Origin of the sequence: Luteibacter sp., assembly GCF_009912395.1 — a bacterium.
In the GTDB taxonomy this organism is placed as follows: Bacteria; Pseudomonadota; Gammaproteobacteria; order Xanthomonadales; family Rhodanobacteraceae; genus Luteibacter.
In genome coordinates, this window is the sequence record NZ_WNDO01000006.1 from 1 (window position 1) to 56,889 (window position 56,889).

Annotated in this window: 53 protein-coding genes and 2 tRNA genes (1 of these 55 only partly in view); 27 read left to right on the forward strand and 28 right to left on the reverse strand. The window is 63.4% G+C overall.

Features of this window, described 5'->3' with window-relative positions; translation table 11 throughout:
• Positions 1-242 precede the first annotated feature (242 nt).
• Positions 243-1,178, forward strand: a complete 936-nt coding sequence (locus GAK28_RS07660; RefSeq protein ID WP_291776777.1) for a hypothetical protein — start codon at positions 243-245, stop codon at positions 1,176-1,178.
• A gap of 451 nt (positions 1,179-1,629) precedes the next feature.
• On the opposite strand, the gene GAK28_RS07665 is transcribed toward GAK28_RS07660, so the two are convergent.
• From GAK28_RS07665 to GAK28_RS07690, 6 genes are all read right to left on the reverse strand, one after another.
• A complete protein-coding gene (locus GAK28_RS07665) occupies positions 1,630-3,615 on the reverse strand; it encodes a hypothetical protein (protein WP_291776779.1) in 1,986 nt (661 codons plus the stop codon).
• Between the two features lie 336 nt (positions 3,616-3,951).
• Entirely contained in the window at positions 3,952-6,162 is a 2,211-nt protein-coding gene (locus GAK28_RS07670; RefSeq protein WP_291776783.1) for a hypothetical protein, read from the reverse strand.
• Positions 6,163-6,937: 775 nt separating this feature from the next.
• Complete coding sequence (locus GAK28_RS07675) at positions 6,938-8,002, reverse strand: hypothetical protein (RefSeq protein WP_291776785.1); 1,065 nt, start codon at positions 8,000-8,002, stop codon at positions 6,938-6,940.
• A gap of 110 nt (positions 8,003-8,112) precedes the next feature.
• Positions 8,113-9,264, reverse strand: a complete 1,152-nt coding sequence (locus GAK28_RS07680; protein WP_291776786.1) for a hypothetical protein — start codon at positions 9,262-9,264, stop codon at positions 8,113-8,115.
• Positions 9,265-9,415: 151 nt separating this feature from the next.
• The gene (locus tag GAK28_RS07685; protein WP_291776787.1) at positions 9,416-9,844 is read right to left on the reverse strand and encodes a hypothetical protein; all 429 of its coding nucleotides are present in this window, start codon (positions 9,842-9,844) and stop codon (positions 9,416-9,418) included.
• Positions 9,845-10,121: 277 nt separating this feature from the next.
• Positions 10,122-10,197, reverse strand: a tRNA-Ile gene (locus GAK28_RS07690).
• A gap of 205 nt (positions 10,198-10,402) precedes the next feature.
• Between GAK28_RS07690 and GAK28_RS07695 the strand changes: the two genes are divergently transcribed.
• Together GAK28_RS07695 and GAK28_RS07700 are read left to right on the forward strand one after the other, a co-directional pair.
• Positions 10,403-11,692: a HipA domain-containing protein gene (locus GAK28_RS07695; protein WP_291776788.1), complete on the forward strand. Its 1,290-nt coding sequence runs from the start codon at positions 10,403-10,405 to the stop codon at positions 11,690-11,692.
• 2 nt (positions 11,693-11,694) lie between these two features.
• The gene (locus GAK28_RS07700) at positions 11,695-12,003 is read left to right on the forward strand and encodes a helix-turn-helix transcriptional regulator (RefSeq protein ID WP_291776790.1); all 309 of its coding nucleotides are present in this window, start codon (positions 11,695-11,697) and stop codon (positions 12,001-12,003) included.
• 64 nt (positions 12,004-12,067) lie between these two features.
• Here the strand turns inward: GAK28_RS07700 and rpoD are convergent, their stop codons facing one another.
• Both rpoD and dtd read right to left on the reverse strand, forming a co-directional pair.
• Complete coding sequence (gene rpoD / locus GAK28_RS07705; RefSeq protein ID WP_291776792.1) at positions 12,068-13,930, reverse strand: RNA polymerase sigma factor RpoD; 1,863 nt, start codon at positions 13,928-13,930, stop codon at positions 12,068-12,070.
• A 177-nt stretch (positions 13,931-14,107) separates the two neighbouring features.
• Positions 14,108-14,548: a D-aminoacyl-tRNA deacylase gene (gene dtd, locus GAK28_RS07710; protein ID WP_291776794.1), complete on the reverse strand. Its 441-nt coding sequence runs from the start codon at positions 14,546-14,548 to the stop codon at positions 14,108-14,110.
• A 163-nt stretch (positions 14,549-14,711) separates the two neighbouring features.
• On the opposite strand from dtd, the gene GAK28_RS07715 reads away from it, so the two are divergent.
• The gene (locus GAK28_RS07715; protein WP_291776796.1) at positions 14,712-15,611 is read left to right on the forward strand and encodes a lipid A biosynthesis acyltransferase; all 900 of its coding nucleotides are present in this window, start codon (positions 14,712-14,714) and stop codon (positions 15,609-15,611) included.
• Here GAK28_RS07715 and GAK28_RS07720 read toward each other — a convergent pair.
• The 4 genes from GAK28_RS07720 to GAK28_RS07735 form a co-directional block, all read right to left on the reverse strand.
• Entirely contained in the window at positions 15,595-15,918 is a 324-nt protein-coding gene (locus GAK28_RS07720; RefSeq protein ID WP_291776797.1) for a hypothetical protein, read from the reverse strand. The two genes, GAK28_RS07715 and GAK28_RS07720, sit on opposite strands and share 17 nt — an antisense overlap.
• A complete protein-coding gene (locus tag GAK28_RS07725; RefSeq protein ID WP_291777202.1) occupies positions 15,915-17,858 on the reverse strand; it encodes a glycosyltransferase family 39 protein in 1,944 nt (647 codons plus the stop codon). Before GAK28_RS07725 ends, GAK28_RS07720 begins: the two co-directional genes overlap by 4 nt.
• Before the next feature lie 110 nt (positions 17,859-17,968).
• Complete coding sequence (locus tag GAK28_RS07730; protein ID WP_291776798.1) at positions 17,969-19,000, reverse strand: CDP-glycerol glycerophosphotransferase family protein; 1,032 nt, start codon at positions 18,998-19,000, stop codon at positions 17,969-17,971.
• Positions 18,997-19,830, reverse strand: coding sequence for a glycosyltransferase family 2 protein (locus GAK28_RS07735; RefSeq protein ID WP_291776801.1), 834 nt, complete (start codon positions 19,828-19,830; stop codon positions 18,997-18,999). Before GAK28_RS07735 ends, GAK28_RS07730 begins: the two co-directional genes overlap by 4 nt.
• A gap of 60 nt (positions 19,831-19,890) precedes the next feature.
• On the opposite strand from GAK28_RS07735, the gene GAK28_RS07740 reads away from it, so the two are divergent.
• Positions 19,891-20,730 carry a glycosyltransferase family 2 protein gene (locus GAK28_RS07740; protein WP_291776803.1) on the forward strand — a complete coding sequence of 280 codons (840 nt, stop codon included), beginning with the start codon at positions 19,891-19,893 and terminating at the stop codon, positions 20,728-20,730.
• On the opposite strand, the gene GAK28_RS07745 is transcribed toward GAK28_RS07740, so the two are convergent.
• The 5 genes from GAK28_RS07745 to def form a co-directional block, all read right to left on the reverse strand.
• The gene (locus GAK28_RS07745) at positions 20,713-21,708 is read right to left on the reverse strand and encodes a glycosyltransferase (protein WP_291776805.1); all 996 of its coding nucleotides are present in this window, start codon (positions 21,706-21,708) and stop codon (positions 20,713-20,715) included. The two genes, GAK28_RS07740 and GAK28_RS07745, sit on opposite strands and share 18 nt — an antisense overlap.
• On the reverse strand, positions 21,708-22,982 hold the full coding sequence (locus GAK28_RS07750; protein WP_291776807.1) for an O-antigen ligase family protein: 1,275 nt from the start codon (positions 22,980-22,982) through the stop codon (positions 21,708-21,710). Before GAK28_RS07750 ends, GAK28_RS07745 begins: the two co-directional genes overlap by 1 nt.
• Before the next feature lie 142 nt (positions 22,983-23,124).
• Entirely contained in the window at positions 23,125-24,432 is a 1,308-nt protein-coding gene (gene rsmB / locus GAK28_RS07755; RefSeq protein WP_291776808.1) for a 16S rRNA (cytosine(967)-C(5))-methyltransferase RsmB, read from the reverse strand.
• Positions 24,429-25,373, reverse strand: coding sequence for a methionyl-tRNA formyltransferase (gene fmt / locus GAK28_RS07760; protein ID WP_291776809.1), 945 nt, complete (start codon positions 25,371-25,373; stop codon positions 24,429-24,431). The genes rsmB and fmt overlap by 4 nt, the downstream gene beginning before the upstream one ends.
• A gap of 2 nt (positions 25,374-25,375) precedes the next feature.
• On the reverse strand, positions 25,376-25,879 hold the full coding sequence (gene def / locus GAK28_RS07765) for a peptide deformylase (protein WP_291776810.1): 504 nt from the start codon (positions 25,877-25,879) through the stop codon (positions 25,376-25,378).
• 206 nt (positions 25,880-26,085) lie between these two features.
• Between def and GAK28_RS07770 the strand changes: the two genes are divergently transcribed.
• The 6 genes from GAK28_RS07770 (at position 26,086) to purD (ending at position 34,424) form a co-directional block, all read left to right on the forward strand.
• Positions 26,086-27,243: a LysM peptidoglycan-binding domain-containing protein gene (locus tag GAK28_RS07770; RefSeq protein WP_291776812.1), complete on the forward strand. Its 1,158-nt coding sequence runs from the start codon at positions 26,086-26,088 to the stop codon at positions 27,241-27,243.
• Between the two features lie 121 nt (positions 27,244-27,364).
• Positions 27,365-28,498 carry a DNA-processing protein DprA gene (gene dprA, locus GAK28_RS07775; RefSeq protein ID WP_291776814.1) on the forward strand — a complete coding sequence of 378 codons (1,134 nt, stop codon included), beginning with the start codon at positions 27,365-27,367 and terminating at the stop codon, positions 28,496-28,498.
• 103 nt (positions 28,499-28,601) lie between these two features.
• Entirely contained in the window at positions 28,602-31,100 is a 2,499-nt protein-coding gene (locus GAK28_RS07780) for a DNA topoisomerase I (protein ID WP_291776815.1), read from the forward strand.
• Position 31,101: 1 nt separating this feature from the next.
• The gene (locus GAK28_RS07785; protein ID WP_291776817.1) at positions 31,102-31,671 is read left to right on the forward strand and encodes a Sua5/YciO/YrdC/YwlC family protein; all 570 of its coding nucleotides are present in this window, start codon (positions 31,102-31,104) and stop codon (positions 31,669-31,671) included.
• 16 nt (positions 31,672-31,687) lie between these two features.
• On the forward strand, positions 31,688-33,244 hold the full coding sequence (locus GAK28_RS07790; protein ID WP_291776819.1) for an AMP-binding protein: 1,557 nt from the start codon (positions 31,688-31,690) through the stop codon (positions 33,242-33,244).
• Positions 33,144-34,424, forward strand: a complete 1,281-nt coding sequence (purD, locus tag GAK28_RS07795; RefSeq protein WP_291776821.1) for a phosphoribosylamine--glycine ligase — start codon at positions 33,144-33,146, stop codon at positions 34,422-34,424. The genes GAK28_RS07790 and purD overlap by 101 nt, the downstream gene beginning before the upstream one ends.
• 45 nt (positions 34,425-34,469) lie before the next feature.
• Here purD and GAK28_RS07800 read toward each other — a convergent pair whose 3' ends face one another.
• Positions 34,470-36,458: a ricin-type beta-trefoil lectin domain protein gene (locus tag GAK28_RS07800; RefSeq protein ID WP_291776823.1), complete on the reverse strand. Its 1,989-nt coding sequence runs from the start codon at positions 36,456-36,458 to the stop codon at positions 34,470-34,472.
• 194 nt (positions 36,459-36,652) lie between these two features.
• Here GAK28_RS07800 and GAK28_RS07805 point away from each other — a divergent pair, with 194 nt between their 5' ends.
• Positions 36,653-38,527 (forward strand): MFS transporter, encoded by a 1,875-nt coding sequence (locus GAK28_RS07805; protein WP_291776824.1) that lies wholly within the window; start codon positions 36,653-36,655, stop codon positions 38,525-38,527.
• Between the two features lie 9 nt (positions 38,528-38,536).
• On the opposite strand, the gene GAK28_RS07810 is transcribed toward GAK28_RS07805, so the two are convergent.
• The 8 genes from GAK28_RS07810 to GAK28_RS07845 all read right to left on the reverse strand — a co-directional run bounded on the left by GAK28_RS07810 (position 38,537) and on the right by GAK28_RS07845 (position 43,554).
• Positions 38,537-39,403, reverse strand: a complete 867-nt coding sequence (locus GAK28_RS07810) for a cobalamin biosynthesis protein (protein WP_291776826.1) — start codon at positions 39,401-39,403, stop codon at positions 38,537-38,539.
• A 58-nt stretch (positions 39,404-39,461) separates the two neighbouring features.
• Entirely contained in the window at positions 39,462-40,448 is a 987-nt protein-coding gene (nudC, locus tag GAK28_RS07815; protein ID WP_291776828.1) for an NAD(+) diphosphatase, read from the reverse strand.
• A gap of 10 nt (positions 40,449-40,458) precedes the next feature.
• Positions 40,459-40,845 (reverse strand): iron-sulfur cluster insertion protein ErpA, encoded by a 387-nt coding sequence (gene erpA / locus GAK28_RS07820; protein WP_291776829.1) that lies wholly within the window; start codon positions 40,843-40,845, stop codon positions 40,459-40,461.
• A 30-nt stretch (positions 40,846-40,875) separates the two neighbouring features.
• On the reverse strand, positions 40,876-41,307 hold the full coding sequence (locus tag GAK28_RS07825; protein ID WP_291776830.1) for a polymer-forming cytoskeletal protein: 432 nt from the start codon (positions 41,305-41,307) through the stop codon (positions 40,876-40,878).
• An 82-nt stretch (positions 41,308-41,389) separates the two neighbouring features.
• Positions 41,390-42,040 carry a DUF6776 family protein gene (locus tag GAK28_RS07830; protein ID WP_291776831.1) on the reverse strand — a complete coding sequence of 217 codons (651 nt, stop codon included), beginning with the start codon at positions 42,038-42,040 and terminating at the stop codon, positions 41,390-41,392.
• Between the two features lie 120 nt (positions 42,041-42,160).
• Complete coding sequence (gene bfr, locus GAK28_RS07835; protein ID WP_166946123.1) at positions 42,161-42,643, reverse strand: bacterioferritin; 483 nt, start codon at positions 42,641-42,643, stop codon at positions 42,161-42,163.
• Positions 42,644-42,748: 105 nt separating this feature from the next.
• Positions 42,749-42,952 (reverse strand): (2Fe-2S)-binding protein, encoded by a 204-nt coding sequence (locus tag GAK28_RS07840; protein ID WP_291776832.1) that lies wholly within the window; start codon positions 42,950-42,952, stop codon positions 42,749-42,751.
• Between the two features lie 59 nt (positions 42,953-43,011).
• Positions 43,012-43,554: an RNA pyrophosphohydrolase gene (locus GAK28_RS07845; RefSeq protein WP_291776834.1), complete on the reverse strand. Its 543-nt coding sequence runs from the start codon at positions 43,552-43,554 to the stop codon at positions 43,012-43,014.
• 164 nt (positions 43,555-43,718) lie between these two features.
• Here GAK28_RS07845 and GAK28_RS07850 point away from each other — a divergent pair.
• Positions 43,719-43,795 (forward strand) — tRNA-Met (locus GAK28_RS07850).
• 40 nt (positions 43,796-43,835) lie between these two features.
• On the opposite strand, the gene GAK28_RS07855 is transcribed toward GAK28_RS07850, so the two are convergent.
• Complete coding sequence (locus GAK28_RS07855) at positions 43,836-44,459, reverse strand: LuxR C-terminal-related transcriptional regulator (RefSeq protein ID WP_291776836.1); 624 nt, start codon at positions 44,457-44,459, stop codon at positions 43,836-43,838.
• A 202-nt stretch (positions 44,460-44,661) separates the two neighbouring features.
• Between GAK28_RS07855 and queD the strand changes: the two genes are divergently transcribed.
• The 13 genes from queD (at position 44,662) to glmU (ending at position 55,676) form a co-directional block, all read left to right on the forward strand.
• A complete protein-coding gene (queD, locus tag GAK28_RS07860; protein WP_291776838.1) occupies positions 44,662-45,015 on the forward strand; it encodes a 6-carboxytetrahydropterin synthase QueD in 354 nt (117 codons plus the stop codon).
• A 120-nt stretch (positions 45,016-45,135) separates the two neighbouring features.
• The gene (locus GAK28_RS07865) at positions 45,136-45,462 is read left to right on the forward strand and encodes a hypothetical protein (RefSeq protein ID WP_291776840.1); all 327 of its coding nucleotides are present in this window, start codon (positions 45,136-45,138) and stop codon (positions 45,460-45,462) included.
• Positions 45,463-45,633: 171 nt separating this feature from the next.
• On the forward strand, positions 45,634-45,999 hold the full coding sequence (locus GAK28_RS07870) for an ATP synthase subunit I (protein WP_291776842.1): 366 nt from the start codon (positions 45,634-45,636) through the stop codon (positions 45,997-45,999).
• Positions 46,000-46,002: 3 nt separating this feature from the next.
• Positions 46,003-46,842: a F0F1 ATP synthase subunit A gene (atpB, locus tag GAK28_RS07875; RefSeq protein WP_291776844.1), complete on the forward strand. Its 840-nt coding sequence runs from the start codon at positions 46,003-46,005 to the stop codon at positions 46,840-46,842.
• Positions 46,843-46,928: 86 nt separating this feature from the next.
• A complete protein-coding gene (atpE, locus tag GAK28_RS07880; RefSeq protein WP_291776846.1) occupies positions 46,929-47,216 on the forward strand; it encodes a F0F1 ATP synthase subunit C in 288 nt (95 codons plus the stop codon).
• Between the two features lie 82 nt (positions 47,217-47,298).
• Positions 47,299-47,769 carry a F0F1 ATP synthase subunit B gene (locus GAK28_RS07885; RefSeq protein ID WP_291776848.1) on the forward strand — a complete coding sequence of 157 codons (471 nt, stop codon included), beginning with the start codon at positions 47,299-47,301 and terminating at the stop codon, positions 47,767-47,769.
• A gap of 2 nt (positions 47,770-47,771) precedes the next feature.
• A complete protein-coding gene (locus GAK28_RS07890) occupies positions 47,772-48,305 on the forward strand; it encodes a F0F1 ATP synthase subunit delta (protein WP_291776851.1) in 534 nt (177 codons plus the stop codon).
• Positions 48,306-48,362: 57 nt separating this feature from the next.
• Entirely contained in the window at positions 48,363-49,913 is a 1,551-nt protein-coding gene (gene atpA, locus GAK28_RS07895) for a F0F1 ATP synthase subunit alpha (protein ID WP_291776853.1), read from the forward strand.
• A 65-nt stretch (positions 49,914-49,978) separates the two neighbouring features.
• Complete coding sequence (gene atpG, locus GAK28_RS07900; RefSeq protein ID WP_291776855.1) at positions 49,979-50,887, forward strand: F0F1 ATP synthase subunit gamma; 909 nt, start codon at positions 49,979-49,981, stop codon at positions 50,885-50,887.
• A 76-nt stretch (positions 50,888-50,963) separates the two neighbouring features.
• The gene (atpD, locus tag GAK28_RS07905) at positions 50,964-52,376 is read left to right on the forward strand and encodes a F0F1 ATP synthase subunit beta (RefSeq protein ID WP_291776857.1); all 1,413 of its coding nucleotides are present in this window, start codon (positions 50,964-50,966) and stop codon (positions 52,374-52,376) included.
• Positions 52,377-52,418: 42 nt separating this feature from the next.
• A complete protein-coding gene (locus GAK28_RS07910; protein WP_291776859.1) occupies positions 52,419-52,844 on the forward strand; it encodes a F0F1 ATP synthase subunit epsilon in 426 nt (141 codons plus the stop codon).
• Positions 52,845-53,141: 297 nt separating this feature from the next.
• Entirely contained in the window at positions 53,142-54,218 is a 1,077-nt protein-coding gene (locus GAK28_RS07915) for a DUF748 domain-containing protein (RefSeq protein WP_291776861.1), read from the forward strand.
• A 78-nt stretch (positions 54,219-54,296) separates the two neighbouring features.
• Complete coding sequence (glmU, locus tag GAK28_RS07920; protein WP_291776863.1) at positions 54,297-55,676, forward strand: bifunctional UDP-N-acetylglucosamine diphosphorylase/glucosamine-1-phosphate N-acetyltransferase GlmU; 1,380 nt, start codon at positions 54,297-54,299, stop codon at positions 55,674-55,676.
• 19 nt (positions 55,677-55,695) lie between these two features.
• Here glmU and GAK28_RS07925 read toward each other — a convergent pair whose 3' ends face one another.
• Positions 55,696-56,676 (reverse strand): pteridine-dependent deoxygenase, encoded by a 981-nt coding sequence (locus tag GAK28_RS07925; protein WP_291776864.1) that lies wholly within the window; start codon positions 56,674-56,676, stop codon positions 55,696-55,698.
• Between the two features lie 183 nt (positions 56,677-56,859).
• Between GAK28_RS07925 and GAK28_RS07930 the strand changes: the two genes are divergently transcribed.
• Positions 56,860-56,889: the start of a phosphopantetheine-binding protein gene (locus GAK28_RS07930; RefSeq protein WP_291776865.1), read on the forward strand. Its footprint extends 243 nt past the window's final position; only the first 30 of its 273 coding nucleotides appear in the window; it begins with the start codon at positions 56,860-56,862; its stop codon lies beyond the right edge, outside the window.

Consider the following 56,889-nt stretch of genomic DNA (forward strand, 5'->3'; position numbering starts at 1 on the left):
TGCCTGCTGCCTGAACTCCAGGCTGAACTCCTGCCCCTTTCTGCCTGCCTTGCTCTTGGTCATCGTCCACCTCCTATTGCGATAGTTAATCGCTTATAGGGGTGTCCGTGAAACGGGGGCAAGATCAGTTTGACTACGCCCAAGCGTAAGGGGATGCCGTGAACCGTTACACCGTTAATGGGCACGTATTCCACTCCCGAAGAGCTATATGATTAATGACAAAAGCGGAGGCCAATGGCTCTGTGAAGAAACAGCTGGTTGATCTGATCCGCGATTACCAGGCGATGGTCCATGAGGCTTTGGTGCTCATGCATAGGTCCGGTATCAGAATGCCGACTTCAAGCTTGGAGTGGGCTGGAACCCGCATTCCGCGAAATGGACGACTTGATGGCGATATTGCGTACGTGAAGCATGGCGTTGGATGTGCGGTTTATCTTCCCGATGGAGAGGTTGATTTTGATTTCGGGAGACGTGGAGAGATTAACGGGTTCGACGCGTGGCGCCTGCTTCGTTTTGCTAGAGAGCGGTTGTCGACATATGGATTTGAGAGTGAGGATACTCTCGACGGGTATTTCAAAACAGCAGTTTCGGAAGGGCATCTGGTTTGCCCAGATTACACTCTCTACTACTTCGCGAACCTTCCACGTCAACTAGCTATTGATATTGATTGTAGACTGCCTGAGGACAATCTCCCGGCTCGCAATTTGGACATTGTTCTGGTCCTTCACAGCCATTACTTTTATGCTGCTGACTTAATGCTCGAAAACTACGACAATTTGCATCGAAAATGGGAAAAGAACAATTCCTTGAGTCATCGTAAGATCATTGACATGCAGCTCTATATGTCCTCTTGGCTGGGCTTTCTTGCTGTGACATGCGAAGGTTTCGAGAATCTTCGAATGCACCTTCTCTTGCTGAATAGTCGCCCAGCAGACTTTAACAAGTTGATACCGAAGAGCGATGCCTTGGGGAAGTTGATTAAAAGGCACCGAAATCCACTTCGAGAGTTTCGAAACAAAACGTTTCATCTTCGTGAAGACCCGGAGGCGATCCGACGTTTCTTTGACCCTCATGCAAACAGGCTTCTGTGGGCGCGTGAATTGCACGATGCGTTTGCAGATTTTTTCAATTCTTATCGCGTCAAGTGTGAATGCCATTACGCGAACAACGGGCGGTGAGGCGAGCTGCGCATCAAGCGAGAGCCTCCTCAACGATACTCAATATGGTGAGTTAGTCGTTTGACGTGCCCCTCACTCCGTATTTGAGTGGCAGTCTTGGTATAACGCGGTCTGGTCGTCTGACGGTATGTACCGCCAGATGGCGAGCGTCTTGAAGAGGTTGAGTGGCGTGATGTTCAACATAGCATAGCCCGCAACATCAGCGTGTCTAACTTTGCCGCGACCCAGGTATCCATACAGCTACCGCTGAAGCGCAAGTGTAGTCGGCTCTTGCACCAGCTGCAATTCACAGAATCCTCCACTGCACTGAGCGTTTTGAGCTTGGCTTGCCGGATTTCTGGGCGCAGCTGCGCGATCTGACGTAGTTTGGCCGCACTGTCTTACATAGTTTGTCCACCATCTCCATTTGCAAGTCAAGCTATTGATTTTGCCGCATATTGTGCTGGGTCGACTAGGCCAATTCCCCACGCCGCCGGAGAAACTCGTCGCGGGGAGCGGGGGATCCGAAGAGATTGCTCATGCGACGTTCCTTCTGCTGTGAGATGCGATTCTTGATTGTGTTCTCGAGGCCTCCGGTCAGGCGGTGATGCTTGGATGCTCCGCCAGCGAACCCATGGCCCCAATGTTCGATACGCGCGTCGACACATTCAAGAAAGAGGACCTGATGGCACCAAGCTTCCTCGTCCGTGTCGGCCGACACCATTTTCGTGAACCAGTGGTGGGCCCACTTGTTGCGCTGCCAGGCGCGCAGCGCAGCTCGGTGGGCTTGGCCCGGAAGTCCATGGCTTTCGCTCCAGGCATCAATGCGTGATTTTGAACTGCCGGCCGTATCCATGAACCCAAGAAGCATCAGCCCGCGCGCCTGATGCGATGGATGCATATCGCTGAGAAGCTCATCGACAAGTTCAAGCAGCACCGCAGACGCGCCCTCTGCCTCTGCGGCTACTGCCTCCAAGAAAAGCTCATGATCGTTTTTGGCGAGCCTTAACCTCTGGCGGCGTAATTCCCTCCAGGCACCGCCGGCGCCGGCACCCCAAACTAACTTTGCAATCGGTGAATACTCCGGCCATCCGATGACGACTGATGCAATAGGCTCAGTTGTCCGGTAACTATCAAGGAGTGCCATGGCCTTTTCGTCGTCGTCTCCCGCGATCTGGATCGCCACGAAGATCGCAAGTGTATAGGTCAAAGGTTTTCTCTCACGCGAAATATCGAGAAGGGAGGTAGCCCATGCGTCCATCGTCTTTGGGCTGGCATTAGCGATGGCATCCATGTCTTGCGGGAGAAGTGGTCGTATTGCCAACTCCACATCTTTCTGCACCAAACCGTCCATGATGCAGAGGAACTCGTTTCTGTCTTCATCAGATCGCCGACGGTGATTTATTAATTCATCTGCTAAATCACCGGAAGATATGATGTCTTCATTGTCTTTCGACTTTCGTCTGGAGACATCGTGCAGACGGCGAGGCCAATATCCAGGCCGGGCCTGTAGCTCAATATCGATCACCGGTCTGGCCACGTCGGATTCCGAGGCTCGCTGGATGAATTCGCCGACAAGTCGGATAACCGTCCGAGCACCATCCGCGCCGCTTTGCGCAAGGTAGCCCCAGGATTCAACGGTGATACGTGTCGCGATATCGTCTGCAGCTATGAGTTGCTTTCGGACAGCCTCTATAAGAGCCAAGGATCCGAAGAAGGCGATCGCATCGTGAATCTCATTCTTCGCAGACCAAGCACTTCGTGAAAAAGTCGAAATGCGATCCAAGTCGCCGTGTTTTATAAGAAGCAATATACCAAAGAGACGATCATCTCCGGCAAGAAGATGTTCGATGAATTTTGCCATACTACGAGGCGGCTGGATGTTTATCTGAGCGAGAAACCCTGCTACGAGGCACTGCTCGCGAGATTTCTTAGATAGGGCTTCATCCAATACCCTCTCCAGGTGGCCGGGAGTGGGTGGCTTAAACGAGGGCATCATTTGGATCGGGAAGGACGTGTCCACGGCGGGGTCCATCAGAGCCAGGAGCTGATCGTCGCCACAAAGGTGTGGGAATGCGAGCATAAGAAACAACCATGACTGGAATTTTCGCTCGCTATCCTCCATGTCGATGGACAAATCTGGGAATCTGTCTCGGCGAAACCTGACTAGGGAGGCGGCGACTTCAGGCGTGATGAGAAGCGAAGCGTCTCGCAAGGCAATCAGGCCTTGCCGGAGCGCCAGCCCTGAGCGGGTAAGGACGTTCTCAATCAGCTCGCGACCTTTGGCAATGGCCAAGTCAGGACGCATTCGGACCAACTTGGGCAAATCCCGTTCGCGAAAATGGTCGTCGTCGCCAGTATGGAACGTCTTGTAGAGGCTTTTGACATCTATCAACGTTTGCTGGTCTTCGAATGCCTTGATCCGGGGTATCTGACAGTCGGGGTCTAACGCTTCCATATATGGTTGCGGGCTAGTTCGAAGGAAAGATTGCAGCTCAGAGTTCGTCTCGTTGAGATGGCGGCGGATGTTGCTGGCCTGCGCTCCATCTGCGGAATCTCCGGTAAAGCAAAGTATGTGCAATTGGACCCACAATCCGGTGCGACTGGAGTCCGATCCCATCGCGTCTACGCTTGAGATTGCAACATCCCGCATCTGAACCCAGTCGACATAGTTGTGATTACCTAACCAGTCAAATTCAATGCGTGGTGCGTATGGCATCGGATTGAGCTGATAGCTAAACGCCCAGTCGGAAAGAGCATGTACGAACGGTGTGAGAGGGTGTCCGGCAATCAGTCAGAACGCGAGATCTGACAGTGCCCACACGTTCTTTGTGGAGTGCGTAAGACGAGCAAGAGATGCCCGTTCGCTTGTCGTCAGGGCCTCGATCCGCTCAGCGAGTTCTTTGCGTCCTCGCGCGGCACGCTCCTCCCAGCCTCCGTCCGACTCGTGTCGAAAACCGGGGTCATGTTCCGGGAAGTAGTATCGAAGCCAACGATTGATCTCGCAAATGGCGATCGGCCACGCGTCATCGTCGGAATAGTATTGTGCAAGAGCTCCTTCGAGCCAATCAGCCCGGAATGGGCGAGGGTGTTCAAGCCAGATTTTCTCCGCTGCGCGTAGGAAAGGTCTTGGTCTTTTGCGAGCTAGGGCCATAAATCCGGCAAGACGTTCGCCTGAAACATTTTGGAGGTCAACGAAGGCAACAAGAAGCGCGGCCATCGCTGTTTCTCCGGTATCATTTCGGCGCAGGTCAGCAGCAAGTGCGGCGGCGAGAACCACATCTGCGCTTATGTCTGGGGCAGCGATAGGATCAATCAGGCGCGTCATGAGATCATTGACGTCGATATTCGCCTCAATGGCCGCCTGAATTCGATCGAAGAGCGCCAGTCCAAGTGTCAGTATTAGCCCGTCTTCGGATAGCTCATATAGGCCAGTGTCTTCGTCAACAAGCCGAAGAAAGCGCCCCTCGGCAGCAGCCCCGAGGTCGCCGAGTTTACGAAGCGCTGCTCTCTCGCCGTCTGTTGTCGCGTCAAAAATTCGTTTGGCTTGTTCTTTGAGCTGTTCACGGAATTTTCGTACGTCCACATGCTCTGATGAGTCCCTGGCAGTCACGCGAAGGTGCTCGAAAATGAGGTGAGGGATACTGACTTCCCTGAGATCTCTCAGTGCACGCTCGCCGAGAAGGTTTAACGCAATTGATAGCAATCGCGGATTTCGCAGCGCCTTTGCTACAGGCGAAACGAGTTTGGCAGCGGATTCGCCCGCCACAAACTCGAGAATGTTGTCGCGCTCCGTCTCCGTCCACTCGGGAATAGGAATGTGCGAGGGTTGTACGGGGAGCCGGCTTTGGACCACGCCTTGGTAATAGTCCGGCCTCGTTGATACGATAGTTCGACCGTTATGTTTGCCCAGCTCATAGGCAAGCCGACCGATGACAAAACCCCAGTCATGGTCTGGACGCTGGTTGATGCCATCTATGACAAGTGCGAGTGGTAACGGGCGTGTGCCATTAAACCAACGTTGCACAGTTCTTTGCCATCGACGAGAGTCCCGCGGTAGCCCCTTGTTGTCAATCTGCTCGGCTAGAAACGTACCGACGATGTCTACAATGGTTGGTCTTCCGTGCATCGCAGCTAACCTTCCTGCGGACACGAAAAGGAGAAGAGGGGCATCATCCATTCGAAGCCACGCGTCGAATGGGATCCATGATTTACCGACGCCTTCATCGCCGGTCAGCATAAGGAGTGAGGGACTTTCACTCGCCGTAAGGTGGGTTTGAACTTGCGATACTAATGTTTCTCGAAAGACGCGAGGGTGGCGTGCGCTTGTGTCGAGCGGAGCAATAGGTTGATCGAGGTTGTAGCGGGCTTCGTTCGGGTCAGAGAGTACGGCGGTCAACCACGCGCTGTTGGACCGCCTCGCTGTTTCAAAGCTAAGATAGGGAACGTCCAGCTGCTGTGAAAGATTGTTCGCTTCTCCGGAAAATTCTGGTGATGAGCGAAAGTCGTCGAGCTCTTTACGAGCGCCTGTCCTTTCTGCTAACGAAACGTTAGCTTCAAGAAAGAATGACTCTAGCCGTGAAGCGTCAATTAATGCGAGAAGGATAGCAAGGCGGGGGATGCCGGCGACGGCGTTCCAATCAAAGATCTGGACTTCAAGACCGAAGTCAGCACCTTTCTCTCGAAGCTCTTGCGCGAGTTGCGCGCTAACTGTGACTGTCGTGCAAAGCAACCACAAATCAACATCGTTCCTCGACTGAAGCGAAAGAAGTTTCGTCTTTACGGAGTCGGCAGGCAGGGTTGAGCGGTAGAGCTTGCATTCGTAGCCGATGCAGTTGATCGAACCGTCAGAGTCACCGTCCGTACCCGCCTGGGTGCCGCTGGCGGCCAGGCGGAAACGGATTGTTGTGGCTTGCGAGAGTGCTTCTTTGATGAGCCCTTCGAATCCCTTCTCACCTGTCGCGCTCAATGCAGCCAGAGCTCCCCTCAGCGAATCGAACGTCATTCCGTTGTGCCTCCCAAAGGGTTACATGGAATAGCCTACCGGATATGCTCGATCTCGTCTCACGTGCTACGTACCTGCAGCACCGGCGGGCACGGCTCTCTCTGCGAAAGGAATTGGATGGAGCCCTTTGACTCGTATCAGGCTTCGCTGGCGTCCACCTTGTTGAGCGCTGTGAACACCGTCGCACTGGTGACTGCATTTTCGTTGGGATGTCCCTCAACGAAGGACAGCATTCAGACATCCTCGCCTGGATGCTTGACCTGAAGGAGGGGCATTGGCACGCGAGATCGAAGGAATCAGCCGCATAGAGCCATTTTCCGCGTTGTGTTGGGGAGATCGGCCACGTTAGTGGAGATGGTAGGAGTCGAAATCGGGGCAAAACCACATGCGTCGCACCGTTACAACTGGCGCATGGTCTTGAGTGGTCGCCACCCGCTTTCATGACAGCAACTACTGAAATTGCGCCGTAAGCTGACCGACTTGGACAACCTATCCTTGTGTGGCAAGTACTCTCAGCAGCTAGGACGGTATTGCGCGGCCAACTTTGTCGGACGTCCGCGATAGTTCGGCCGTTTTGCCCAAACTATGTCAGATCGCGCAGTAGCCACGAACCCATAAGTTGTCCGTGGTTGGGAGGCAAATCTTGTCCGATTTTTCCCATTGCGGACAGATTATAGGTCAAATATTCCCGATATTTTTATCCGTGCTTGATCGCTTCGAGTCGAATTCTAATGTCCGCTAGCCTTCGGTAGCACGCGCATTCCACCATCGAATCTTATGTCTTACGGCTGTATGGCCCAAATACTGAGTGATACTTCCCCATATTTTCATCCACATTAGCGTTCCATCTGATCGAATCACCGCAGCCAGGAAAGGACTCGATCATCAGTCCGACAGCAATCGCGTAGATCAAGTGAAACTGAAAGTAATAGCTGGCATATGTAGTTAAAGACGCTTTGCTGGACCTGAAGGGGGAAAGTGACGAGCCGTGAACGCGTTCATTGCGGGCGTTGTACGCTAGAAGCGACAACATCACTGAAAGTGCTTTTGCTTGATCAAAAACATTGTCAGGATTTGAAAGATCTAGTCTTTCATATGCTGCGTACTTTGTCTCCTGCCCCGGGGGGATATTGAGGGGCGCTCTTGATGACATTAAGAGCGACAGAAATTCTCCCGCACGATTGTTCGCTGTCGCGAGTATCTTCTCAGCTTCCTCAGGAGATCTGGATGACGGGAGGTCTGTACGGTATTTTTTAAAAAAGTCATTGCAAAATGGTCCACCAAGAACAGTCACTGCGCGATTTTTCAGTGGATCATTTTGAGTGTCCAATACATCTAGTAATCGCTGGGCAAGGTATCGTCCAGAAACTTTTGGCATGTTTACACTAAGTTTGTCGATGGAGTTCTTCCATGACTGCGCGCTCGACAGGCTATGGCAAACGTGACTGCCAAGTCTATTAAGCGCATCAGTAATAGTCCCCTTTTTCGTCAACTCTTGAGCAAGCTCATCTAGGCTTCGAAAGCAGAGATCGAAGGCATGGTCAGGTCTTCTGGGAAGCATGTCCAATGCGTCGATTAGCATTCCCAAATGACGATGAAAATTTGCTTCCGTATTTCCATTTAAGAATGGATACGGAGTCATAACGATACTCGGAGCCAGTTTGTCGAGTAATTGCGCGAAGTCGCGTTCCGCCTGTGATTCTTGCGCGCGCGGCCAATTGTTGTGGGCCTTTAGTCTTATTTCCCGCGCTTCAGTTGCTTTTTCTGCTTCGACAGAAGCCTTCTGTTTTGGTCCCCGCTTCAGCTTTTGATCGTTCGGCTTTTTGTAGAAATTGTCCATTGTTAGCTCTTAAATATCTGCCGCTTATCTCGTCGGCTGTTGAAGGGCATGAACGTATTGGCCTTTAGATCGGACTACACATTTTTACCGCACCATGATACAGACCACTTTTATGAGCTGCGACGCATTGGTTCTATGGAGGCCAATTTGGCAACTGAATAAATCAATTCTTCAATCGTAGCCTCCAGCTTTATCTTAACTGCATCTCTGCTACTTGAGCGCTGATCACGTGCCTCAGATGAGTAGTAACGATCAAAGGCAAATTGCCTACTAGATTCAGAAGTCGCCATAAATTCACGCCAATCTCCCGCATAAAATGGCATGGGAGTGCGTGATCCTTCTTTGTATGCAAGGGCTCTAAGTGGATAGAGGTCAATGATCTCTATGAATCGTTTGTCGAAAGTCAGTAGTGCGGGAAAGAAATATCGCGCTCCTGGAGAAGGTTTAAAGGTCATGTTCTCTTCAAGTTGACGAACATGATATAGATCCCACGCCATGCCGATGAGTTGATCAAACAAGTCATCAATCCGAGAAGGACGGGAAACCAAGGCACGATACGACGTCAGCCCCCACTCGGGGGGCTCAGACAGTTCAATGTTGAATTCAAGCTTCAGTTTGCGACGGAGCGGCGCGGCGCGAAACACGCCGCGTCGACGTGCCTGACCGCCGATAATGTCTCGCAGCATGGAAAGCAATTGAGGAGGCGTTGTCTGTCCTCCTGCAAGCCGCCGATGCCCGATCTCATTCGCAATCTCTAGCTCAGTTAGGTGGCGGACGGACGTGCGCCTAAGCAATTCGAAAGCGGTCTCAAGTTCAACAATCTTCGCGATGTTGTCGAAGATTGTCATTTGCCGTTGCGTCAGGCGTCCACGAAGCTCTTGCCCGTTAAGCGAAGACGATGACCGCTCACAAAGGCTTTTGAGTGCTTGGCTGTCGCCGGAAGAGTCCCCTACAACAATTGTCAGCGGGTCATCGGAACCAGTACGCGAAGACAGGTGCTGTGCTTTGAAGCTAGCCCATAGCTGCTCCCAGCCGCTGCTACTCATAGTCAGACTGAGCTTTACGCTCACATATTGGCGGTGGCCATCGGCGTAGCTAATGACGATATCGTCTACGTCTTCGGGCGCCTCTACTTGGACCTCGATTACGCGCTCGCGCGCAGGAAGAGGATCGAAGTTCAGGAGGTCGACCAAAAACAGTGCTGCAACACTGTTTTGATAGAAAATTCCAGCCTGCGTAGCTGATCCACCTGCTTCAGGCAATTTGATTCTCCCTGACACTCTCTAATGTCATTGACGCACTCCTAACAATGCGCGACAGCGTCTTAACTTGGTCATGCTAAGGCTGCAAGGCGACGGCAGAAAGGATCTCGCGAGGTGCCTAGAAGATGCTCCCGTTTTAGTTTGCGAACTTTCAAAAGTGTCCAGGAGCAGTGAAGTCGCACTCGAGTTCTGCCGGTTTGTCACCCTTTGGAGCCCGATAGTCCCATTTGATGCAGGGAGACTTTAGCGGCTTGCCACTCTTTGTTGTGTCCAGCACGATCTTGTAAGGGTTCGGGCCTGCTGCAATGGCAAGCCAGTTATCGTCACCAGCAACTCTCTTATCGTGAAGTTGCCACACCAACTTAAAGGGTGTGTGCGCCTTCAGATGCTCGGCGGCACATGCCATGCCTGGCGAGACATCCGATCCCGGGAGAAACATTCCGCAATCGGCAGCATCTGGACCTGCGGTGTTCGACACCTCTTGGAGATACGCTTTGCGCTTTTCAGTCAGAGATGTACAGCCCGAGATGCTTGCAAGGACGATGGCCGTAAGCAGAACAAGGACGATTCCATTCTTCATATGAGATCCATAGGCTAGGTGACTTTGACAGGGTGCTACAGCCGTTGCATCGGCTAATCGCTTTCGATCTTGAGCGCGAAATGGCGGCTCTACTTTTCCTGTGCAGCTGGAGCTGGGCTGCTGCGCCTGAGCCCCCCTGCCCGCCAAGGGGGGCAGAACCCCATCCAAGCGCTTTGCTGCAAGCACCATATATTGTCCGTGCCGTGTGCACCATAAGCTGTCCATTCGGACAATTTATGGGTTCGTGGCTACGCAGCAGCGCCGTCGCGTTTCGACTTGGTGGGCCCACCAGGACTCGAACCTGGAACCAAAGGATTATGAGTCCTCTGCTCTAACCATTGAGCTATAGGCCCTTGCGGAGCAGGGAGTGTAGCGAAGCTACGCTTTCTCGCCCAGCCTGAGATGCTGCCGTGGCGATGGTGCCAGAGCGCAAGCGCTGAGCGCGTCGTTCACTGGCGGATCGAGGGGCACCCCGCAAAGCTCGGTGAGCTTATTTATGCATAATAATAGTCTTTATATGCTTATTTTTTGGCTTTCTTATGCTATAAAAATGCCTAAATGACGAACGAAGCCCACATTGAGGTCTGGATGGACGACGCCTGGCGTGAGGCGGCGGTGGTGTCCCTGCGCGATCCGCCAGAGCGTGGATGGGAGGCGGCTGCGGATGTCGGCTACGAACTGTCCTATGTGTTCGACTTCATGGACCGAAACGACGCGGCCGCCTTGGGCGTCAATGCGCCGGTGTCGCTGGAAACCTATACCCAACGCACCTGGCCGCCTTACCTGACTGATCTGTTGCCCCAGGGCTACGGGCGTCAGCGGCTGCTCCGGCAAATGGGCTTGTCCGCGACGGCAGGCGCTTCGGCGGACTGGGCGCTGCTGTGTGCGGGTGCGGGCAATCCCGTGGGTAATGCCCGTATTCGCGAGGCGGCGGAGCGATTCGGGCGGCATGTCGTGGATGACCGGCAGGGATTCACCTGGGAAGACATCGTTGCCCGCGACGGTGACTTCATCGACTACCTGGCGACCCATGGCGCGTTCATCGGTGGTTCGTCGGGTGTGCAGGGCGAATGGCCCAAGCTCTTGCTGGCCGAAGGTCGGGACGGGCTCTACTACCTCGATCATGCGCTGCCCGACCATGACGTGGCCAAGCACTGGCTGGTGAAGTTTGCGGTCGGAACGCATGCTTCCACCGAGTCGATCCTTCGCCTCGAAGCGCTTTACATGCCGCTGGCGCGGCAGTTGGGCCTTCATGTGCATGGCGAGCTTCGTTACGCGCCTGGCGTGCTCTTTATCCCTCGCTTCGATCGTGAGGTCGAAGGACATCGTGTGCTGCGTCATGCGCAGGAGAGCGTGGCCTCGTTGTGCGAAATCCCCGGGTTTGGCGACGTGCCTTCCCACAATACGGTCTGCCGGCGGATGGCGGCCGTCTGCACGCATCCGCTGCGTGACGTTGTCGAATACCTTCGTCGGGACGTGGCGAACGTGGCCTTGGGCAACAAGGACAACCACGCGCGCAATACGGCCATCCAGCGCCGCGCCGATGGTTTTATCGGCCTGACGCCCGTATTCGACTTCGCGCCCATGATGCTTCACCCGGACGGCATCGCCCGACGCATGCGCTGGGATGACGACGATGTGGGGCATCCCGTGTGGCGTAGCGCCGTACGGCAGGCTGCCGAGGCAGGCGGTGTTCCCGAACAGCCACTTCTCGACGCGCTCACGACTATGTTGCCCGCCTTGAAGGCATTGCCCGCGAATGCGCTTGCGCTTGGCGTAGATGAGGCGGTGGTGAACATGCAGCGCGCGACGATCGAGAACGTCGTGCGCCAGATCGAGGCGTTCTGATCGTGGATAAGCGATTCAACCCCATGTCGGCGAGCGAACAGCTCGAAGTGCGACTGGCATTGCTCGAAGATATCGATAGCCATCCCGAGCGATCTGTCCCCGATACGATTCGCGTCGTTCGCACGACGCTGCGGCTGACGATCGCCGAGTACGCGCGGTTGTGCGGCGTATCGGCGCGTGGGCTTGCGGATATCGAGCGCGGCCTCACCAGCCCCACGTTGGATACCGTGGCGAAGTTGCTGAAACCCATGGGGCTTCGGGTAGGTGTGATGACACGAAAGCGGGCGGACGGTTCCGAGCGCGCTGGGTAATTCATCCGCAAAAAGAAACGCCCGCTTGCGCGGGCGTTTCCACATCTACCGTTGTCGCTACCGATCAATCGATATCGAGGAACGAGCGCAGCGTCTCCGAGCGGCTCGGGTGACGCAGCTTGCGCAGGGCCTTGGCTTCGATCTGGCGGATGCGCTCGCGGGTGACGTCGAACTGCTTGCCGACTTCTTCCAGCGTGTGATCCGTGTTCATGTCGATGCCGAAGCGCATGCGCAGCACCTTGGCTTCACGCGGGGTGAGGCCGGCGAGCACGTCGCGCACGGTTTCCATGAGGCCGGTTTCCGTCGCCGACTCGATGGGCGAGCTAGCGTTGGTGTCCTCGATGAAGTCGCCAAGGTGGGAATCCTCGTCGTCGCCGATCGGGGTTTCCATGGAGATCGGTTCCTTCGCGATCTTCAGCACCTTGCGGATCTTGTCCTCGGGCATCTCCATTTCCTTGGCCAGTTCTTCCGGCGTCGGCTCGCGGCCGAACTGCTGGAGCATCTGGCGGGAGATGCGGTTGAGCTTGTTGATCGTCTCGATCATGTGCACCGGGATACGGATGGTGCGCGCCTGGTCGGCGATCGAGCGGGTGATGGCCTGGCGGATCCACCACGTGGCGTACGTGGAGAACTTGTAGCCGCGACGGTATTCGAACTTGTCCACGGCCTTCATCAGGCCGATGTTGCCTTCCTGGATGAGGTCGAGGAACTGCAGGCCACGGTTGGTGTACTTCTTGGCGATGGAGATGACCAGGCGCAGGTTGGCCTCGACCATTTCCTTCTTGGCGCGACGGGCCTTGGCCTCGCCCATCGACATGGCGCGGTTGATTTCCTTGATGTCGGTCAGCGGCAGGTAAAGCGTGCGCTCGATCTGGGCGAGCTTTTCCTGTTCGCCGTCGATCGCCTCGCGGAAGTTCTTGATGTTCGGCGACCACTTCTGGCGCTTGCGCGACAGCTCGGCGGCCCACTCGATGTTGCCTTCGTTGGACGGGAAGCTCTTCAGGAACTCGGCGCGCGGCATCTTCACCTGCTTGACGAAGATGTCCATGAGGATGCGCTCGTGGTGACGGATGTCGTTCACCACTTCGCGCAGCTTGCGCACGAAGCTGTCGATCAGGGCCGAGGGCAGCTTGAGGTTGAGGAAGGCTTCCGACATCTGTTCGCGGATCTTCGCGACCTTCTTGTCGGCGATCTCGGCCTTGGGCGCCGACTTCTGGAACTTGCCGTGCAGCGAACGCAGTTCTTCCATGCGACGCTTCACTTCTTCCGGATCCGGACCGCTCGGGCCCTCGTCCTCGTCGCTGCTGGCGTCGTCGGAGTCGTCTTCCTCGTCGCTCTCGGCGTCGTTGACGTCCACCGGGTTGGCTGCGGCGGCGGCCTGGGCCTGGTCCTCGGCGGCTTCCAGGTCGGCGAAGCCGGCCAGGATCTCGCTGAGGCGGCGCTTGCCTTCCAGGTGCTGGTCGTACTCTTCGAGCAGGAGCTGGATGGTGAGCGGGAAGGACGACAGCGCGGTCTGGACCTGGTTGAGGCCCTCTTCGATGCGCTTGGCGATGGCGATTTCGCCTTCGCGGGTCAGCAGCTCCACGGTGCCCATCTCACGCATGTACATGCGGACGGGGTCGGTGGTGCGGCCCACTTCGGAGTCGACGGCGGACAGCAGCGCCACGGCTTCTTCGGCCGCCGACTCGTCGTCGGAGGTGGAGCCGGGGGCGGCGCCATCGCTGATGGTGTCAGTGTCGGGTGCGGAATCGTGGACTTCGATGCCGACGCCCTTGAGCACCGCCATGATGTCTTCGATCTGCTCCGGATCGACGATGTCGTCGGGCAGGTGGTCGTTGATTTCCGCGTAGGTCAGGTAGCCCTGCTCCAGGCCTTTGGAAATGAGCTGCTTGATTTCCGACTGTTGCTCGTGAGCTTTATTAGTCATGCCGACCGCCGCGGGGGTTACAGGAATCGATCAGTATAGTCATTTGATGATTTTTTGACCAGTTTTCAAGTGGATCGGCCTCATCCGGAGTACGCAAAAATCGCGCCAGAACGGCCATTTGGGCCCAAAAGACGCAATCCGGTGAGGGGAAAGGGCCATCCGGCCCGTAGGGATGCCTCAGCGCACCTCCAGACGGAAGGTGACCGGGCCATCGTTGATCAGGTGAACCTTCATATGGGCACCGAAGCGCCCGGTTTCCACCCCCGGGTGGGCTTCCCGGGCCAGCAGCACCAGGCGATCGAACCAGCGCCGGCCTTCCTCGGGGGGCGCCGCGGTGGTGAAGCTGGGGCGCATGCCCTTGCGGGTGTCGGCGGCCAGGGTGAACTGGCTGACCAGGAGCAGGCCGCCGCCGGTCTCGGCGAGGCCGAGGTTCATCTTGCCTTCCGCGTCGGAAAACACGCGATAGCCCAGCAGGCGCTCCAGCATCCGCCGGCACTGCGCCTCGCCGTCGCCGGGCTCCACGGCCACGAGGGCGAGCAGGCCGGCGCCGATGGCGCCCACCGTGTCCCCGTCCACATCGACTCGCGCGGATTCGACCCGCTGGATCAGTGCAATCATGACATTCCGTAGCGGCGGCTGGCGGCATAGCTTAAGGGAGTGGCGCCCACCGGACGACCTCGTTCGCGAGCCTTTGGATGCCTCCGTGGCGTATTTCGTTCCCTGAAACGCACGCGGGCGCTTATGCGCCACTTGGCGGCCCCCATCTCCTAAACTTCCGCGGATGCGTCCGGACATCTACCTCCTCTATCTGCTGCTGCGCCTTGTCAGCTTCCTGCCCTTGCGTACCGTCCACGCCTTTGGCGCCTGGATCGGTCGGCGTTCGCTGGCGTCGCGGTCGCGCAGCGCGCGCTACACGGCGGTGAACCTGAAGCTGACTCGCCCTGCGCTGGGCGACGGCGAGCGGGCCACGCTGCTGCGCGAGACGATGGAGGACTCCGGTCGCTCGGTGACCGAGGTGGCGGCGATCTGGGGCGGAGGCGCCGAAAAAGCGCTGGGGCTGGTCCGCGAGGTGGTCGGCGGCGAGTTGTTCGAGGCCGCGCTGGCGTCGGGCAAGGGCGTGATCGTCGCGGCACCGCACCTGGGTTGCTGGGAGCTCCTGAACTACTGGCTGTGCAGCAAGACACCCATGGCGATCCTGTATCGCCCGCCACGCATCCAGGCCATCGAGGCCTTGCTGCGCAAGGTGCGCGGCAAGCTGGCGCCTGAGCAGGTCCGCGCCGAGGGTGCGGGCGTGCGCACCTTGTTCAAGCGCCTGGGGGCCGGTGGCACGGTCGGTATCCTGCCCGACCAGAAGCCCCGCGAGGGCGAGGGCGAGTTCGCGCCGTTCTTCGGGGTGGATGCGCTCACGATGGTGTTGCTGCCGCGCCTGGCCGCGCGGACAGGAGCCACCGTGCTGTTCAGCTTCGCGGAGCGACTGCCGGAGGGGAGGGGTTTCCGTATCCATGTCCTGCCGGCGCCGGAAGGCATCGACAGCACCGACCTGAAGGTGGCCTGCGCGGCCCTGAATCGCGGGGTGGAGCAGTGCGTCGAACGTGCCTTCACGCAGTATCAGTGGCACTACAAGCGCTACACGGCCTACGACCGCGCCGATCCCTACAAGACGATCAGCCCTTTCGCGTAAGGCGATTGAGGAAGACGGTCATTTCCTTCTCGGCCTGCTTGTCGCCGCGCGCCGCGGCGGCTTCGATACCCTTGCGCCAGGCGTCGGCGGCGGCGGTCTCGTCGTCCTTCGCCAGCAGCGCCTTGCCGAGCAGCTTCCAGGCCGCCGAATAGCTCGGGTCGAACACCAGGGCCTCGCGGAAGGCATGCGAGGCTTCAAGGTACTGGCCGTCGCCGAGCAGCGCGTTGCCGATGGAGAAGCGCAGCAGGGCCCCGTCGCGGGGGCCGCCGATCTGCGCGCGCAGGCGCTCGACGAGGGGATCGCTCATCGCATCGCCGTCCGCGTGCGCCAGTACTCCTGCGGATAAAGCAGGGTGGGCTGAGCCGGCTCCGGCGGTACGCGTCCGGTCTGCAGCGACTGGAGCGTGTTCGCGTCCCAGATCATCAGCCAGCCGGTGCGCGAGGGCTGGATCAGTCGTGCGTAACGGAAGGCGTCGGCCGGGGGATGCTTGGCGTAGGAGACGATCAGGCCGTCCGGATGGTGCCGCGCGAAGTCCTCGAGGCTGTCGCCGTCGTGCACGATGTCGTCGTCGTCATCGTCCGAGGAGCTGGTCATGCCGGGCACGTTGTTGATGCGGGCGATGGGATGCATCAGCCGACCGGCAAAGTGGTACTGGCCGTTGTATTCGGCACCGAGGTTGCCGATGGGGCGTCCCGCGGCATCGGCCTGGGCCAGGTAGGCCGAGGCGGGCGCGAGGTCGTAGCGATACCACAGGCCCATGGTGAACAGGGCATTGAGGGCTACGGTGCCGATGAGGCCGGCGAAGGCAAGGCGACGCATCTCGCCGCGTCCGCGCAGCAGGAGCAACGCGCCCAGCACGATGAAGATCACGGCGAAGAAGCGCGCATAGGGCGCCATGCCCGTCAGCCAGATGTTGTCCGCGAAGCGCGTCGGCACCACCGACGGCATGGCGAACAGCGCGATGGCGAGCAGGAAGGCGCCGACCGATAGCGGCCAGGTACCCAAGGCGTAATGCGTCGCCAAGCCCTTGTGGCGCTCGCGCAGGTCGGCGACCGAGGCGGCCACGAGCATGGTCACGCCGCCCAGTTCGGGCAGCAGGTAGTAAAGCTGCTTGCCGCTGATCAGCGAGAAGATTAGCAGCCCCGGGAACAGCCACGCCACGAGGAAGCGCAGGCCCGGCTCGATCGGCTGCCGCATCAGCGCGACGAACAGCGGCACGAAGGCGAGGATGACCAGCGCCTGCTCGACACGCGCGTTGAAGTGCGCGAACGCGGCGGACACCAGCAGAAGCACCAGCGACGCCACCGTGATCCACACGGCGGCACCGGTGCCCGGGCGCCACGGCTTGCGCAGCAGGGCGGTGGGAAGGGCGACGATACCGCGCAGCCAGCCGCTGAGCGGGAAGGCGATCACAGGCAGGAAGAGCAGGTAGTACCACGCCGGACGGGCATGGTTCTGCAGGCCATGGGTGTGCTTGTCGACGACGCGGCCGGCGGTCTGGGTGAAGAACAGCCGTTGGCGATAGGCTTCGCCGCCCGCTTCGCCGGCGGGGAGGGCCCAGGCCAACAGGATGGCGAAGCCGATCAGCAGGCCGAGCAGGCCGAAACCGTACCAGCGCGCCTTGTTCTGTCGCGCCCAGTCGTTCCACAGCGGGCCGAACAGCAGCGGGAAGATCACGTGCACGATCATCACCGGGCCCTTGGTGAGCAGGCCGGCGCCGATGACGATGCCGAACAGCCACCAGCGCGGCTGCGCGCGCGTGGCCGTGGGCGTGAGACAGAGCAGCGCGGCCAGCACCCAGACGACGAGGAGCACCTCGTACATGATCTGCAGGCCGAACAGGAACGAATACGACAGCGCCATCAGCAGCCAGGGCGTGGCCTTGGCCGCCCAGGGGCGCCCGGGGAACAGGCGGCTGGCCAGCACGGAGGTGAGCACGAGTTGGGCGCCGCCGAAGATGACCTCGAGCACGCGCGGCCAGACATCGTTGACGCCGAACACCGCCCAGCCGGCGTGGATCAGCCAAAACAGCAGGGGCACCTTCTCGCTGTACGGTTCGCCGTTAATGTGCGGCACCAGCCAGTGGCCGTGCGCCCACATTTCCCAGGCCACGGCCAGGGTGCGCGTCGAGAACATCGGCATCGGGCCGTGCGCGAAGATGGCCAGCAGGGCCATGGCGCCCCAAAGCGGCAGCCAGGGCCACAGGGCGCGAAGGTGTTCCGAGCGGGTATAGGCGCTGTAGGACAAGGGCGTCGTCACCGTTAAAAGATCATGAACAGTCTAACGTGTGAAGATCGGTTTGGCTGACTGAAGTCCTACCGCGCCCCGGGTGTTGGCCGCGTGGAGGCCCGCTTCGTTCAGGCGGGGCCCCAGTACCCGATGCGCTTGCGGATCTTGAGTTTTCGCCACAGATTGAACGGCTTGCGGCGTGGGTTACGCGCACCTTCGGCAATGAAGGCATCGATCGCGTCGAGCACGCGCTCGCTCGAACGGCCGTCGCGATACGGGTGGATCGCATTGGCGTAGTCGTCGATGGCCTGCATCAGTTCCGGCGGCCGGGAGAGGGCGCGCTCGATCGCCGGCGCGAACTGCTCGGGATCGTCGATGTCGATCAGCTGCGGACCCGGGCGGCGGTTCTTGAAGGTGACCACCGGCTTGCCGGTGAGCAGAAACTCGTTGAGTGCGGACGAGGTGTCCGAGCACATCATGTCGACCTGACCGAACAGGTCGAGAATGTTGTCGTCGTTCGCGAAGCGCAGGTGATCGTTTTCCAGCGCGCGGTACTTGGCGACCGTTTCCGGGTTCATTTTCGGATGGAAGGTGACGATGAAGCGGTAGCGCCCGTCGCGGGACAGGTCGCGGACCTTGTCGTGGAGGATCTCCGCCGCACTCCACGAAGGCGAGAACGTGGAGTGGTAGAGGATCACCGGCGGCTGGCGCACGTCCGGCACCGGACGACGGCCCATCTCGCCCATGAAGGGATCGAGCTTCGGCCAGCCGGTTTCCTTCACGGCGAAATGGCCGAGCTTGCCGGCGATCTCGCCGAAGGACTTCGTGTCGCGCGGACCGGTGGTGCAGTACAGGTCGAAAAAGCCGCGGATGTAGATGTGCCTGGGCTTGCCGGCGTCGAAACCGTGGAAGGTCTCGACCTTCACGCCCGGGAAGAAATGCGGCACCGCGTTGCTCGAGGTGATCACGGCGATGGGGTTGTAGCGCCGCACCTCTTCGGTGGTGCGCAGCCAGACCTCGCCGTCGACGAGGTCTTCGCCGCCCGGGCCGTCGAAGAACCAGGCCGCCTCGTGGCCGCGCGCGCGGATGGCGTCCTGCAACGGGCGCAGGATGGCCAGGGCGTAGCGTTCCGATCCGTAGAGGAGGTAGTGCTTCTTCATGTCGTGGTGTCCGAGCCGCGGTCGAGTCCGTGGCGATGCAGGGCGGTGGCGGCCGAGTCGCGGGAGACCGGGTTGTGCCGCATTTCGTAGTAGCGCATGCGCTTGTAGATCGCGTAGCTGGCCGCGGTCTGCGCGATGATGAAACCGCGCCAGCCATCGAGGAAGGCGAGGCGGAAGAAGTAGTCCTTGATGAAGGCCAGCCAGAAGACGAACGGGGTCTGCCACATGCGCGTGGACTTGCCCTTGTCGTACCAGTCGCGGCACTTCAGTTCGGAGTAGCGCAGCACCTTCAGTTGCTTCTCGACCAGGCTGGGGTTGTTCACGTGGTCGAAGGGCGCACGTAGCGTTCGCGACGGGCCGTCGAAGCGCAGCGATTCGTGCACGCGGGCGTCGGTCCAGCGGGCACGATCGCGGTGCCAGAGGCGCGCCATTTTCTCGCCCATGGCCGGGCGGTACCAGCGCATCGGCCGGCCCATGTAGATGGTCCGACGGCGCAGGTACGCGGCGGCGTCGCCGCTGGCCTGGATGGCCGGCAACGCGGCTTCCAGTTCGGCGGCCAGTTCGGGGGAGAGGAATTCGTCGGCGTCCAGGGCCAGCAGCCACTCGTGGCTGGCCTGGGTGGTGGCGAAATTGCGCTGCGGGCCGAAGCCCAGCCAGTCCTGGTGCACCACCCGGGCGCCATGGGCTTTCGCGATGGCCACGGTATCGTCGGTGCTGCCGCTGTCCACCACCACTTTCTCGGCGGCGAAGGGCACGCTGTCCAGGCAACGGGCGATCGTATGCGCCTCGTTGTACGTGATAACGACTAGGGTCAGGGGGAGGCTCGCCATCGGCGAAGTCTACCCGAATCGTCCCCGGGCCCGGACGGAAACGGCTATCCTTCGCCGGTCATGCGTATCTCCGTCGCCATCCTCACCTACAACTGGCCCACGGCCCTGGAGCGCGTGCTCGAGGCGCTGGCCCGACAGACCCGCCTGCCGGACGAGGTCATCGTCTCCGACGACGGCTCGCGAGCCGAGACGCGCGAGATGCTCGAGCGTGTCGCGGCCACGTACCCCACGCGTCTTGTCCACTTGTGGCAGCCCGACGACGGTGCCCGGATGAGCCGGGCCCGCAATCGCGCGATCGCGGCGGCCACGGGCGATTACGTGATCCTGCTGGACGGCGACATGGTGGCCGAGCCGAACTTCATCGCCGACCACGAGGCCTTCGCGATGAAGGGCTGCTACGTGCAGGGTTCGCGCGTGCTCAGCGACGAATCGCTTACGCAGCGGATGCTGGCTGACGGATCGGTACGCGCCACGTTCTTCACCCCGGGTATCGAGCGCCGCCGCCACACCCTGCGCATGCCTTGGCTGGCGCGCTGGTACGCGAAGCCGAGCCAGAAAACGCGCGGCATCAAGAGCTGCAACATGGGCTTCTGGCGTAATGACCTGCTCGCTTTGAATGGCTTCAACGAGATGATGACCGGCTGGGGCCGCGAAGACACCGAGCTGGTGCACCGCGCTTACCACATGGGCCTGCGTCGCCGTGAAATGCGCTTCAGCGGATTGGCCACGCACCTCTACCACCGCACGCGCAAGAACATCATCGACAACCCCAACGATCGCATCCTCGACGACACGCGTCGTCGGAAACTGGTGCGTAGCGAACTGGGGCTCGACCAGTACCTCGACGAATTCGCGACGCCGCCGCCCGATCTGAGGCCGGCGTCAGTCCAGGGAATCTAACGCCGCGCCCAGGCGTGCCGGGAAGGCGATCTGGTTGGTGAGGTACCACGCGCGCGCATTGGCGCCGAGGGTCCGGCGTTCATCGTCGCCCATCGTCAGCGCGCGCTCGATGGCTTGTTCGAGGGCGGTTTCGTCCACATGCCAGGTGCGAGCCAGATGGTACGCATCGCCCTCGCGGGCCGTCACGGGGATGCCGCGGCTGTCGTCGATCATCTGGTTCATCGGCGCACCATCGCAGGCGATGACCACGGCGGCGCAGCTCATCGCTTCCACCAGGTAATGACCCCAACCTTCGGTCTGCGACAGGCAAAGGTGGAAGACGTGTTCGTTCTGCAGGCGACGCACGTCCTCGTCGGATAGGCGTTCGCGAACGATGCGCAGGTTGGCCGCACCGCCATCGTCTTCGGCGGACGGGCCGGCGCGCAGCACGGTGAGCAGCGGCCACTCCGGATGACGCTTCCATACCTCGACCAGCGTGGCGGTGCCCTTCAGGTGGCTTGAACCTGCCGCATGCAAAAAGGAGTGTGGCTTGCGCGGCACGCTTGGATCGTGGCGGTCGCGACTGCGGAAGCCGACTTCGATGGCCGTCAGGCCGCGTGCTTCGAAGATGCGGGTGGCTTCGTGGGTCTTGGTGAGCAGGGCATCGTAGCGCGGCAGGTAGCGCAGACTACGCGAAGAGACCCATTCCGGATTGGGCATCAGCAGGTTGATGTCGGCCAGCCCGAAACTCGCCGGCCTGACATGTTCCAGCGAGAGGTTGATATCGAAGCGTGCGCGGCGTCGACCGAGGCTCAGCCAGGAGGCCAGCCACATGCGCAGTCGCATGCCACGCAGGCGCCAGGCGCCATCGTGGCGTCGCGAGCCAAGCCGGCTGACGGTGACGTCATGGCCCAGGTCGCGCAAGGCGTTCTCGACGACCTCGATGTCATGGGAAAGGCCGCGCTGGTTGTCCCACGCCAGCAGGTGGATGCGTGCCATCAGGCTGCGGCCCGCACGTGCCGCGCGATGCGCACCGGAAGCACCGTTGCCAGCATGAAGCCCAGGACGAGATAGAGGTAGAACGAATGCGGCATGGCGCGATAGAAAACGTTGTCCGTCATGGCCGAGAGCGCATAGACGATGACGATGGCGAGGCCGGCCGTGGCAAGCGTGGCCGTCCATTCGTCGTCGTCGCCGACCCGACGGGCGAAGTGGATGCCTGGCAGCACGAAGATCAGGAGCATGATCGCCAGCAACGGCACGCCGCCGGCCGCCGCGGCCTCCAGGTATTCGTTATGCGGATGGTCGTACTTGGCGATGGTCTCGGACACTTCGCCGCGCGCGATACGCGCCCGGTTGTAGACGCCGAACTGGTCGAGCCCCACGCCGTCCAGCGGATGCTGAACAAACGCCTGGGTGGCAGACTCCCACATGGCGAGGCGCTCCCGGACCGGACCGGCCGTGTTGTCCTTGCTGAACGTAGAGATCTCGCCACTCACCTCACCGAAACGATGGATGACCTGGTGGTTGAGCATCGTGGTGCTGCCAGCGACGCCCACGATCAGGATGCCGAGGAAGATCAACGCACCGCGCCAGCGGTGGGTCCGGCGGACATGAAGGGCGATAATGACGAGCAGCGCGGGCAGGAAGGCCAGCATCGGCCCGCGGCTCTGGGTGAGGATGGCGCCATAGGCGCCGACGGCGACGGCGATGCCATGCAGCCAGCGCTCGCGAAGCGCTACGGTGGGCTGCATCAGCCGGATGATCGAGAACAGCACCATGCACAGCGTGACCATGGTGAACTCGATGGCGCTCCACTCTCCGCCGCTGATGCCGTATGCGCGCTCCACGCCCATCAGGTGGTGCTGCACGATGCACGAGCCGCCGAGCACCAGGGTGACAACCGCCAGGAGGTTCCAGATCAGGCGCCAGTCGAGGGCCATCGTGAAGATGGCGGCGGTGCCCAGGTAGAGCAGGGTTTGGGCCGGCAGATCGAGCTCGCCCCAACCGAGCCGGTGCCAGGCGATATTGAAGATCGCGTAGGCGAACCGAAGAAAGCAGACGATGACGATGGCGCGCACGAGCCTGTAGCGCAGCCGCGTATCCGGGTGGCGCACGATCGTCACGATGCCGGTGACAAGCAGGCCGAGCAGCAGGATGGCTTTCGACTTGAAGGGTACCGAGACGGCAAGCGGCACGAGGGCGACCAGGGCGCTCAGCAGGACGGTACGCCAGGTGTACTGGGGAGGGGCGGCCGTGGCGGCTGCGGTCATGCGTGTTCTTTCCATCAACGCCCGTCGGGAAAACGCCGCGGCCGCGTGAATGCAAGCAACGGTACGGTGCCACGGGTTGCCGTGACATTACGATGGTACATCACCGACTGGTCCGTCCGAATGGCGATCCGGACACGCCTGTTCAGTTGGCCTTTTTTTCCAACAGGGCGTAGTACATGCCGTCGAGGTCGCCGTTTCCGGGCAGCACCTGCCACCCCACATGGGCGGCCTCTCCCGCCGGCAACGAGAACCGCAAGGCGGCATCCGCGTGCCGATGAAGGAATCCATCGATCACGCCCTCGTTTTCACGTCGAAGGATCGAGCACGTCACATAAAGCAGGCGGCCGCCGGGTGCGAGCGTCGTCCAGCATGCGTCGAGGATGCGCTCCTGCTGGATGACCAGGGCATCGATGTCCGACTCTCGTCGATGCAGGCGCACGTCGGGACGGCGCCGGATGACGCCGGTGGCGGAGCAGGGCGCGTCGATCATGATGCGATCGAAGGCATGGCCATCCCACCATGCCGAGGTGTCTCCGGCATCGGCGACCGCGACATCGGCGTGCAGCCCCAGTCGTTCGAGGTTTTGCCGGATGCGCGGTGCTCTGCGCGACTCGGACTCCACGGCAAGCAGGCGGATGTCGGCGCGTTCGAGCGCATGACAGGCCTTGCCGCCCGGCGCGGCGCACGCATCGAGCACGCGTTGGCCATCGAAGAGGTCCAGCAGGTCGGCAGGGACCTGGGCGGCACCGTCCTGGACGGCGAAGTGTCCTTCGGCGAAACCGGGCAGTCGCGTGACGTCGGTGCTATGCGGAAGGATCAGGCCGTCGACCAGCCATTCGTGGAGTTCGACCTCCTGGCCAGCGGCACGCAGTTCATCGGCCACCCTGGCGCGATCCGCACGTCGCCGGTTCACGCGGAGCATCAGCGGTGGTTCTCGGTTGGCGGCGGCCAGCACCTCGTCGGCCTGCCCGGGCCAGTCGCGATCGATCGCGGCCGCGAGCCATGCGGGATGCGCATGCCGGGTGGCGGGGCGGGCATCCAAGGCGGCGAGTAACGCGCTGCGCTCCCGCAGCCAGCGACGCAGCACCGCGTTGGCGAGGCCGGCCAGGCGTGGGCGGCGCAGTTCGCGCACGGCCTCCACGGTGGCGGCGACGGCGGCGTACTCGGGCAATTCGAGGACTTCCAACTGCACCAGGGCCGTGACGAGCAGCGCGTGGATCACCGGTTCGTTGCGTCGGATCGGCTTGTCGAGCAGGCGGTCGATCGCGGCGTCGAAGCGCGGCCACCAGCGTGCGCCTTCATTGAGCAAGGCGGTGAGCAGGGCACGGTCGCGAGCGTCGGGCAGGCGCGGAAGCGCGCGATCGGCGACCTCGCGCAGGGAATGGCCGGACAGGGCGATGTCGGCCAGCGCCTGGGCCGCGAGCGCGCGGACCGAAGGGGCCTTGCTCACGACGCGGCCCGCCGCAGTTTCGGCCGGGCGTTGAGGTAGTCGGCGGCGCCGATCCGGCGGCCGCCGTCGCGCTGCACGGCGAGCAGGCGCAGCGCGCCGGTACCGCAGGCGACATCGATGCCGTCGCGGGAGGCGGCGATCACCTCGCCGGGTGTCGCGTCCGCGACACGGTCAATGGCGCGCGCGGACCAGATACGCAGGCGCTCGCCGGCCACCTCGGCCTCGGCCACGGGCCAGGGATCGAAGGCGCGGACCTTGCGTTCGAGATCGATGGCGGTCAGTGCGAAATCGAGCCGCGCCTCGGCCTTGTCGAGCTTGTGGGCGTATTCAACGCCCTCGGCTGCCTGGGCGCGTGCCACCAGCGTCTCGCCTTCGAGCGTGCGGCGCAGGCCTTCGGCCAAGGCGTCGGCACCAAGGGCCGACAGGCGGTCGTGCAGGCTGCCGCCTGTCTCGTCGGCGGCGATGGGCGTGCGGCGCTCGACCAGCACGGGGCCGGTATCGAGGCCGGCCTCCATCTGCATCAGGTCGACACCGCTCTCGGCGTCGCCCGCCAGGATCGCGCGCTGGATCGGCGCGGCGCCGCGCCAGCGCGGCAGCAGCGAGGCGTGGACGTTCCAGCAACCCAGGCGCGGGATGGCTAGCACCTTGCGAGGCAGGATCAGGCCGTAGGCCACCACCACCATCAGGTCGGGCGCATAGGCCGCCAGGCGCTCACGGTCGGCCTCGGCCTTGAACGATTCCGGCTGCTCGACGGCAATACCCGCAGCGAGCGCGGCTTCCTTCACCGGGCTGGCCGCGAGCTTGCGTCCCCGACCGGCGGGTCGATCAGGCTGGGTGTAGACGGCCACGACATCCACGCCAGAGGTACGGCAGGCTTCGAGGCAGGGCACGGCGAAGTCGGGTGTTCCGGCGAACACCACGCGCAGGGAGCGATCCGCCATGCTCAGGCGCTGGCCTTGCGCTGTTTTTCCATGCGCTTGAGCAGCATGCCGCGCTTGAGCGGAGACAGGTAGTCGACGAAGACCTTGCCGGCCAGGTGGTCCATCTCGTGCTGGATGCAGACCGCGAGCGGGCCTTCGGCCTCGACCACGATCTCGTTGCCGTCCACGTCGTTGGCCTTGACCTTCACCTTCAGGGCGCGGGTCACGTCGGCGTAGATACCTGGGAACGACAGGCAGCCTTCCTGGTAGACCTGCTGGCCGTCCTTCTCGAGGATCTCGGGGTTGATGAGGACCAGCGACTCACTACGGTCGTCGCTCATGTCGGCCACCAGCACGCGCTGGTGCACGTTGACCTGGGTGGCGGCGAGGCCGACGCCGTTGGCGGCGTACATGGTTTCGTACATGTCGGCCACGAACTGCTTGAGCGCGTCGTCGAAGGTCGTGACCGGCGCGGCCTTGGTACGCAGGCGCGGGTCGGGGAATTCCAGGATGGTGAGGGTGGACACGGTGTCACCTTGATCGTTGCGTGGGCCAGTGCGGCGCCCCGTGCCTGCAAAATGCGGGCAAGTAGGCGAAATCCAAGCAGATGGACCCTGTAGGATGGCCGCCTATTCTACGCGTGCGGCAGGAACCGGGCGAGCAGGTTCCGTGGTGTACGCATTAACGATTCAGTTACACTTGCGACAGCACTGGGGAAGGGGGAAATCCCACCATGATCAAGAAGTTCGCCATGCTGCTGGGCGGCATGTTTTTCACCGTGGCCGTCTACGCGGCCGCGTCCCAGCTGCGTCCCGGACACCCCGACACCTACACGGTTCGCAAGGGCGACACCCTGTGGGCGATTTCCTCCCGGTTCCTCAGCAAGCCATGGCTGTGGCCGGAGATCTGGCAGGCCAATCCCCAGGTCCGCAATCCCCACCTGATCTACCCGGGCGACGTGCTCAACCTGTCGCTGGACGGCACCAACACGCCCCATCTCGGCCTCGAGCCGCGGATCCGCTCCGAGGGTGAGCCGATCACGGCGGTGCCGCTGTCCGAGCTGCGCATGTTCCTGAAGGAAATGCGAGTGATGGACGCGGACGCCGTCGAGCGCTCGCCCTACGTGGTCGGTTTCGAGGAAAGTCGCCTGCGCGCCACGCCTGGCACCAAGATCTACGCCCGCGACCTCGACACGGCGCAGCCCGGCCAGCGCTGGGCGGTGGTCCGTCCGACCCAGCGATTCCGCGACCACGGTGGGCGCAACGGTAGCGTCGATGCCCTGACCCGGCCGGGGCAGGGTTCCTTCGTGGCGGACGAGCTGGACTCGGATGCCTCCATGGCCTCGTCGCCCTGGCGCGAGGACACCTACCACGATACCCACTCCGGCACGGGTAGCGATCGCGGCGTCGAGGTGACGGTGATCGGCACGGCCGAGGTCCTGGCAACCAATGACGATGTCGCCAGCCTGGTGCTGGTCGATTCGACCCTGGAGATCCGCAAGGGTGATCGCCTGATGCCGGTGGACGACAAACCGTACGACCCCTACTTCTACCCGCATGCGCCGAAGTCGATGCCCGCCGACCCTCGGGTCATCGCTTTCACCGATGCCAAGAACAGCGTGGGCGCCCACCAGGTGGTCGCCATTTCCGCCGGCAGCGCCGACGGCGTCGACAACGGCACCACCTTCACCATCATGGCCCAGGGCGACCGGATCCCCGACGAGGTGTCCGGCAACTACGAGCGTCGCAGCACCTCGCGCAGCGTCCAGCTTCCGGACGAGTACGCGGGGCATCTCATGGTCTTCCGTACCTTCGACCATGTCAGCTACGCCCTGGTGATGGACTCCCTGCGTCCGGTGCATCGCGGCGACAAGCTGACGCTGCCCGAGTGAACCTCGCGGCCCGCTCCCACGTCGGGTGGGGGCGGGCCGGCTTCCTGCGTCGGCCCATCACCCGCGTCGACGCGGGCTGGTCGTCGCTCCCTCACGCCGTCGCCTCTCCTAGACTGCGCGGATGACCGATTCCAACGAACTCCGCGACTGGCTCCTCCTGCTGCACATGCCGGGTCTGAGTGCGCGCCGCCTTCGCGAAGGCCTTGCCGTACGCGGCGGTGCGCGAGCCTTGCTGGCCTGGCTGGCGCGTCACGACGAAGCGCTCGACGACGAGGGTCGGCGCTGGCTCGAGCATCCCGACGAAACCGTCCTGGCGGCCGACATGGCCTGGCTGGACGATCCCGGCCATCGCCTCCTGCGCTGTACCGAGGAAGATTTTCCCCCGCAGTTGGAAGCCATGCCCGACCCGCCGGCCGCCTTGTTCGTGAAGGGCGACGCCTCGCTGCTCCTGCTGCCGCAGGTGGCCATCGTCGGCGCTCGCCAGGCCCAGCCGCCGGGGCTCGCCAACGCGGCCCGATTCGCCGCCGAACTGGCGGCGGGTGGGTTGCTGGTGACCAGTGGCCTGGCCGACGGTGTGGATGGCGCGGCCCATGCCGCGGCCCTGGATGCCGGCCAGCCCACGGTCGCGGTGATCGGTACCGGTCCCGACCGGGTCTATCCGCGTAAACATCATGCTTTGGCGCGCAGGATCGTCGAAAACGGTGCGATCGTCAGCGAATATCCTCCAGGCATACATGCCCAGCCACATCATTTTCCCCAGCGCAACCGGATCATCGCCGGGTTATCGCTCGGCGTCCTGGTGATCGAGGCGGGCGTGAAGTCCGGTTCGCTCATCACCGCCCGCCAGGCGGGGGAGCAGGGGCGCGAGGTCTTCGCCCTGCCCGGTTCCATCCACAATCCGCTGGCCCAGGGCTGCCATGCCCTGATCGCCGATGGCGCCCGCCTGGTCCAGCGCCCGGACGAGATCCTGGCCGCGCTGGCGCCCGCTGCCATGGAGCTGGGCGCGGAACTGCGGGCCCGGCTGGATCGGCCGGCCAGCGGGGTGTCCAAGGCCCGGAAAGGGCCCTTCGACTGGCGCCAGGATGAGGAATATCGCCGCCTCCTCGACGCCATGGGTTACGATCCCGCTTCTCTGGACACCCTGGTGGGCACCACCGGCCTTTCCCCCGGAGCCCTCTCGTCGATGCTGCTGATGCTCGAGCTCGAAGGGGAGGTTTCCCCGCTTCCCGGAAACCGTTACCAGCGGGTCGTCTGATCGACACGGCTTGACAGCCATCACGGCGATATGTTTCCAACTAAATATATACACACGCTGGGGTCCACTCGGGACCCAGGCGACATCTGGAATCGATCAGCGCATGGCAAAGAACCTCCTCATCGTCGAATCGCCCGCCAAGGCCAAGACGATTAACAAGTACCTGGGCACGGATTTCCAGGTGCTGGCTTCGTACGGTCATGTCCGTGACCTGCGGCCGAAAGAGGGGGCGGTCGATCCCGACCACGGCTTCGCCATGGCCTACGAGGTGATCGACCGCAACGAAAAGCACGTCGACGCCATCGCCAAGGCGGCCAGCAAGGCCAGCAGCATCTATCTCGCGACCGACTTGGATCGCGAAGGCGAGGCCATCTCCTGGCACATCAGCGAGATCCTGAAAGAGCGTGGCTTGCTCGAAGGCAAGGACGTCCAGCGCGTGGTCTTCAGCGAGATCACCCCCAAGGCGATCAAGGAAGCCGTGGCCAATCCGCGCAAGCTGTCGCACGACCTGGTCGACGCCCAGCAGGCCCGCCGCGCCCTCGACTACCTGGTGGGCTTCAACCTGTCGCCGGTGCTCTGGCGCAAGGTGCAGCGCGGCCTGTCGGCCGGCCGCGTGCAGTCGCCGGCCCTGCGCATGATCGTCGAGCGCGAGCTGGAGATCGAAGCCTTCAAGGCGCGCGAGTACTGGACCATCCAGGCCAGCCTCGCTCACGCCGACGGCGCCTTCGACGCCCGCCTGGTGAAGCTGCACGGCAAGAAGTTCGAGCAGTTCGATCTCACGAACGAAGCCGATGCCATGGCCGCCCGCGCGGCCCTGGAGAAGGCCGCCGGTGGTCGCTTCACGGTCGGCGAGGTCACCAGCCGCGAACGCAAGCGTCGCCCAGCGCCGCCGTTCACTACCTCCACGCTGCAGCAGGAAGCCGCGCGCAAGCTCGGTTTCTCCACCAGCCGCACCATGCGCGTGGCCCAGGGCCTGTACGAAGGCGTGTCGCTCGGCAGCGAGGGCAACGTCGGCCTCATCACCTACATGCGTACCGACTCGGTGGCGCTGTCGGACGACGCCGTGGCTGAACTGCGCGACCTGATCGGGCGCGAATACGGCAAGTCGGCGCTGCCCGAGGGCACCCAGGTCTACAAGTCGAAGGCCAAGAACGCGCAGGAAGCCCACGAAGCCGTTCGCCCGACCTCGGCCATGCGCTTGCCGCGCAGCGTCGCCTCGTTCCTCAACGATGACCAGCGCAAGCTCTACGAGCTGATCTGGAAGCGCACCGTCGCCTGCCAGATGATCCACGCCACGATGAACACCGTGTCGGTGGAATTCCCGGTCGACGACTCGGCCTTCCGCGCCACCGGTACGACGGTGATCGACCCGGGCTTTCTCGCTGTGTACGAGGAAGGCCGCGACCAGAAGGGCGAGGACGACGACGAACAGCGCCGCCTGCCGCGCCTGACCCAGGGCGACGTCGTGCCGGTGTCCGGTATCGCCGCCGACCAGCACTTCACCGAGCCCCCGCCGCGCTACTCCGAAGCCAGCCTGGTGAAGGCGCTCGAGGAATACGGCATCGGCCGTCCGTCCACCTACGCGAGCATCATCCAGGTGCTGCTCAGCCGCGAGTACGTGCTGCTCGACAGCCGTCGCTTCAAGCCGACCGACGTCGGCCGCGCGGTAAGCCAGTTCCTCTCGGGCCACTTCACGCAGTACGTCGACTACGACTTCACCGCGCGCCTCGAGGACGAACTCGACGCCGTCAGCCGTGGCGAAGAACAGTGGGTGCCGCTGCTTGAGCGCTTCTGGCAGCCATTCAAGACGCTGGTGGACGACAAGACCGAAAGCGTCGACCGCAGCGAAGCCACGGGCGCGCGCGAGCTTGGCACCGATCCGAAGACCGGCAAGCCGGTGTCCGTGCGCCTGGGTCGCTACGGCGCCTACGCGCAGATCGGTAGCAAGGACGACGAGGAAAAACCCACCTACGCGAGCCTGCGCCCCGGCCAGAGCATGCACACGATCACGATCGAGGAGGCGATGGAGCTGTTCAAGCTGCCGCGCAACCTCGGTCAGGCGGAGAACGGCGAAGATGTCACCGTCGGCATCGGTCGCTTCGGTCCCTTCGTGAAGCAGGGCAGCACCTATGCCTCGCTCAAGGCGGAAGACGATCCGTACACCATCGAATTGCCGCGTGCGACGCAGCTGGTGCAGGAGAAGCTCGAGGCCATCGCCAACCGCATCATTCTCGACTTCGGCAATGGTGTGCAGGTGTTGAATGGTCGTTATGGCCCGTACATCACCGACGGCGAGAAGAACGCGCGCATTCCGAAGGATCGCGAGCCGAAGACGCTCACCGAAGCCGAATGCACCGAACTGCTCGCCGCCGCGCCGGTGAAGAAGCCGCGTGGTGGCAAGGCCGCGAAGAAGGCCGCGGCGAAGAAGGCGCCAGCCGCCAAGAAGGCGGCGGTAAAGAAGACGGCCACGAAGAAAACCGCCGTCAAGAAGACCGCCACCAAGAAGGCCGCGACGAAAAAGACGGCGACGAAAAAGACCGCCACGAAGAAGACGGCGGTGAAGAAAGCCGCGGCGAAGAAGGCCGCGCCGGCCGCGAAGTGACATGCGCCGCTTCGATCCGTCCAGTGTCGTCGACGCGGCCGTCTTCCTCCATGCGGGCGGCGTGCTCGCCTATCCCACCGAGGCCGTGTTCGGCCTCGGCTGCGATCCGCATAACAGGGACGCCCTGGAGCGTTTGTTTGCCCTGAAGGAACGGCCGCCGACGCAGGGCGTGCTGCTCATCGCCGCCAGCGTCGAGCAGGTACTGCCGTATATCGATTTCAGTCGCGTTCCCGACACGGTGATGGACCAGGTGGTGGACTCCTGGCCGGGACCGAATACCTGGATCTTCCCACGCAGCCCGTTTGTCCCTGAATGGGTGGCCGGCGCGCACGAAGGTATCGCCCTTCGAGTCACGTCCCATGAGCCCGCGGCGGCCCTGTGCTGGGCCTTCGAGCGCCCGCTGGTCTCCACCAGTGCCAACCCCCATGGCCATCCGCCGGCGCGCGATATCGCGACGCTGGAGGGCTATTTCGGCGAACGCCTGGAAGGCGCCTTCGATGCGCCGCTCGGCGGGCTCGCTCGCCCCAGCACGATCCGCGACGCCTTGAGCGGCGCTATGATCCGCTCCTGAGAGGGGAGTCCAACCGTTGTCCATCGTCCATGAGATCGCCGGAGGCGCCGTCGCGCCCTCCTTGCCGCTGCTTGCGGGTTCACCATCGCGCGTCGTCGCCTGGCGCGACGGTCAGGCCGTCACGGCCGGCCAGTTCCTCGCCCATGTGCAGCAGGTGGCTGCCACGCTGCCCGACGCCATCGCGGCCGTGAACCTGTGCGAGGACCGCTACGCGTTTCTCGTCGCCTTCGCTGCGCTCGTCCTGCGTGGGCAGGTGAACCTGCTGCCGCCGTCGCGCGCGCCGCACGCGGTGGACGAGGTCATGGCTAATCATCCCGGGTCCTATGCCATCGGCGAGCTGGCGCTCGTACCGGCGCCGGAGGGCTACCTCCAGATGCCGGCGTTCGTGGAGACGCTTCCCGCCTTTGGCGAACTGCCGCGGATCGCGGCCGATGCCGTGGTCGCCATCGGCTACACCTCGGGCTCTACCGGCAAGCCGAAGCCCAACGTGAAGACCTGGGGCTCGTTCGTCGCCAGCAACGCGGGCAACGCCCGCATGCTTCAGGGCGTCATCGGCGAGCGTTTCCACAGCGTCGCCACCGTGCCGCCGCAGCACATGTACGGCATGGAGATGTCCGTGCTGATGCCGCTGCTGTCCGAGGTGGGCATCCATGCGGGGCGGCCGTTCTTCCCCGCCGACGTCGCCACGGCGTTGGCATCGTTGCCGGAACCTCGCGTGCTGGTGACCACGCCGGTGCACCTGCGTGCGCTGGTCGAATCGGGCGTGGTGCTGCCGCCGCTGGCGGCCTTCGTCTCCGCCACCGCGCCGATGCCCGTGGAACTGGCCGCCGCCGCCGAGGAGCGCTTCAGTGCGCCGGTGCGCGAGGTGTTCGGCTCGACCGAGACCTGCGTGTTCGCCAGCCGCCGCACGTCGACCGATGTCGACTGGGCCCTGTACGACGGCGTCGTCCTGCATCCGCAGCCCGACGGCACCCTGGTGGACGCTCCGCAGCTGGCCGAGCCCATCGCCCTGGCCGACATCGTCACGCTGCATGACGAGGGCCGTCGTTTCCGCCTCTGCGGCCGGAACACCGACCTGCTCGAAATCGCGGGCAAGCGTGCGTCGCTCGGCGATCTCAACCGTCGCCTCTTGGCGATCGACGGCGTGCGTGACGGGGTCCTGTTCCAGCTTGATGAGGCCGACGCCTCGGGCATCCGCCGTATCGCGGGCCTGGTCGTGGCCCCGGGGCTTACCGAGCAGCATGTGCTGAACGCCCTGCGCAGCGCGATGGACCCGGTGTTCCTGCCGCGCCCGTTACGCCTCGTCGCCGAACTGCCGCGCAACGAGACCGGCAAGCTGCCCCGCGGCGAGCTCCTGGCGATGCTGCGCGCTCCTACAAGACCCGGCCATTCCGGGGCGGACGCGCTACCTCGATCCGGCATGACCCGGACACCCCGGTTAGAATGCGCGATCCCCGGTCCGGAGTCCCATCATGAAAGTCCTCGTCATCGGCAGCGGCGGTCGCGAACACGCGCTGGCCTGGAAGATCGCGCAATCGTCGCGCGTGGAGGGCGTCATCGTGGCCCCGGGTAATGCGGGCACGGCCACCGAGCCCAAGCTGCGCAATGCGCCGGTCTCGGTCACCGATATCGAGGGTCTCGTCGCCCTCGCCAAGGCCGAGGGCGTGGGCCTGACCGTGGTAGGCCCCGAAGTGCCGCTGGTCGCGGGTGTGGTCGATCGTTTCACTGCCGAGGGCCTGCGCTGCTTCGGCCCGCGTGCGGCCGCCGCCCAGCTGGAAGGCAGCAAGGCCTTCGCCAAGGACTTCCTCGCCCGCCACGCGATCCCCACGGCGCACTACGCCGTGTTCACCGACCTTGCCCCGGCGCTGGCGCACGTGCGCGAGAAGGGGGCTCCGATCGTCATCAAGGCCGACGGTCTCGCGGCCGGCAAGGGCGTGGTCGTGGCGATGACCCTGGCCGAGGCCGAGGGCGCGCTTAACGACATGCTTGGCGACAAGGCCTTTGGCGACGCGTCGTCGCGCGTGGTCATCGAGGAGTTCCTCGACGGCGAGGAGGCCAGCTTCATCGTCATCGCCGACGGCACGCGTGCGCTGCCCATGGCGACCAGCCAGGACCACAAGCGTCGCGACGATGGCGACAAGGGTCCGAACACCGGCGGCATGGGCGCCTATTCGCCAGCGCCGGTCGTCACCGATGAGGTATCCGCGCGTGTCATGCGCGAGGTCATCGAGCCGACCCTTGCCGGCATGACCGCCGACGGTGCGCCCTTCACCGGCTTCCTCTACGCCGGCCTGATGATCGACAAGAGCGGCGCACCGAAGGTCATCGAATTCAACGTGCGCTTCGGCGATCCGGAAACCCAGCCGATCATGCTGCGCCTGAAGTCCGACCTCGTCGACCTCGTCGAGGCGGCGCTCGATGGCGATGTCGGCCGCGTGCAGGCGGTGTGGGACGAGCGCCCATCGCTGGGCGTGGTGATCGCGGCGGGTGGTTACCCGGGCAAGGTGCGCGCCGGCGACGTCATCACCGGCACGGACACCGATTTCGGTACCGACGTGAAGGTCTTCCATGCAGGCACGAGTACCGACGCCGACGGCCGTCCGGTCACGGCGGGTGGCCGCGTGCTGACCGTGTGCGCACTGGGTAGCGATCTGGCCGACGCACGGAAAAAGGCTTACGAAGCGATGGAAGGCATCCATTTTGCGGACGCCTTCCATCGCAAGGACATCGCTCATCGCGCCTTCAATCGATGAGCGTGGCGACGAGGTGGCAACACGACCACCTCGTCGTTCTCCGGCTTACGGACTCGGCGTCACCGGCTTGGCTTCCCAGCGTTCTTCGAGCGTGACGTTCTTGAAGCCCAGGTAGTCGACAGGAATCGGCGTCGACAGTCCGTTGGGACCGGGTTCGCGATCGGTGGCGGTCGGCGCATAGGGATAGTTGAGCCAGGGCTTGAGCAGCGTGTGGTATCGATTCCAGACGATGCGGCTATGCCTTTCCGTATCCATCTCCGCACGCGGCACACCGTCCCGCAGGTGCAGTCGCCACAGGTCACCGCCGTTGACCTTGGACGCCAGTCGGTCGGCGGCCCATATCCATTCCTGGCTTCGCAGGTTTTCCCGGCAAGGCCGCGCCTCGGCGCCACCGTCACCCATCCTGGCCGTCAAGCACCAGCCGCTGTCGCGATTGCGATAGGTGCCGCGGGCATCGAGATGCCACTGTTGCTGGCGGCCGTCTTCGCCTTCCGTGCATACCTGCATGGCGACACCAGGCGCTGCCTTGTCGGGCTGGGCGAGGCACAGGCTCTCGCCTGAGAAGGACTGCAGGCGCACCGTCGGAGTGCGGGTGAGAAGCGGTGAATCGAGATCGATCTCGATCGTGTGCCTGGCGGGAGCCAGGTCATCCTTTTCCAGCGACTGGAAGGGTTTGCCGGTGAGGCGTTTGTGGAAGTAGACCCTATTCAGGATGCTCACGTCCGTCGTGATCGCGAGTTTGCCCGTCCATGATGCAGGAACCATCCATATCGCTCCCGTTTCGATGGCGGCGGATTTCATCATGGGTGTGAGGTGATGGTCGACGGAATACAGTGTGTATCCCTGGCTGGGATGCGTGCCGTCGGCAAACTTTTCTTTCGTTACTTTCTTGCCATTCACTTCTACCTCGACGGGTCCCTCTGCCTCGGGACTCAACTCGAAACTCCAGGACAGGCTGGTTGGGGTCGGCGTCCGTGCGCTTACCCAGTAATCGTCCACCTGCATGGATAGGGTCTTTGTTTCGGTCGTCGTCGCGTTGGAGTCGGGGATGAGGATGGACGGAAGTTTACTCAGCGCGCCAACCGGATCTGTGCCCGCACCGATGAGAAGATCGAGGATGTCCGGCGCCAGGCCTGATCCCGATGCACTCTGGATCGAAAGTTGGGTATCGATGCGCTGGGAGGTCGGTTTGGCGTTGCGTGGCTGGAAGTCGGACAAGTCGATGGTAGGCGATCCACTCAGTGCCTGGATGTTCATCGCGACGTCGTACGATTTCGGAATGAAGAAATGCGATCCCTTTCGTTCGCGAAACGTGCCGTTCCACCACGCAAGGTTACGACCGGGGCGAAGGTTCATGCGTGCCTGGACCGCGATCAGCTTGCGATCCTGATCGCTGTTGGCGGTCAGGTCCCTCACGACGGAGATGTCGTATGTGATGGACTGTCCGTTGGCCAAGGGAAACGTCTGCTTACGGAATGGCTTGCGAGGAACATAGGAAGTCTGCTCGGAATCCACCCATCGACGCGCCGTCGGCGCATCATCGAAAAGCAGGCCAGGTTCGTCCTCGGGCACGTCATGGAACACGAGATCGCGGTCGAGCCATTCGGCCATGAATACGGCGGCTTCCCAGGCATCCATGTCATCCGGCACGGATGCGCTCGCGAAGGCACCATCGGCATCCTGTCGATAGATGGTGCGACGCGTGGGCGAGATGAAGTCGGCGCGCTGGATGGCCTCGTGCGGCCTGTCCTGTCGAGTGGTGACCAGCACCGCCAGACCCGAGGCCAGGGAATCGAGAGCGAATGCATGCATGGACGGTTCGTCCAGCTCCGCCTCGTCCAGCCAGATCACGCGGTGCTCGAGTTTTTCCGTCACCCAGCGGTCGGCTGTCGCCGAATGGGCTCCTGGAGCAAGCGCGACGCTGAGATTGGCGACGGGTACAGGAGACAGCGGTGCTGCCGACGCAGCGTAAGGAAATGCACATTGCAGCAGCAGTCCTGCTGCGATGGATGCGGGGAGGTATCGATGTTTCATGGCCAATCCTTTGGCGTTTTGGGGGTGGGTCCGTGAAGATTGCCGCCCCCGGCCACTCAAGGATGTAGGTGGTTTCCTAAACCAAAGCCGGTCTTTCCGCCTACATGGCATGTTGCGACGCAGCTACGACAATGCGTGGACGACCACCAATAGTCATGGGATACACTGCGCCAAACCACCAGGCTGACCACGGAATGTCCCAGTTTTCCCTCCTCGGCAAGCGTCGCTTCGCACCGTTCTTCTGGACCCAGGCGCTCGGTGCCTTCAACGACAACGCGTTCCGCAACGCCATGGTGATGCTGGTGGCGTTCCAGATGGCGCTGCCCGACAAAACAATCTCGCTTTACACCAACCTCGCGCCTGCCCTGTTCATTCTTCCGTACTTCCTTTTTTCCGCCACGGCGGGGCAGTTGGCCGAGAAGTTCGAGAAGACGCGCATCATTCGTTTCGTCAAATTGTTTGAAATCGCCGCGATGGCGATCGCCGCGGTGGGCTTCTTCACCCATCACGTGTCGCTGCTGCTCGTGGTGCTGTTCCTCATGGGCGTGCACTCGACCGTTTTCGGGCCGATCAAGTACTCGATCCTTCCGCAGTCGCTGGAACGCTCCGAATTGGTGGGTGGCAACGGGCTGGTGGAGACCGGTACGCAGCTGGCGATGCTGATCGGCATGATCGTGGGCAACACGTTGATGCTGATTCCCGGCTACGGTCCGTTGGCGGCATCGTCGGCCACCATCGTCATCGCGTTGACCGGCTATATCGTCAGCCGCTCCATTCCTTCGGCACCGGCGACGGCGCCCGATCTGAAGTTCAACTGGAATCCGGCGAGCGAGACCTCGCGCGTGCTGAAGATCACGCACGAGGACCGCGCGATCTGGAACGCCGTGCTCGGCATTTCGTGGTTCTGGTTCTTCGGCACCGTGATGGTCGCGCAGTTGCCGACCTATACGCGACACGTCCTGGGTGGCGATGGTTCGGTCAATACGCTGGCCCTTACCTTGTTTTCGCTGGGTACCGGTATCGGTTCGCTGCTGTGCGAGCGCCTGTCGACCCGCCGCGTGGAGATCGGCCTCGTGCCGATGGGCGCGTTCGGGCTGACGATCTTCGCAGTAGACCTCTTTTTCGCCCATCCGGTGATCCCGGCGAGCACGTTGCTGACCTGGACGGGCTTCCTCGCCGCGCCCGGCGCCTGGCGCGTCGCATTCGACCTGGCGATGATCGGCGCGTTCGCCGGCTTCTATGTGGTGCCGCTGTTCGCCTTCGTGCAGAGCAGGGCGCCGCGCGAGCGGCTGTCGCGCATCATCGCGGGCAACAACATCGTCAATGCGTTGCTTATCTGCATCGCCTCCGGCTTCGGCGTAGGTCTCACGCTGCTCGGTCTCGACACGCCGACGATCTTCCTCGTGACTGGCCTCATGAACATCGCGGTGGCGGTGTACATCTTCACGCTCACTCCCGAATTCATGATGCGCTTCATCACGTGGGTGCTGGTGAATACGCTCTATCGCGTGCGCGTGGATGGCCTGAAGAACGTGCCGGATGAAGGCGCCGCGCTCGTGGTGTGCAACCACGTCAGCTTCATGGATCCCTTGATCCTGATGGCGAGCGTGCGGCGGCCCATGCGCTTCGTGATGTACTACAAGATATTCAACATCCCGGTGCTCAACTTCGTATTCCGCACGGCCAAGGCGATTCCCATCGCGGGTCGCAACGAAGATCAGGCGCTGATGGACGAGGCCTTCGAACGCATCGACGAGGCGCTGGCCGCCGGCGAGGTCGTTTGCATCTTCCCCGAAGGCGGGCTGACCCGCGATGGCGCCATCGCGCCGTTCCGTCCGGGCGTCGATCGCATCCTCGCGCGTCGCCCGGTGCCCGTGGTGCCGCTGGCGTTGCGGGGCATGTGGGGCAGCATCTTCAGCCGGCGCGACGATGCCTTGCATCGTGCGCGACTACCGCGTCGCTTCTGGTCGCGTATCGAACTGGTGGGTGGTGCAGCGGTGCCGGTGGGCGCCGCCAATGCCGCCGTGCTGGAAGCGCGGGTCGGCGAACTGCGTGGTGACAACGCCTGAGGCAATGCCTCAGGCGAACCAGGCCGCCAGCACGATCACCGCCACCACGGCCAGCCAGACGATCAGCACGCGGCGGATGACGCGGCGTGCGTCTTCCAGTTCGGCGATGGGGTCGCTGACGTCCTGCACATAGCCATCGCCGGCTTCTACGTCGGCATCTACGCCTGCTCGGGCGACGGCGCCCAGGAAGTCGGGCTCCAGACGGCTGCGCGGGCTGCCGGAGTGGCGGTGCCAGTGCCGCCAGGCGCCGACCACGGCGTCGAAGTCCGACACCAGGGCCATGGCAAAGACCATCAGGTGGGCGGGGATCCAGTCCAACGCGTCCGCAAGGCGGCGGGCGGCACCGCGCGCGTCGCCATCGAGCGAAAGCGACGCGTCGCGCCCCAGCGACTGCGTGAGCCGATAGCCCAGCGCGCCGACCGGGCCAAGCAGGAAGAACCAGAACAGCACGCCGAAACGACGACGCAGGGCCGCGTAGAAGGTGGCTTCGACCAGGGCTGGAGCGAACCAAGGCAGCGGTTGTTCGTCGTGACGCAGGGCCGCCACGGCTTCCTCGCGACGCAGGGCGTCCGGTGCATGCAGCACGGCGTCGAGGTCGGTCTCGATCTCGCGAGGCCCCAGCGCGTACACCAGAACCAGCACGGCGAAGACGAACCACGCGATGTCGAAGAGGGGCAGGGCACGCAGGATGCCGCCGAGGATCGCGCAGCCGATGATGGGCACCAGCAGCACGACGGCGACACGGCCTGCGCCGGATAGGTCGGCAAGCCGGTTCACCCAGTGGCGGAACCATCGATCGTCGCGCCACCGCGCCAGCTGCGGCACGCTCCAGACAATGACGAGGGCGATGAGTACGGCGAGGAGGCGTAGGGCCATGACGATGCGGTCCGCGTGTCGATGGCCCGATTGTAGGCGATGGATCGAAGGCTGTGGATCAGCTGCGAGGCATGTCCGCGACGAGCTGCTCCAGCTTCACGCCGCGCAAGCCCAGCCAGTGCTCGATCAGCCGGTACGACACCGACAGCGGTGGCGGCACGCCGAGCGTGCCGGCGGCCATGCCCTGCACGATGTCCTCGACCGTGAACCAGCGCGCGTCTTCCAGTTCGTCGTCGCGCAGGCGGATGTCGCGGCTCTTCGCGGTGGCGGTGAAGCCGACCATGAGCGACGCCGGCAGCGGCCAGGGTTGCGAGGAGTGGTAGGTGGCGTGCAGCACCTCGACGCCGGATTCCTCGCGTACCTCGCGCTTAACGGCATCCTCGAGCGATTCGCCCGGCTCGATGAAACCGGCCAGGGTCGAATAACGCCCCTTGGGCCAACCACGCTGGCGGCCGAGCAGGCAGGCGTAACCGTGCTCGACGATCACGATGATCGCGGCATCGGTGCGAGGAAAATGCAGGTGGGGACCCTCCGGATTCGTGCATTGCACGCGATGGCCGGAGGACACCACCATCGTCGGCGCGCCGCAGAGGTTGCAGAAGCGTGTTTGCCGATGCCAGTGCGCCACGCCCTTGGCGAAGGCGAACAGGCCGGCGTCGAAGGCCGGGAAAAGCAGCCCCGCCTCGCGCAGCGACATGCGCCGCGCACCGGTCAGGGCGACGAAGGTCTCGATGTGGGCTTCGTCGAACTCCAGAGCGAACCAGGCCGAGCCTTGTGCGAGGCCGAGGAAGGTCGCCGGCACGTCGCCGAAACGCTCCGCGCGCATGCTGGCGTCCATCCACTGCGGGCGGTCGGCATTGGCCTGCACGAGTGCCTGGCCTTCGCTGTCCAGCACGAGGAAGCGCGTATCGGCCGCGCGTTCGGTTTCTTCCACCCACAGGCGATCGTCGCGGCGCTCGGCCATGCGATCGATCTCGATACCGGCGAACACGTTCTCGCGCGCCCGTGTCGCCACCGCCTCGTTACGCTCCGCCCCGACGCTCACGCGGGATGGCTCAAGCGCTGAACGACGAGCCGCAACCGCAGGTCGTCTTGGCGTTGGGATTGCGGATGACGAATTGCGAACCGCTGAACGATTCCTTGTAGTCGATCTCCGCGCCGGTCAGGTACTGCAACGACAGCGGATCGACGAGCAGGGTGACGCCGTCGCGCGAGATGGCCAGGTCGTCCTCGGCCTGGTCCTCGTCGAAGGTGAAGCCGTACTGGAAGCCCGAGCAACCGCCACCGCTGATGTAGACACGCAACTTCAGCGACGGATTGCCTTCTTCCTCGATCAGCTCGTGCACCTTGCGGGCGGCGGCCTCGGTGAAGATCAGCGGAGCACCGGCCGACCGGTAATCCGGCGCGGCAGCGGTGGGAGCCATGGGGAAGGGGTTGTTCATGCGCCCATAATGGCGCCGATCCGTGACAGGTCAAGCCTTGGTCAGCGCCCGGGTAACCTCGGTGGCGCTCTCGGCGAGCTGGCGCACGGTCGGCGGGGCGCGGTGGATCATCCGCCCGTTCACCCTGGCGCCGGCGGCCATTTCCAGCACCTGGTACTGCACGTCGCCCTCGATAAGGGCGAGTGGAGCCAGCTCCAGGCGGTCGCGGATCTCGACATCCCCGGTCACGCCGCCGTTGATGACGGCATGCGGGACATCCACGCGCCCGATGACGCGACCGGTCTCGCTAATGGTGAGAATGCCGTCGCCATCCGCACGGACATTGCCCTCGATGGTGCCGTCCAGGTGCAGGGCGCCGCGAAAGTCGATATCGCCGCGCAGAGTCACGCCCTGGGCGATCAGGCTCGTGGCGATGGCGCTGACCGCTGGCGGCTGGTTCTTCCGGTTGTTAGTGCCGAACATCGTTGGCGTCCTCGTTACGGGTGGCGTCGGTCCAGGGGATGGTTGCGGTGACCGGCTCGGCGCCGGTGACAGTGGCGACCAGTCACAGCCGGGCCGGCTGGAATCCAGTGGGCAGGGTGAAGCTGGTCTGCACCTGCTGGAAGTACTTGAAGGAAAAGGGCTGGTCGACCAGGTCGCCGGACTGGCCCAGTGTGGGGCCCTCCAGGGTCACGACCTTGTTGGCCTGGATGCCCTCGATGGCAAGGTGCAGGGAACCCTTCATGAGATCGCCGCGGCGGGCGTTCTGGGTGAGGGTGACGACGAGATTCCAGGCCTGTTTCGACCCGTCGACCTTGGTCCCGCGCGCGCCCTGGATCCGGAGGCCCTGGCGCTGGCCGTCGCCGCCGACGAGGCGGGAGTAAAAGTCGAGGTCGGTGCGCAGGCCGCTGATCTCCTCGTCGCGTTCGGCGAGGTTGCGTTTGAGTTCCTTGGTGGCGACATCGCCCACCTGGCTGGCCCGTTCGAGGTTGGCGACCTGCTGGCGCAGTTCCTCGGTTTCGGCGGTGGCCTGGTGGCTGGCGCTGCGATCGGCGGGTCGGCTGGAGCCGCCGCGGCCGCCGAACCACCCGCCCAGCAGCAGGGCGACGACGACGCTCAACGCCCAGCCAACCCCAAGGAAGAGGCGGCGACGGCGTTCGCGGGCCGCGTCGTCGAGCGTGCGCACGACGAACCGTGGCGGATGGCGTGGGGCCATGGACGGGTCCGTGGAAAAAGCGTGAAGGGCCGATGGTATAGCCCTTGTGTTTCCGAACGGTCAAGGAACCGTTCCACGGATCACCAAGAAGAAGGCCGCCTTGCGGCGGCCTTCGTGAGATCAATCGTGGTTGATCGATCCGACCTTGCTGAGCATATAGCGCTCGGGGCCGATGTCCTTGATGAGGCTGAACTGGGTTTCCAGCCAGTCGATGTGTTCTTCTTCCTGGCCAAGGATGAACTTGAACAGGTCGCGGCTGACGAAGTCGTGGATGCCTTCGCTGTAGGCGATGGCTTCGCGCAGGTCCTTCGTGGCGATCATTTCGAGATCGAGGTCGCCCTGGAGGGCTTCGACCACGTTCTCGCCGATGCGCAGCTTGCCCAGGTGCTGGAGGTTCGGCAGGCCGTCGAGGAAGAGGATGCGCTCGATCAGCTTGTCGGCGTGCTTCATCTCTTCGATGGACTCTTCGTACTCGTGCTTGGCGAGCTCGTTGTAGCCCCAGTCCTTAAACATCCTGTAATGCAGGAAGTACTGGTTGATGGCGGCCAGCTCGTTGTAGAGCACCTTGTTGAGGTATTCGATGACCTTCGCGTCGCCCTTCATATGGGGTCTCCCTGGATAAGCAGGGTGCGACTATACGTCGCCCGAAAAGACGATGACGTAACGAGAATGAAGACGGTTTGCGTCCGCGCTACGGAGGTGCGCGGATCAGGCCGGCTGGGGCAGGAAGGCCAGCACCGGCCGGGTCTCCGCGACGGCGTCGCGCAGGCACTGGCGGGCTTCGGACTCGCAGGCGCCACAGCAGTCGGAGCAGCCGGTGCGGGCCTGGAGTTCGGCAAACGACTCCACGCCCTCGGCCGCGGCGCGGCGGATGGCGTGGTCGGTGACGGCGTTACACATGCAGATGTACATGGGGCGGCATTCGAACGCGAATGCGAACGATTGTCAACTGCGCAAATGTGAAGGCAGCCTCAGCGGCCCTCGGCGGCCCGGCGCTGTGCCTCGGCCTGCTGGGGGCAGCGGCCCACCTCCACGCAGCAGACCGTCTCGACGGTGGGCGCGAAGTGGCGCAGGGCGCGCTCGTAGACCTGGCGCTTGAAGTTGACCACGTGGTTGGCCGGGTACCAGAAATCGACCCAGCGCCAGAGATCGAACTCGGGCTTTTCGCAGGCGTCGAGCTTCAGGTCGTTCTCTGCGCCCACCAGGCGCAACAGGAACCAGACCTGTTTCTGGCCGATGCAGGTGGGGCGCTGGTGATGCCGCACGAAACGGCTGGGCAGGCGGTAACGCAGCCAGCCCCGGGTCTCGGCCAGCACCTCGACGTGATGGGAGAGCAGGCCAGTCTCTTCCTCCAGTTCGCGGTACATGGCCTCGAGCGGTGTTTCGTCGCTGCGCATGCCGCCCTGGGGGAATTGCCAGCCGTCCCGATTGACGCGGCGCGCCCAGAACAGGCGCCCGTCCCCGTTGAGGAGGACGATTCCCACGTTCGGTCGATAGCCATCTGCGTCGATCATCAGCCCTCCGCAAAACCCCGGCGCGCTTACGAAAATCGTCGCGCTTCGGGTCCGATTCAACCACAGCGCCGGAAGCGGGGGCAAGGCGCCACTTGAATGACGAGCCAGCCCCGATTAAACTGCGCGGCCTTCGCGAGCGCGTCTCGCGGACGACCAGGTTCCAAGGCTAGGTAGCTCAGCTGGTCAGAGCGCGGCACTCATAATGCTGAGGTCGGCGGTTCGAGCCCGCCTCTAGCCACCAAAACGAAAAGGCCGTGCCCCAGGGCACGGCCTTTTTCTTTTCAGCCCGCCAGGGGCTCCGGTTCCGCGGGCGCATCCTCCCTGCGCACAGGCGTGGGTGGCTCAAGCACCACGCGGGCCAGTTCCACCACGTTGTTCACCCTCAGCTTGGCCATCAGGTTGGCCCGGTGCAGTTCCACGGTCTTGGGGCTGATGTTCAGTTCGGCCGCGATCACCTTGTTGAGCTTGCCGCTCATGATGCCGTCGAGCACCTGGGATTCCCGGCGAGTCAGGCTGACCTCCGGGCGCAGTATGGCGAAGCTGTTGGACGTGGGTTCCTCACTGCCCGGTTCGTCCTCCGGCAGGGGCATCAGGAAGGCGGCTTGGAAGGCGATGGGCGCGAGATCGAGCGGTTGGCGGGTGAGGCGGAAGCGGCGGACCGGGCGCCCCGTCGCACGGACCAGGTACTCGTCGTCGCTCCCGCCGCGTTCCAGGTGCGTCGCGAACCAGTCGGGTAGGGCGGCGGGCAGGGTATGACCGAACTCGCGATGGAACGCGTCGTTCGCCATGACGGCAGGGCCGCCTTCGCGTGGCCAGATGACGCAGGGCCAGGGCAGGGCGGCGAAAACCTCCTCGGCCAGTCCGCTGGTATGCGAACCGTCGAGCGAATCACGACCAAGGCCCATCGGATGCCTCCTTGTGAGCGCTATGGACAGGCTGTGGACGGGGCCCCTTACCCCGCGGTGAAGTTTCCACTGCAACCGTTCGCCATGGAAAAGTCCAGTCGCATCGCCGGATTTGCGACGGTGGTCGTGAAGAACTTGCGAGTCGGCGCGTTTTTGGAGGGCTGCCGCTAAACTAGGCGGTCACCAGCCTTCCGGATCCATCATGCGCATCTTCAAGACCTTCAACATCGAAGCGGCTCACCGCTTGCCGAATGTGCCTGAAGGGCACAAATGCGCGCGTCTCCACGGACACTCGTTTCGCGTCGAACTGCATGTGGAAGGGCCGACCGACCCAGTGTTCGGCTGGGTGATGGACTTCGGTGACCTGAAGGCCCGCTTCCAGCCGCTCTACGACCGCCTCGACCATCACTATCTCAACGACATCGAGGGTCTGGAGAATCCCACCAGCGAGAACCTCGCCCGCTGGATCTTCGAGCACCTGCGTCCGGAGGTGCCGCAGCTGTGCAAGGTGGTGGTGCATGAGACGTGCACCTCCGGGGCGGAGTACAGCGAGTAACGATCGCCTGCGCTTTTCCGGCAGACGTCGAAAACCTGTCACCGCAACAAATTATGGTTGCTGCCCTGCAGCAGGCGGGTCTACACTCCGGCACCTCCCCCGTTCCCCAACGGTGACACGATGGCCAACGTAAACGGTTACGCCGATTTCGCCCGTTTCGTCGAGCAGGCCGCCGCCGCCCAGGCGCTGGCCTGGCGTGGCATGGAACGTGTTGCCGACCTGCATCTGCAGGCCATCGAAGGGCACGCCAGGGCCGCGACCGGCCTGATGGCCGATGCCATGCTCGCTCCCGACGCCGATGCCCTCCGTGCCGTACTGGCACGGGGCGAGCACTTGCAGCGCGAGGGTGTGGAGCGGGCCACGACGGCCGCCGGGGACATACTCGATGTGGCTGTTCAGACGGCCACGTCGCTCGGCGCGCTGGTGGTCCGGCCCGCCAGGGCCTGAACCTCCGTCGCGATGGTGCTCCGACGACGCGACGTCCTGTCGCGCCGGCGAGTGGTAGCGCCCTTTCCTCGCTTGTCCAGTCGTTTACGCCGCTGGTATACTTTTCCGGATTACACCGTGGCCCGTTGAACCAGTTGGTGCCGCCTAGCGCGTAACCACGGGAGCCTCGCGTTGCTAAACAGTCTTGCTGCCGGTCGTCATCTAGCCCTGCGCGTTGTCATCGCGCAGCTGGTGGTGGCCGTTGTCGTAGGGCTCGCTTTCACCCTGCAGGGGCGGTCGGCCGGTCTGGCCGCTTTCGGGGGCACCCTGATCGTCGCCATCGGTACCGCGCTGCTTGCCGCGCGAGCCTTCGGTGCGCTGGGTGGAGCGGGAGCAACGTTCATGCGGTTCCTGGTGGGCATGGTCCTTCGATGGGTTGTGCTCATCGGTGGACTGCTGCTCATTCTGGTTCAGTGGAAGCTGCCACCCTTACCCGCTTTGGTGGGATTGGTGGCCGGCTACGCGGTCAACGTATTTGCATTCAGATTCAAGGGTTGAGGCATGGCGAGCGAACCGCAAGGCGGTCTGACCGAATACATCCAGCACCACCTGAACCACATGACGGTGAATTTCAGCACCGATCATTTCTGGTTCTGGAACCTGCGTGCCGACTCCATCATCATCTCGTTCGCGCTGGGTGCGATCTTCTGCCTGTGGTTTTGGCTGTTCGCGCGCAAGGCGACCTCGGGCGTGCCCTCCAAGGGGCAGGCCCTGGTCGAGATCATCATCGAGTTCGTGGATACGCAGGTGAAGGACACCTTCCACGGTGACCGTCGCACGGTGACGCCGCTGGCGTTGTCCATCTTCATGTGGGTGTTCCTGATGAACGCCATGGACTTGCTGCCGGTCGACCTGTTCGGGTGGATCGTCCAGACGGTCTCGGGCAAGGAAGTGGCCCATCACACCTACGGCCGCATCGTGCCCACCGCCGACATCAACACCACCGTGGGCCTGTCGGTCGCCGTGCTGCTGATCGTCATCGGCCACGGTATCAAGGCCAAGGGCGGCTTCGGCTTCACCAAGGAGCTGTTCACTGCCCCGTTCCACGCGCATAGCCCGGTCGCCAAGATCGTGCTGGCGATTCCGAACTTCCTTCTCAACGTCGTCGAAACCCTGTCGAAGCCCGTGTCGCTCGCAATGCGACTGTTCGGCAACATGTACGGCGGCGAACTGGTGTTCATGCTGATTGCCGGTCTGATGGTGAGCTGGATCAGCTTCGTGCCTGGCGTCGTGTTCAACACGGCGTGGGCGATCTTCCACATCCTGATCATCGCCCTGCAGGCGTTCATCTTCATGATGCTGACGATCGTCTACATCGCCACGGCCCGGGAACACCACTAACTCACCGCACCGACGTCCGAATCTAGTTTCCGTTTCAGTCCTTTCGTTATCCACCTTTCGCTATTCGCATATCCCAGGAGACCATCATGGAACTCACCGCTCTCTTCGCGCACGTCCAGGGCATGACCGCCATCGCCATCGGCGTGATCATCGGCCTCGGCGCGCTCGGCGCCTGTCTCGGCATCGCCATCATGGGCTCGAAGTTCCTCGAGTCGGCCGCTCGCCAGCCGGAACTGGTCCCGCTGCTCCAGGGCCGCATGTTCCTGCTCGCCGGCCTGATCGACGCGGCGTTCATCATCGGCCTCGCCGTCGCCCTGCTCTTCGCGTTCTCGAACCCGCTGATCGGCGTTCTGCGCACCGCCGCCGGCGGCTAAGCGTTTCGCCCGTTTCGTCGCCGTGACGCATTCCGTCACGGCGACGCGTCAGTAACAAGCGTTCGGAGTCTTCGGAGAGATCATGGAAATTAACATGACCTTCCTGGGCCAGATGATCTCTTTTGCGATCCTGGTCTGGTTCACCACCAAGTTCATCTGGCCCCAGCTCAACGGTGCCATCGAAGAGCGTCAGAAAAAGGTGGCCGATGGCCTGGCCGCCGCCGAGCGCGCGCGCGCCGAGCTCAAGGACGCCGACGCCAAGGTCGCCTCCGAGATCAAGCAGGCCCGCCAGCAGTCCACCGACATCATCGACAAGGCGCAGGCCCAGGCCAACGCCATCATCGAGAAGGCCCGCGTGGAAGCCACCGATGAGATCAACCGTCTGAAGGCGCAGGCCCAGGACGAGATCGCCTCGATGGCCCAGCGTGCCCGTGAGCAGCTGCGCGAGCAGGTCGGCAAGCTTGCCGTCCAGGGCGCGGAGAAGATCGTCCAGCGTGAAATCGATCCGGCGGCCCACAAGGCGCTGCTCGACCAGCTCGCTGCCGAGATCTGATCATGGCCCAGGCGCGCACCCTCGCCCGTCCCTACGCGCGCGCTGCCTTCGAGGTAGCGCACGCGTCGGGTGCGCTCGCCGACTGGTCGGCGGCGCTGAATTTCGCCGCCGCGGTCGCGGTCGACCCGCAGGTCGCCGGCCTTGGCAACGATCCGCGCGTGCTGCCGACGCAGCTCGTCGCGATCCACCTCCCGCAAGGCATGGCTGCCGATGCGCCGTTCGCCCGTTTCCTCGAGGAACTGGCGGAAAACGGCCGCATGGTGCTCCTGCCGGAAATCGCCGCGCTCTACGACCAGTACAAGCTGGAGTCCGAGTCGACCCTGAAGGTCAAGGTCACGAGCGCACTGGATCTCGACGCGTCGCAGACGGAAACGCTGCGTGCATCGCTGAAGCGCCGCTTCAAGCGCGAGATCGAACTGGATACGCACGTCGATGCGACGTTGCTCGGCGGTGTCGTCATCGACACAGGCGAGCAGGTCATCGACGGTTCGGCGCGAGGCCGCCTGCAACGGCTGGCCAGCGCGCTGACGCACTGATACGAGATTCTCATACCACCGGGTGCCGTGAGAGCGGCGCAACCCAAGGAACCGACCATGTCCAGCACCACTCTGAACCCGTCCGAGATCAGTGAGCTGATCAAGACCCGCATCGAGCAGTTCAAGCTCGGCGCCGAGGCACGCAACGAAGGCACGATCATCAGCGTGTCCGACGGCATCGTGCGCATCCACGGCCTGGCCGACGTAATGCAGGGCGAAATGATCGAGCTGCCGAACGACACCTACGCTCTCGCGCTGAACCTCGAGCGCGACTCGGTCGGCGCCGTGGTGCTGGGCGAGTACCAGCACCTGCGCGAAGGCGACTCCGCCAAGACCACCGGCCGCATTCTCGAAGTGCCGGTCGGCCCGGGCCTGCTCGGCCGCGTCGTCGACGCGCTGGGCAACCCCATCGACGGCAAGGGCCCGATCGACGCCGTGGGCACCAGTCCGGTCGAGAAGGTCGCGCCGGGCGTGATCTGGCGCCAGTCGGTCGACGAGCCGATGCAGACCGGCTACAAGTCCATCGACTCGATGATCCCGATCGGCCGTGGCCAGCGCGAGCTGATCATCGGCGACCGCCAGACGGGCAAGACCGCCGTCGCCATCGACGCGATCATCAACCAGAAGCACTCGGGCATTAAGTGCATCTACGTGGCCATCGGCCAGAAGCGCAGCTCGATCGCCAACGTCGTGCGCAAGCTCGAAGAGAACGGCGCGCTGGCCAACACCATCGTGGTCGTCGCTTCGGCCTCCGAAGCCGCCGCCCTGCAGTACGTCGCGCCGTATTCCGGCTGCGCCATGGGCGAGTACTTCCGTGACCGCGGTGAAGACGCGCTCATCGTGTACGACGATCTCTCCAAGCAGGCCGTGGCCTACCGTCAGATCTCGCTGCTGCTGAAGCGTCCGCCGGGCCGCGAAGCCTACCCGGGCGACGTGTTCTATCTCCACTCGCGTCTGCTTGAGCGCGCCTCGCGCGTCAGCGCCGAGTACGTCGAGAAGATGACCAACGGCGAAGTGAAGGGCAAGACCGGTTCGCTCACCGCGCTGCCGATCATCGAAACCCAGGCCGGCGACGTTTCCGCCTTCGTTCCGACCAACGTGATCTCGATCACCGACGGCCAGATCTTCCTGGAAACCGATCTGTTCAACGCCGGTATCCGTCCGCCCGTCAACGCCGGTATCTCGGTGTCGCGCGTCGGTGGTGCCGCCCAGACCAAGATCATCAAGAAGCTCTCCGGCGGCGTGAAGCTCGCCCTCGCCCAGTACCGTGAGCTGGCTGCGTTCGCGCAGTTCGCTTCGGACCTCGATGCCGCCACCCGCGCCCAGCTCGACCGTGGCCAGCGCGTCACCGAGCTGATGAAGCAGGCGCAGTACTCGCCGCTGTCGATCGCCGAGCTTGGCGTGTCGGTCTATGCGGCCGAGAAGGGCTACCTCGACGACCTGCCGGTCAACAAGGTGCTTGCCTTCGAGAAGGGCCTGCATGCCTTCTTCCGCCAGAACCACGGCGAGCTGATGTCGAAGATCGACAAGACCGGCGATTGGGACAAGGACATCGAGGCGACCTTCAAGTCGGCTGCCGACGAGTTCAAGAAGACCGGTAGCTGGTAAGTAGCGACACCCACGCGAGGCGGCGTCGCCGCCTCGCTGCGTCACCCTTTACAGACGAGTAAGCCATGGCAAGCGGCCGCGAAATCAAAACCAAGATCAAGAGCACGCAGAACATGCGCAAGGTGACGCGTGCGCTCGAAATGGTCTCGGCGTCGAAGATCCGCAAGGCGCAGGACCTCATGAAGGCCTCGCGTCCCTATGCGCGCCTCATGCGCAAGGTCATCGCGCACGTCGCCCAGGCCAGCACGGACTTCGTGCATCCGTTCCTCACCGAGCGCGAGAACGTGGCACGCGTCGGCTTCATCGTGGTGTCGACGGACCGCGGCCTCGCCGGCGGCCTCAACTCCAACCTGTTCCGCCGCACGCTGGCTTCGATCCGCGAATGGCAGGGCAAGGGTGCCGAGATCGACGTGGTGGCGGTCGGCCAGAAGGCCGTGCAGTTCTTCCGTCGCATCAAGGGCGTGAACCTCATCGGTTCGGCCACGCACCTGGGCGAGAAGCCGAAGCTCGAAGACCTGATCGGCGTGATCAAGGTGGTCCTCGATGCCTACGCCGACAACAAGCTCGATCGCGTGTTCCTGGTCTACAACGACTTCGTGAACACCATCGTGCAGAAGCCGGTCATCGAAGCCCTGCTGCCGGTGTCGCTGGTGGCCAGCGAGCTGGAAGGCGCGGAAGGCAAGGCGTCCGAAGGCGTGAAGGTCGAGCAGACCCACGACTGGGACTACATCTACGAACCCGATGCGCGCACGGTGCTCGAGCACCTGATGACGCGGTACATCGAGTCCGTGGTGTACCAGGCCGCGCTGGAGAACCTCGCCAGCGAACACGCCGCACGCATGGTCGCCATGAAGGCCGCGTCGGACAACGCCAGCAAGGTCATCGGCGAACTGACGCTCGTCTACAACAAGGCTCGTCAGGCCGCGATCACCCAGGAAATCTCGGAAATCGTCGGCGCCGCCGCCGCAGTCTGACCGAAAAAAATACGCGATGGCGACGCATCACGCGGCGCCTCACCAGAACCTTACGAAGATTCATCCGGAGCATTCCATGAGCCAGGGCAAAGTTGTTCAGATCATCGGCGCGGTCGTCGACGTCGAATTCCCGCGCGATCAGGTGCCGCAGGTTTACGACGCACTGAAGATCGACGGCACCGAGATCACCCTCGAAGTGCAGCAGCAGCTCGGTGACGGCATCGTGCGCGCCATCGCGCTCGGCTCCACCGACGGCCTGCGCCGCAACCTCATCGCTCGCAACACCGGCGAAGGCATCAAGGTGCCGGTCGGCGGCGCCACGCTCGGCCGCATCATGGACGTGCTCGGCAACCCGATCGACGAAGCCGGCCCGATCGGCGAGAAGGAACAGTGGGTCATCCATCGCGAAGCCCCGTCCTACGACGAGCAGGCCACCGCGAACGAACTGCTGGAAACCGGCATCAAGGTCATCGATCTGATGTGCCCGTTCGCGAAGGGCGGCAAGGTCGGCCTGTTCGGCGGCGCCGGCGTGGGCAAGACCGTCAACATGATGGAGCTCATCAACAACATCGCCAAGGCGCACTCGGGTCTGTCCGTGTTCGCCGGCGTGGGTGAGCGTACGCGTGAAGGTAACGACTTCTATCACGAGATGAAGGACTCCAACGTCCTCGACAAGGTCGCGATGGTCTACGGCCAGATGAACGAGCCGCCGGGCAACCGCCTGCGCGTCGCGCTGACCGGCCTCACCATGGCGGAGTACTTCCGCGACGAGAAGGATGCCTCGGGCAAGGGTAAGGACGTCCTGCTCTTCGTCGACAACATCTACCGCTACACGCTGGCCGGTACGGAAGTGTCCGCGCTGCTCGGCCGTATGCCGTCGGCCGTGGGCTATCAGCCGACCCTCGCCGAGGAAATGGGCGTCCTGCAGGAGCGCATCACCTCGACCAAGACCGGTTCGATCACCTCGATCCAGGCCGTCTACGTGCCCGCGGACGATCTTACCGATCCGTCGCCGGCCACCACCTTCGCGCATCTCGACGCGACCGTGACCCTGAGCCGCGACATCGCTTCGCTGGGTATCTACCCGGCCGTGGATCCGCTGGCCTCCAGCAGCCGCCAGCTCGACGCCTCGGTGATCGGCCAGGAACACTACGACATCGCTCGTCGCGTCCAGGGCACCCTGCAGCGCTACAAGGAGCTGAAGGACATCATCGCGATCCTGGGCATGGACGAACTGTCGCCGGAAGACAAGGCCTCGGTGTCGCGCGCCCGCAAGATCGAGCGCTTCTTCTCGCAGCCGTTCCACGTGGCCGAAGTGTTCACCGGCTCGCCGGGCAAGTACGTGCCGCTGAAGGAAACCATCCGCGGCTTCAAGATGATTCTCGACGGCGATCTCGACTACCTGCCGGAGCAGGCCTTCTACATGGTCGGCAGCATCGACGAAGCCATCAAGAAGGGTGAGGACATGGGTGCGAAGAAGGCCGCGTAAGCGCCTTCTCCCTTCCTATTCTCCACTGACGGAATCCAGCCCATGACCCATACCATCCGCGTCGACATCGTCAGCGCCGAAGCCGAGATCTTCTCCGGCGAAGCCACGCTCGTGGTCGCCACCGGTGAGCTTGGCGAGCTGGGCATCGCGCCGCGTCACGCGCCGCTGATCACCCGCCTGAAGCCGGGCCACGTGGACGTGGTCGGCAGCAACGGCGAGCGTCAGCAGTTCTATGTCTCCGGCGGCATCCTTGAGGTGCAGCCGCAGGTGGTCACGATCCTCGCCGATACGGCAGCCCGCGCGGCCGACCTCGACGAGGCTGCGGCCCTGAAGGCGAAGGACGAAGCCGAGGCCGCCCTGGCCAACCGCGGCGAACAGCTCGACGTCGCCGAGGCCCAGGCCAAGCTGGCCGAAGCCCTCGCCCAGCTCCAGGCTCTGGAGCGCATGCGAAAGACGCTCAAGCACTGATGTCCCGAAAAACCCCGCCTCGGCGGGGTTTTTTTAGGCGATCGGCGGGGCCCTCAAACCGAGATGCCGCCAAGCCGTCGTTCCTGCGAACGCAGGAACCCAGCGCGGAGCGATCGGTTTTCGCGAGGCAGCCTCCTACGCCAAGGCCGATGCGAGGCCTTTGCAGGGCGGGCAAACCGATGCGCTGGGTTCCTGTTTTCACAGGAATGACGGGTCTTCGCCCATCGGTGGGTATGGGCGGGCCACGCGTTGCGCTCCTTCATCTTCCGACGACCCCCGCGGCGCCAGACTGACGCCATGCACGTTCGTTACCGCCGCAGCCTCTGGATCGTCGCCGCCGTCGCCATCGTTCTTCTGGTGGCGCGTCTGGCCTTGCCTTCCATCGTGCTGGGTCAGCTCAACAAGCGGTTGGCCCACATGGGCTCGTACGCCGGCCATATCGACGACATCGACATCCACCTCTGGCGCGGTGCGTACACGATCAACGCCATGAAGATCGTCAAGGTCGACGGCAAGGTGCCGGTGCCGCTGTTCGAGGGGCGGCGCGTCGAAATTGCCCTGAGCTGGCGTGCACTCGCGAAGGGCCATCTTCGCGGCAAGGTCGAGTTCTTCGACCCGGTGGTCAACTTCGTGGATGGTCGCGGTGAAGGCGATACGCAGACGGGTAAGGGCGTCGACTGGCGCGAGGAACTTCGCGCCATCGTGCCCACGCGCATCGACGAGCTCAACGTCTACAACGGTACGGTGACCTTCAACAACTTCGTCTCCAGCCCCAAGGTGGATCTGAAGATGACCTCGGTCGAGGCCCAGGTCAGCAACCTCACCAATGTGCAGGGCGAGGGCGGTTCACGCGTGGCGCACCTGCATGCTACGGCGAAGGTGCTCGGTGACGCGCCCCTGGAGGCCACGGCGGAATTCGATCCGTTGGAGAAAACCGGTGACTTCCACTATCAGCTCATGGTCAAGAACATCAAGCTGGTGAAGGCCAATGAGCTGGTGCGCGCCTATACCGGCCTCGACTTCGCCGGGGGCGAAGGGGACTTCGTCATGGAGTTGCAGGCCCATGACCGACATCTCGACGGCTATGCCAAACCGCTGTTCCGGGGCCTGAAGATCTTCAGCTGGAAGCAGGACGTGGAGCAGGAGAAGAAGGGGCCCCTGAAGCTCGCCTACGAGGCCGTCGCCGAAGGCGTTACCAAGGTGTTCAAGAACCAGTCCAAGGACCAGTTCGCCACCCGCGTTCCCATTTCCGGCACGATCGACGACCGCAGTGTCTCGACCTTGCAGGCCATCGTCGGCATTCTGCGCAATGCCTTCGTCCAGGCCTACAAGCCCAACCTCGAACACCTCACGGAACGCCCCAAGGACGAATGACCGGCCGCCCGGCCGACTTGGCAGGGACGGACAAACGCGCGACAGTTCGCGTCACGTTTTCCATGGCATGCCTCATCCATGACCGCAGAACCGCTCCACGTCCTCATCCTCGCCGCCGGCGAGGGCAAGCGCATGAAATCCGCCTACGCCAAGGTGCTCATGCCCCTGGCCGGCCGGCCATTGCTGGCTCACGTCATCGAGGCCGCGCGCAGTCTCGATCCGGCAGGTGTCCACGTCGTGTACGGCCATAACGGCCAGCAGGTGCGTGACGCCTTCGCCGCCGACACGTCGCTGGGCTGGATCGAGCAGACCGAGCGGCTGGGCACGGGGCACGCCGTCCGCACCGCCCTGGAACACCTCCAGGACAAGGGGCAGCTCGAAGGTCGCGTGCTGGTGCTCTATGGGGACGTTCCGCTGATCCGGGCTGAAACGCTGGAGCGCATGGTCAACACGGGCGACGCCCTGGCGATGCTGGCGACCCGTGTCGATGATCCGCGGGGTTATGGCCGTGTCGTTCTCGACGCGGCAGGCAAGGTTCAGCGGATCGTTGAGGAAAAGGACGCCAGCGCCGCGGAGCGGGGTATCGATCTCATCAACACGGGCATCGTCGCCGGTGGCGCCGACGCCTTGCTGGCATGGACGCAGCGACTGACCAACGGTAACGCCCAAGGCGAGTACTACCTCACCGACATCTTCGGCATGGCGGCGGATGAAGGTGCGCCGGCGGCTTGCGTCGATTGCGATGCGACCGAATCCACGGGCGCGAACGATCCCTGGCAGCTTGCCGAGCTGGAAGCCCTGCATCGCCGTCGCATGGCGCGTGAACTCGCGCTGGCGGGCGTCCGTATGGCCGATCCCCTGCGCCTGGACGTGCGCGGCAAGGTCAATGCCGGGCGCGATGTCGAACTCGATATCGATGTAATCCTCGAAGGCGACGTGACCCTGGGCGATGGCGTGCGTATCGGGCCGTTCACGCGCGTGCGCCATGCTTCGCTCGCCGCCGGTACCGTGGTGCTCGCGCATTGCGATCTCGATGGCGTGGTGACGCATGGTCCGTGCACCATCGGTCCGTTCGCACGGCTGCGTCCGGGTACCGACCTCGCAGCGGGCGTGCACATCGGCAACTTCGTGGAAACGAAGAACGCCCGCATCGCCGAAGGTTCCAAGGCCAATCACCTGAGCTACCTCGGCGATACCGTAATCGGCAGCAAGACGAACATCGGCGCCGGCACAATCACCTGCAACTACGATGGCGTGAACAAGAGTCGCACGACGATCGGCGACAACGTCTTCGTGGGCTCCAACAGTGCGCTCGTGGCGCCCGTTACGCTGCACGACGGTGCGACGATCGGTGCGGGCTCGGTGATCACGAAGGATGCGCCGGAAGGCAAGCTCACGCTCACCCGTGCGCCCCAGGCGACCATCGCCGAATGGCGGCGGCCCACGAAAAAATCCTGAGCTCGATCGGCATTCCGGGTCAGCGGTACCGCCATCCGTCGATCTCGACGAGTAATTCCGCACGACATATGTCGCCATGGACGGCCAGTACGGGCGTGTCGGGCCAGCGACGGGTAACGAACGTGCGCACGGCGTTCGCATGCGCGGGATCTCTCACATACGCCTTCAGCGGTGCGTTGTGTCCGAAACCGGCCGGTAGCTCGCCGGCTTCGACCAACGCATCGAGATTGCGCGCCGTCTCGTCGAGTTGGGCATCGAGGTCTCCCGCGTGCGCGGACGCATGGCCGACCACGGCGGCCGTGCCCGAGATCGCCAGCACATCGTCGTCAGGCAGGCGCGTGGCGCGCGCGAAGCTGGGTGGCGTACGCCCGTACTGGCGGGGATAGCGCCAAGCGCTCACCTGGCGTGGGTTCTCGACCCGCGTGCCGGGGCGGTCGGTGGCGAGCAGGTAGACCTGGAGCAGGCCGGAATCGCCATGGTGGCCGATGGCGGTCGCGGCGGGAAACCCCTGGGCGAACACCTCGCCCATGCCACGGATGCGGCCCGTGCAGAAATGCTTGTAGCGCTCGTCATCGCCGTCGCCGCGGTTGATGGCGCCGAGGTAGTTCCATATCCGCTGGACGTGCCGCTCCTCGGCATCCGCCACGAAACGCGAAAGGCATCCGTAGGCATGCTCGGCGGCCTCTTCCGGGCCGCCATGGGCCGCTTCGTGGACCTCGATCGCGGCAAACAGCCAGCCGCCGCCACGCGACCAGCGCAGCGCCCCGTCATGGCCGTGGACCACGTCGCCATCCACTTGCCAGACCTCGTCGAGCGCATCACCCAGCAGCGGCAACGGCACGTGCAGGACGCGGGCATCGTCGGGCGAGGGCTGGGTGTCGAAGCGGAAGCACGCCAGCGTACGGCCGCAGAGATCCCCATCGCGCGGTCGATAATCCACCCGGGGGGCGGCACGGCGGAGGGACGGCGCATCGTCGCGCATTTCACGGCCTGGGGGCATCGCGAGGTCCATGGCGGGAGTGCCGTCATGATAGCGTTCCCGTGTAGGCGGACGCCGTGAAGACGCGTAGGGCCTTCACGTCGCTGAACCCTTACAGATCAGGCGTAAAGGGGGGCTATGTTACACTCCGCGGCCGCTGCCATCCGGGGGGAGGCAGGCATATCCGGGAACCTGGAAATACCGATGGCAACGCAAACCGCAGCACAACACGAA

Coding starts and splice junctions, on each gene's coding strand:
- GAK28_RS07745 (WP_291776805.1), bottom strand. CDS start 21,708: ATGGCACGCATCCACCTGCTGGCGTGGGACAACCAGCGCGGCCTTTCC.
- GAK28_RS07890 (WP_291776851.1), top strand. CDS start 47,772: ATGGCCCAGGCGCGCACCCTCGCCCGTCCCTACGCGCGCGCTGCCTTC.
- GAK28_RS07780 (WP_291776815.1), top strand. CDS start 28,602: ATGGCAAAGAACCTCCTCATCGTCGAATCGCCCGCCAAGGCCAAGACG.
- GAK28_RS07805 (WP_291776824.1), top strand. CDS start 36,653: ATGTCCCAGTTTTCCCTCCTCGGCAAGCGTCGCTTCGCACCGTTCTTC.
- GAK28_RS07720 (WP_291776797.1), bottom strand. CDS start 15,918: ATGAGCGATCCCCTCGTCGAGCGCCTGCGCGCGCAGATCGGCGGCCCC.
- GAK28_RS07885 (WP_291776848.1), top strand. CDS start 47,299: ATGGAAATTAACATGACCTTCCTGGGCCAGATGATCTCTTTTGCGATC.
- GAK28_RS07810 (WP_291776826.1), bottom strand. CDS start 39,403: ATGGCCCTACGCCTCCTCGCCGTACTCATCGCCCTCGTCATTGTCTGG.
- rpoD (WP_291776792.1), bottom strand. CDS start 13,930: ATGACTAATAAAGCTCACGAGCAACAGTCGGAAATCAAGCAGCTCATT.
- GAK28_RS07665 (WP_291776779.1), bottom strand. CDS start 3,615: ATGGAAGCGTTAGACCCCGACTGTCAGATACCCCGGATCAAGGCATTC.
- GAK28_RS07730 (WP_291776798.1), bottom strand. CDS start 19,000: ATGAAGAAGCACTACCTCCTCTACGGATCGGAACGCTACGCCCTGGCC.
- GAK28_RS07845 (WP_291776834.1), bottom strand. CDS start 43,554: ATGATCGACGCAGATGGCTATCGACCGAACGTGGGAATCGTCCTCCTC.
- atpA (WP_291776853.1), top strand. CDS start 48,363: ATGTCCAGCACCACTCTGAACCCGTCCGAGATCAGTGAGCTGATCAAG.
- GAK28_RS07865 (WP_291776840.1), top strand. CDS start 45,136: ATGGCCAACGTAAACGGTTACGCCGATTTCGCCCGTTTCGTCGAGCAG.
- GAK28_RS07735 (WP_291776801.1), bottom strand. CDS start 19,830: ATGGCGAGCCTCCCCCTGACCCTAGTCGTTATCACGTACAACGAGGCG.
- glmU (WP_291776863.1), top strand. CDS start 54,297: ATGACCGCAGAACCGCTCCACGTCCTCATCCTCGCCGCCGGCGAGGGC.
- GAK28_RS07675 (WP_291776785.1), bottom strand. CDS start 8,002: ATGGACAATTTCTACAAAAAGCCGAACGATCAAAAGCTGAAGCGGGGA.
- atpE (WP_291776846.1), top strand. CDS start 46,929: ATGGAACTCACCGCTCTCTTCGCGCACGTCCAGGGCATGACCGCCATC.
- GAK28_RS07840 (WP_291776832.1), bottom strand. CDS start 42,952: ATGTACATCTGCATGTGTAACGCCGTCACCGACCACGCCATCCGCCGC.
- GAK28_RS07715 (WP_291776796.1), top strand. CDS start 14,712: ATGCGTCCGGACATCTACCTCCTCTATCTGCTGCTGCGCCTTGTCAGC.
- erpA (WP_291776829.1), bottom strand. CDS start 40,845: ATGAACAACCCCTTCCCCATGGCTCCCACCGCTGCCGCGCCGGATTAC.
- GAK28_RS07740 (WP_291776803.1), top strand. CDS start 19,891: ATGCGTATCTCCGTCGCCATCCTCACCTACAACTGGCCCACGGCCCTG.
- fmt (WP_291776809.1), bottom strand. CDS start 25,373: ATGGCGGATCGCTCCCTGCGCGTGGTGTTCGCCGGAACACCCGACTTC.
- GAK28_RS07685 (WP_291776787.1), bottom strand. CDS start 9,844: ATGAAGAATGGAATCGTCCTTGTTCTGCTTACGGCCATCGTCCTTGCA.
- GAK28_RS07915 (WP_291776861.1), top strand. CDS start 53,142: ATGCACGTTCGTTACCGCCGCAGCCTCTGGATCGTCGCCGCCGTCGCC.
- GAK28_RS07830 (WP_291776831.1), bottom strand. CDS start 42,040: ATGGCCCCACGCCATCCGCCACGGTTCGTCGTGCGCACGCTCGACGAC.
- GAK28_RS07785 (WP_291776817.1), top strand. CDS start 31,102: ATGCGCCGCTTCGATCCGTCCAGTGTCGTCGACGCGGCCGTCTTCCTC.
- GAK28_RS07925 (WP_291776864.1), bottom strand. CDS start 56,676: ATGCCCCCAGGCCGTGAAATGCGCGACGATGCGCCGTCCCTCCGCCGT.
- queD (WP_291776838.1), top strand. CDS start 44,662: ATGCGCATCTTCAAGACCTTCAACATCGAAGCGGCTCACCGCTTGCCG.
- GAK28_RS07670 (WP_291776783.1), bottom strand. CDS start 6,162: ATGACGTTCGATTCGCTGAGGGGAGCTCTGGCTGCATTGAGCGCGACA.
- GAK28_RS07770 (WP_291776812.1), top strand. CDS start 26,086: ATGATCAAGAAGTTCGCCATGCTGCTGGGCGGCATGTTTTTCACCGTG.
- atpD (WP_291776857.1), top strand. CDS start 50,964: ATGAGCCAGGGCAAAGTTGTTCAGATCATCGGCGCGGTCGTCGACGTC.
- dprA (WP_291776814.1), top strand. CDS start 27,365: ATGACCGATTCCAACGAACTCCGCGACTGGCTCCTCCTGCTGCACATG.
- atpG (WP_291776855.1), top strand. CDS start 49,979: ATGGCAAGCGGCCGCGAAATCAAAACCAAGATCAAGAGCACGCAGAAC.
- GAK28_RS07695 (WP_291776788.1), top strand. CDS start 10,403: ATGACGAACGAAGCCCACATTGAGGTCTGGATGGACGACGCCTGGCGT.
- GAK28_RS07825 (WP_291776830.1), bottom strand. CDS start 41,307: ATGTTCGGCACTAACAACCGGAAGAACCAGCCGCCAGCGGTCAGCGCC.
- atpB (WP_291776844.1), top strand. CDS start 46,003: ATGGCGAGCGAACCGCAAGGCGGTCTGACCGAATACATCCAGCACCAC.
- GAK28_RS07800 (WP_291776823.1), bottom strand. CDS start 36,458: ATGAAACATCGATACCTCCCCGCATCCATCGCAGCAGGACTGCTGCTG.
- GAK28_RS07855 (WP_291776836.1), bottom strand. CDS start 44,459: ATGGGCCTTGGTCGTGATTCGCTCGACGGTTCGCATACCAGCGGACTG.
- GAK28_RS07910 (WP_291776859.1), top strand. CDS start 52,419: ATGACCCATACCATCCGCGTCGACATCGTCAGCGCCGAAGCCGAGATC.
- GAK28_RS07750 (WP_291776807.1), bottom strand. CDS start 22,982: ATGACCGCAGCCGCCACGGCCGCCCCTCCCCAGTACACCTGGCGTACC.
- purD (WP_291776821.1), top strand. CDS start 33,144: ATGAAAGTCCTCGTCATCGGCAGCGGCGGTCGCGAACACGCGCTGGCC.
- bfr (WP_166946123.1), bottom strand. CDS start 42,643: ATGAAGGGCGACGCGAAGGTCATCGAATACCTCAACAAGGTGCTCTAC.
- dtd (WP_291776794.1), bottom strand. CDS start 14,548: ATGATTGCACTGATCCAGCGGGTCGAATCCGCGCGAGTCGATGTGGAC.